The 55971-nt window shown below is 71.2% G+C and carries 51 protein-coding genes, 5 tRNA genes and 1 pseudogene (2 of these 57 running past the window's edge); 38 read left to right on the plus strand and 19 right to left on the minus strand.

Going from position 1 to position 55971, the window contains the following annotated elements:
• The 6 genes from ACZ53K_RS28730 to ACZ53K_RS28755 form a co-directional block, all read left to right on the plus strand.
• Positions 1–485 carry the 3' portion of an HAD family hydrolase gene (locus tag ACZ53K_RS28730; RefSeq protein ID WP_468841959.1) on the plus strand. 241 nt of this gene lie to the left of the window's left edge, so the window shows 485 of its 726 coding nt (coding positions 242–726); its start codon lies beyond the left edge, outside the window; its stop codon occupies positions 483–485.
• An 87-nt stretch (positions 486–572) separates the two neighbouring features.
• A tRNA-Gln gene (locus tag ACZ53K_RS28735) sits at positions 573–644 on the plus strand.
• Between the two features lie 40 nt (positions 645–684).
• A tRNA-Glu gene (locus tag ACZ53K_RS28740) sits at positions 685–757 on the plus strand.
• Between the two features lie 63 nt (positions 758–820).
• Positions 821–893, plus strand: a tRNA-Glu gene (locus tag ACZ53K_RS28745).
• Positions 894–909: 16 nt separating this feature from the next.
• Positions 910–981 (plus strand) — tRNA-Gln (locus tag ACZ53K_RS28750).
• Positions 982–1018: 37 nt separating this feature from the next.
• Positions 1019–1091 (plus strand) — tRNA-Glu (locus ACZ53K_RS28755).
• 74 nt (positions 1092–1165) lie between these two features.
• Here the strand turns inward: ACZ53K_RS28755 and ACZ53K_RS28760 are convergent.
• Entirely contained in the window at positions 1166–1816 is a 651-nt protein-coding gene (locus ACZ53K_RS28760; RefSeq protein ID WP_468841962.1) for a MerR family transcriptional regulator, read from the minus strand.
• A gap of 86 nt (positions 1817–1902) precedes the next feature.
• On the opposite strand from ACZ53K_RS28760, the gene ACZ53K_RS28765 reads away from it, so the two are divergent.
• The gene (locus ACZ53K_RS28765; RefSeq protein ID WP_468841965.1) at positions 1903–2397 is read left to right on the plus strand and encodes a DUF4188 domain-containing protein; all 495 of its coding nucleotides are present in this window, start codon (positions 1903–1905) and stop codon (positions 2395–2397) included.
• A 51-nt stretch (positions 2398–2448) separates the two neighbouring features.
• Here the strand turns inward: ACZ53K_RS28765 and ndgR are convergent, their stop codons facing one another.
• Positions 2449–3165, minus strand: coding sequence for an IclR family transcriptional regulator NdgR (gene ndgR / locus ACZ53K_RS28770; RefSeq protein WP_003984709.1), 717 nt, complete (start codon positions 3163–3165; stop codon positions 2449–2451).
• 172 nt (positions 3166–3337) lie between these two features.
• Between ndgR and leuC the strand changes: the two genes are divergently transcribed.
• The 5 genes from leuC to ACZ53K_RS28795 all read left to right on the plus strand — a co-directional run bounded on the left by leuC (position 3338) and on the right by ACZ53K_RS28795 (position 6937).
• Positions 3338–4768: a 3-isopropylmalate dehydratase large subunit gene (gene leuC, locus ACZ53K_RS28775; RefSeq protein ID WP_468841967.1), complete on the plus strand. Its 1431-nt coding sequence runs from the start codon at positions 3338–3340 to the stop codon at positions 4766–4768.
• 5 nt (positions 4769–4773) lie between these two features.
• Positions 4774–5367 carry a 3-isopropylmalate dehydratase small subunit gene (gene leuD, locus ACZ53K_RS28780; protein ID WP_468841969.1) on the plus strand — a complete coding sequence of 198 codons (594 nt, stop codon included), beginning with the start codon at positions 4774–4776 and terminating at the stop codon, positions 5365–5367.
• A gap of 135 nt (positions 5368–5502) precedes the next feature.
• A complete protein-coding gene (locus tag ACZ53K_RS28785) occupies positions 5503–5748 on the plus strand; it encodes an SCO5555 family protein (RefSeq protein WP_468841972.1) in 246 nt (81 codons plus the stop codon).
• 125 nt (positions 5749–5873) lie between these two features.
• Positions 5874–6587 carry an HU family DNA-binding protein gene (locus ACZ53K_RS28790; RefSeq protein WP_468841974.1) on the plus strand — a complete coding sequence of 238 codons (714 nt, stop codon included), beginning with the start codon at positions 5874–5876 and terminating at the stop codon, positions 6585–6587.
• Between the two features lie 128 nt (positions 6588–6715).
• Positions 6716–6937, plus strand: coding sequence for a hypothetical protein (locus ACZ53K_RS28795; protein WP_468841977.1), 222 nt, complete (start codon positions 6716–6718; stop codon positions 6935–6937).
• Positions 6938–6998: 61 nt separating this feature from the next.
• Here ACZ53K_RS28795 and cofC read toward each other — a convergent pair whose 3' ends face one another.
• Positions 6999–7685, minus strand: a complete 687-nt coding sequence (gene cofC / locus ACZ53K_RS28800) for a 2-phospho-L-lactate guanylyltransferase (RefSeq protein ID WP_468841979.1) — start codon at positions 7683–7685, stop codon at positions 6999–7001.
• Positions 7686–7825: 140 nt separating this feature from the next.
• On the opposite strand from cofC, the gene ACZ53K_RS28805 reads away from it, so the two are divergent.
• From ACZ53K_RS28805 to ACZ53K_RS28815, 3 genes are all read left to right on the plus strand, one after another.
• Positions 7826–8674: a lysophospholipid acyltransferase family protein gene (locus ACZ53K_RS28805; RefSeq protein WP_468841982.1), complete on the plus strand. Its 849-nt coding sequence runs from the start codon at positions 7826–7828 to the stop codon at positions 8672–8674.
• On the plus strand, positions 8671–9672 hold the full coding sequence (locus ACZ53K_RS28810; RefSeq protein WP_468841985.1) for an NAD(P)H-dependent glycerol-3-phosphate dehydrogenase: 1002 nt from the start codon (positions 8671–8673) through the stop codon (positions 9670–9672). The genes ACZ53K_RS28805 and ACZ53K_RS28810 overlap by 4 nt, the downstream gene beginning before the upstream one ends.
• Before the next feature lie 121 nt (positions 9673–9793).
• Positions 9794–10930, plus strand: coding sequence for a D-alanine--D-alanine ligase family protein (locus tag ACZ53K_RS28815; RefSeq protein WP_468841987.1), 1137 nt, complete (start codon positions 9794–9796; stop codon positions 10928–10930).
• A gap of 18 nt (positions 10931–10948) precedes the next feature.
• Here the strand turns inward: ACZ53K_RS28815 and ACZ53K_RS28820 are convergent, their stop codons facing one another.
• Both ACZ53K_RS28820 and ACZ53K_RS28825 read right to left on the minus strand, forming a co-directional pair.
• Positions 10949–11440: a DUF3515 domain-containing protein gene (locus ACZ53K_RS28820; protein ID WP_468841990.1), complete on the minus strand. Its 492-nt coding sequence runs from the start codon at positions 11438–11440 to the stop codon at positions 10949–10951.
• Between the two features lie 9 nt (positions 11441–11449).
• On the minus strand, positions 11450–11683 hold the full coding sequence (locus tag ACZ53K_RS28825; protein ID WP_030018372.1) for an Lrp/AsnC family transcriptional regulator: 234 nt from the start codon (positions 11681–11683) through the stop codon (positions 11450–11452).
• Positions 11684–11910: 227 nt separating this feature from the next.
• Between ACZ53K_RS28825 and ACZ53K_RS28830 the strand changes: the two genes are divergently transcribed.
• Positions 11911–12891: a thiamine-phosphate kinase gene (locus ACZ53K_RS28830; protein WP_468841993.1), complete on the plus strand. Its 981-nt coding sequence runs from the start codon at positions 11911–11913 to the stop codon at positions 12889–12891.
• A 46-nt stretch (positions 12892–12937) separates the two neighbouring features.
• A complete protein-coding gene (thiD, locus tag ACZ53K_RS28835) occupies positions 12938–13729 on the plus strand; it encodes a bifunctional hydroxymethylpyrimidine kinase/phosphomethylpyrimidine kinase (protein ID WP_468841996.1) in 792 nt (263 codons plus the stop codon).
• A gap of 151 nt (positions 13730–13880) precedes the next feature.
• On the opposite strand, the gene rpmB is transcribed toward thiD, so the two are convergent.
• Positions 13881–14066: a 50S ribosomal protein L28 gene (gene rpmB, locus ACZ53K_RS28840; protein WP_003984695.1), complete on the minus strand. Its 186-nt coding sequence runs from the start codon at positions 14064–14066 to the stop codon at positions 13881–13883.
• A 261-nt stretch (positions 14067–14327) separates the two neighbouring features.
• Here rpmB and ACZ53K_RS28845 point away from each other — a divergent pair, with 261 nt between their 5' ends.
• The 9 genes from ACZ53K_RS28845 to mutM all read left to right on the plus strand — a co-directional run bounded on the left by ACZ53K_RS28845 (position 14328) and on the right by mutM (position 23566).
• The gene (locus tag ACZ53K_RS28845) at positions 14328–16061 is read left to right on the plus strand and encodes a DAK2 domain-containing protein (protein WP_468842000.1); all 1734 of its coding nucleotides are present in this window, start codon (positions 14328–14330) and stop codon (positions 16059–16061) included.
• A gap of 92 nt (positions 16062–16153) precedes the next feature.
• Positions 16154–18367 carry an ATP-dependent DNA helicase RecG gene (recG, locus tag ACZ53K_RS28850; RefSeq protein ID WP_468842003.1) on the plus strand — a complete coding sequence of 738 codons (2214 nt, stop codon included), beginning with the start codon at positions 16154–16156 and terminating at the stop codon, positions 18365–18367.
• 109 nt (positions 18368–18476) lie between these two features.
• Positions 18477–19061, plus strand: a complete 585-nt coding sequence (rsmD, locus tag ACZ53K_RS28855; RefSeq protein ID WP_468842006.1) for a 16S rRNA (guanine(966)-N(2))-methyltransferase RsmD — start codon at positions 18477–18479, stop codon at positions 19059–19061.
• Positions 19058–19567, plus strand: coding sequence for a pantetheine-phosphate adenylyltransferase (gene coaD / locus ACZ53K_RS28860; protein ID WP_468842009.1), 510 nt, complete (start codon positions 19058–19060; stop codon positions 19565–19567). The genes rsmD and coaD overlap by 4 nt, the downstream gene beginning before the upstream one ends.
• A 97-nt stretch (positions 19568–19664) precedes the next feature.
• Positions 19665–20765 carry a cell division initiation protein gene (locus tag ACZ53K_RS28865; RefSeq protein ID WP_468842116.1) on the plus strand — a complete coding sequence of 367 codons (1101 nt, stop codon included), beginning with the start codon at positions 19665–19667 and terminating at the stop codon, positions 20763–20765.
• Positions 20766–20841: 76 nt separating this feature from the next.
• On the plus strand, positions 20842–21534 hold the full coding sequence (locus ACZ53K_RS28870; protein ID WP_468842119.1) for a YceD family protein: 693 nt from the start codon (positions 20842–20844) through the stop codon (positions 21532–21534).
• Positions 21535–21536: 2 nt separating this feature from the next.
• Positions 21537–21710, plus strand: a complete 174-nt coding sequence (gene rpmF / locus ACZ53K_RS28875) for a 50S ribosomal protein L32 (protein ID WP_003951102.1) — start codon at positions 21537–21539, stop codon at positions 21708–21710.
• A gap of 19 nt (positions 21711–21729) precedes the next feature.
• Positions 21730–22557, plus strand: a complete 828-nt coding sequence (gene rnc, locus ACZ53K_RS28880) for a ribonuclease III (protein ID WP_468842013.1) — start codon at positions 21730–21732, stop codon at positions 22555–22557.
• 148 nt (positions 22558–22705) lie between these two features.
• Positions 22706–23566, plus strand: coding sequence for a bifunctional DNA-formamidopyrimidine glycosylase/DNA-(apurinic or apyrimidinic site) lyase (gene mutM, locus ACZ53K_RS28885; RefSeq protein WP_468842016.1), 861 nt, complete (start codon positions 22706–22708; stop codon positions 23564–23566).
• A gap of 27 nt (positions 23567–23593) precedes the next feature.
• Here the strand turns inward: mutM and ACZ53K_RS28890 are convergent, their stop codons facing one another.
• Entirely contained in the window at positions 23594–24019 is a 426-nt protein-coding gene (locus ACZ53K_RS28890; protein WP_468842019.1) for a winged helix-turn-helix transcriptional regulator, read from the minus strand.
• Positions 24020–24142: 123 nt separating this feature from the next.
• On the opposite strand from ACZ53K_RS28890, the gene ACZ53K_RS28895 reads away from it, so the two are divergent.
• Positions 24143–24751, plus strand: coding sequence for a flavodoxin family protein (locus tag ACZ53K_RS28895; RefSeq protein WP_468842021.1), 609 nt, complete (start codon positions 24143–24145; stop codon positions 24749–24751).
• Positions 24752–24932: 181 nt separating this feature from the next.
• The gene (locus tag ACZ53K_RS28900) at positions 24933–25163 is read left to right on the plus strand and encodes a hypothetical protein (protein WP_468842024.1); all 231 of its coding nucleotides are present in this window, start codon (positions 24933–24935) and stop codon (positions 25161–25163) included.
• A 28-nt stretch (positions 25164–25191) separates the two neighbouring features.
• Here ACZ53K_RS28900 and ACZ53K_RS28905 read toward each other — a convergent pair whose 3' ends face one another.
• On the minus strand, positions 25192–26127 hold the full coding sequence (locus ACZ53K_RS28905; protein WP_468842026.1) for a CAP domain-containing protein: 936 nt from the start codon (positions 26125–26127) through the stop codon (positions 25192–25194).
• Between the two features lie 135 nt (positions 26128–26262).
• Between ACZ53K_RS28905 and ACZ53K_RS28910 the strand changes: the two genes are divergently transcribed.
• From ACZ53K_RS28910 to ACZ53K_RS28925, 4 genes are all read left to right on the plus strand, one after another.
• Positions 26263–26544 carry an acylphosphatase gene (locus ACZ53K_RS28910; protein WP_468842029.1) on the plus strand — a complete coding sequence of 94 codons (282 nt, stop codon included), beginning with the start codon at positions 26263–26265 and terminating at the stop codon, positions 26542–26544.
• A 380-nt stretch (positions 26545–26924) separates the two neighbouring features.
• On the plus strand, positions 26925–27131 hold the full coding sequence (locus ACZ53K_RS28915; protein WP_468842031.1) for a hypothetical protein: 207 nt from the start codon (positions 26925–26927) through the stop codon (positions 27129–27131).
• 295 nt (positions 27132–27426) lie between these two features.
• Entirely contained in the window at positions 27427–30978 is a 3552-nt protein-coding gene (gene smc / locus ACZ53K_RS28920) for a chromosome segregation protein SMC (protein ID WP_468842032.1), read from the plus strand.
• Positions 30979–31247: 269 nt separating this feature from the next.
• Positions 31248–32666 (plus strand): sugar porter family MFS transporter, encoded by a 1419-nt coding sequence (locus ACZ53K_RS28925; protein WP_468842035.1) that lies wholly within the window; start codon positions 31248–31250, stop codon positions 32664–32666.
• 153 nt (positions 32667–32819) lie between these two features.
• Here ACZ53K_RS28925 and ACZ53K_RS28930 read toward each other — a convergent pair whose 3' ends face one another.
• On the minus strand, positions 32820–33809 hold the full coding sequence (locus ACZ53K_RS28930; protein WP_468842038.1) for an LLM class flavin-dependent oxidoreductase: 990 nt from the start codon (positions 33807–33809) through the stop codon (positions 32820–32822).
• A 93-nt stretch (positions 33810–33902) separates the two neighbouring features.
• Positions 33903–35384, minus strand: coding sequence for a purine-cytosine permease family protein (locus ACZ53K_RS28935; RefSeq protein WP_468842041.1), 1482 nt, complete (start codon positions 35382–35384; stop codon positions 33903–33905).
• A 492-nt stretch (positions 35385–35876) separates the two neighbouring features.
• Here ACZ53K_RS28935 and ftsY point away from each other — a divergent pair, with 492 nt between their 5' ends.
• Complete coding sequence (gene ftsY / locus ACZ53K_RS28940; RefSeq protein WP_468842044.1) at positions 35877–37103, plus strand: signal recognition particle-docking protein FtsY; 1227 nt, start codon at positions 35877–35879, stop codon at positions 37101–37103.
• A gap of 195 nt (positions 37104–37298) precedes the next feature.
• Here ftsY and ACZ53K_RS28945 read toward each other — a convergent pair whose 3' ends face one another.
• The gene (locus ACZ53K_RS28945; protein ID WP_468842046.1) at positions 37299–37967 is read right to left on the minus strand and encodes a bifunctional DNA primase/polymerase; all 669 of its coding nucleotides are present in this window, start codon (positions 37965–37967) and stop codon (positions 37299–37301) included.
• A gap of 991 nt (positions 37968–38958) precedes the next feature.
• On the opposite strand from ACZ53K_RS28945, the gene nsdA reads away from it, so the two are divergent.
• The 5 genes from nsdA to ffh all read left to right on the plus strand — a co-directional run bounded on the left by nsdA (position 38959) and on the right by ffh (position 47647).
• A complete protein-coding gene (nsdA, locus tag ACZ53K_RS28950) occupies positions 38959–40434 on the plus strand; it encodes a transcriptional repressor NsdA (protein ID WP_468842049.1) in 1476 nt (491 codons plus the stop codon).
• 462 nt (positions 40435–40896) lie between these two features.
• Complete coding sequence (locus ACZ53K_RS28955; protein ID WP_468842051.1) at positions 40897–42375, plus strand: ammonium transporter; 1479 nt, start codon at positions 40897–40899, stop codon at positions 42373–42375.
• The gene (locus ACZ53K_RS28960) at positions 42372–42710 is read left to right on the plus strand and encodes a P-II family nitrogen regulator (RefSeq protein WP_468842054.1); all 339 of its coding nucleotides are present in this window, start codon (positions 42372–42374) and stop codon (positions 42708–42710) included. The genes ACZ53K_RS28955 and ACZ53K_RS28960 overlap by 4 nt, the downstream gene beginning before the upstream one ends.
• A gap of 269 nt (positions 42711–42979) precedes the next feature.
• Positions 42980–45679, plus strand: a complete 2700-nt coding sequence (locus tag ACZ53K_RS28965) for a [protein-PII] uridylyltransferase (RefSeq protein ID WP_468842121.1) — start codon at positions 42980–42982, stop codon at positions 45677–45679.
• A gap of 417 nt (positions 45680–46096) precedes the next feature.
• Positions 46097–47647, plus strand: a complete 1551-nt coding sequence (ffh, locus tag ACZ53K_RS28970; RefSeq protein WP_468842056.1) for a signal recognition particle protein — start codon at positions 46097–46099, stop codon at positions 47645–47647.
• Between the two features lie 140 nt (positions 47648–47787).
• Here the strand turns inward: ffh and ACZ53K_RS28975 are convergent, their stop codons facing one another.
• From ACZ53K_RS28975 to yhfZ, 8 genes and pseudogenes are all read right to left on the minus strand, one after another.
• On the minus strand, positions 47788–49041 hold the full coding sequence (locus ACZ53K_RS28975; RefSeq protein WP_468842059.1) for a phosphopentomutase: 1254 nt from the start codon (positions 49039–49041) through the stop codon (positions 47788–47790).
• Positions 49038–50285 (minus strand): alanine racemase, encoded by a 1248-nt coding sequence (locus ACZ53K_RS28980; protein ID WP_468842124.1) that lies wholly within the window; start codon positions 50283–50285, stop codon positions 49038–49040. The genes ACZ53K_RS28975 and ACZ53K_RS28980 overlap by 4 nt, the downstream gene beginning before the upstream one ends.
• Positions 50286–50290: 5 nt before the next feature.
• Positions 50291–51481 carry an aminotransferase class V-fold PLP-dependent enzyme gene (locus ACZ53K_RS28985; RefSeq protein WP_468842061.1) on the minus strand — a complete coding sequence of 397 codons (1191 nt, stop codon included), beginning with the start codon at positions 51479–51481 and terminating at the stop codon, positions 50291–50293.
• A 193-nt stretch (positions 51482–51674) separates the two neighbouring features.
• Positions 51675–52607 (minus strand): annotated as a pseudogene (locus tag ACZ53K_RS28990) (phosphotriesterase family protein); the annotation flags it as partial.
• A 34-nt stretch (positions 52608–52641) separates the two neighbouring features.
• On the minus strand, positions 52642–54024 hold the full coding sequence (locus ACZ53K_RS28995) for a YhfT family protein (RefSeq protein ID WP_468842063.1): 1383 nt from the start codon (positions 54022–54024) through the stop codon (positions 52642–52644).
• Positions 54025–54112: 88 nt separating this feature from the next.
• Complete coding sequence (locus tag ACZ53K_RS29000; RefSeq protein ID WP_468842065.1) at positions 54113–54469, minus strand: DUF2620 family protein; 357 nt, start codon at positions 54467–54469, stop codon at positions 54113–54115.
• Positions 54466–54837 carry a PRD domain-containing protein gene (locus ACZ53K_RS29005; protein ID WP_468842067.1) on the minus strand — a complete coding sequence of 124 codons (372 nt, stop codon included), beginning with the start codon at positions 54835–54837 and terminating at the stop codon, positions 54466–54468. Before ACZ53K_RS29005 ends, ACZ53K_RS29000 begins: the two co-directional genes overlap by 4 nt.
• Positions 54838–55031: 194 nt before the next feature.
• A protein-coding gene (gene yhfZ / locus ACZ53K_RS29010) for a GntR family transcriptional regulator YhfZ (RefSeq protein ID WP_468842069.1) crosses the window boundary here: on the minus strand, positions 55032–55971 show its 3' portion. 8 nt of this gene lie beyond the right edge of the window; only the last 940 of its 948 coding nucleotides appear in the window; the start codon falls outside the window, past its right edge — the gene reads right to left on this strand; its stop codon occupies positions 55032–55034.

Consider the following 55971-nt stretch of genomic DNA (forward strand, 5'->3'; position numbering starts at 1 on the left):
TGCTGAGTGACGCCGAGGCCGATGCCTGGTTCGGGAGGTATGTCGCGCTCTACGAGGCCGCCTGGACGCTCTTTCCGGATGCCGCGCAGGCTCTTAAGGATCTTGCTCCGGTGGCCCGGCAGGGTGTGCTGTCGAACTCTTCCGTCGCCAATCAGGACCGCAAGCTGCGGGCGCTGGGTATTCGTGAGCACTTCGAGGTGGTGCTGTGCGCCGACGAGCTGGGGCACGCGAAGCCGGCGGCGGAGGCGTTTCTGGCGGCCTGTGACGCCATGGGGCTGGCGCCGGAGCGGGTTGTCTATGTGGGGGACAGGGTGGATGTGGACGCCATTGGTGCTCGGGATGCCGGGCTGGGCGCGGTGTGGGTGGACCGGGGCGGTGCGGAGGGTGAGGTGCCGGACGGGGTGACGCGGGTCGGCGGGCTCGCCGAGCTGCCCGGGCTGGTGCGGGGCCTTATCGGTTTTGGAGCGTCGTCCACCTTCGGGTAATGTTCTTTCTGCGCCGCCCGGGCGGGCCGAAAGGCCGGGCCGGGGAGCGCGAGCCGAACAAAACTCCGGTCAGGGGTTGCGTTCTGGTGGGCTATGGTGTAATTGGCAGCACGACTGATTCTGGTTCAGTTAGTCTAGGTTCGAGTCCTGGTAGCCCAGCAAGAGATCTTCTGAAGGTCTCTTGATCATGCAGTATCAGGCCCCCGTTGTGTAGCGGCCTAGCACGCCGCCCTCTCAAGGCGGTAGCGCCGGTTCGAATCCGGTCGGGGGTACAGATCCTTTCTCACCGTCATCTTCGGGTCGCTCCCGGATGTGACGACGCAAGGATCGCTAGGGCCCCCGTTGTGTAGCGGCCTAGCACGCCGCCCTCTCAAGGCGGTAGCGCCGGTTCGAATCCGGTCGGGGGTACTGGTCTAAACCACCATGGGCTATGGTGTAATTGGCAGCACGAGTGATTCTGGTTCATTTAGTCTAGGTTCGAGTCCTGGTAGCCCAGCGCGAAATCGCAGGTCAACTGCGGTTCTGCAGTGCAAGCCCCCGTTGTGTAGCGGCCTAGCACGCCGCCCTCTCAAGGCGGTAGCGCCGGTTCGAATCCGGTCGGGGGTACGCGACGAAGAGGCCCTTCCCGGTTGGGGAGGGCCTCTTCGCATGAAACGGGCCCCGCATCCCGGGGCCCTTCGTCATGAGGCGCCGCCCCGGTACCGGCGGTGCGACTCTTCCGCCTCCGCGAGCCGCCGCAGGCTCAGCAGTACCGGTTCGAGCAGTACGGTCAGCGCCACCGCGGCCTCCACCTGCTCGGCGGGCGTCTCGAACTGCTCCACCAAATCCAGGTCGGCGACGGCCAGTTCGCCCGCGAGCCGGGCGTACGGCAGAACGTTCTCGACGGCGTGCGGGTAGCCGAGCCGGGCGAGCGCGGCCAAGGCGTTCACCAGCATTTCGTACGCGGGGGAGGCCGCCCCCGTCTCCAGCCCGTGCTGCCAGCCCAGGCGGTGCAGCAGCTCGTCCGCTGTCCCGTGTGCCGCCGTGGTCTCCACGGTCTCCTCCGTGGGACCGGGGGCGTGCGGCAGGGCCCACACAGCCGCGCCGAGGCGCATGTGGTGGTCCAGAGTCTCGTCCTCGATCGCGGCCAGCACCTCGCGGGCGGTGGCCACCGGCATCTTGCCGACCTGGACCAGCGCCCTCACCAGGCGTAGCCGGCGCAGGTGGGCGTCGCCGTACTCGGCGGTGGTGGCGGTGACTCGCTCGCCCGGCGGGAGCAGCCGCTCACGCAGGTAGTACTTGATCGTGGCGGTGGGTACCCCGCTGCGTTCGCTCAGTTCCGCCAGTCGCATCCCTCTTGCGCCCTTCTTTGGAGAGTGACACTATCCAAGCATGGATAGTGTCGCTATCCAAAGCCTGGAGAGGCAGGGGGACAGTCGTGAGCGACAAGGTCGTGCCGGGGCGCATGGTGGTGGACACCGACGAGGAGGTGGTCGTCTTCCTGATTGGGATGCACGTCAACAAGTTCCGGGACGTGCGTAGTTGGCTGCCCGTGATGCTCGGGATGCCACGGATGCTCAAGGAGCTGTCGCGCGAGCGGGGTGCGGGATTGCTCGGCTTCCGGGTGCTGAACGGCGGGCCGCGCTCCTTCACCGTCATCCAGTACTGGGAGTCGCGCGAGAAGCTGTACGCGTACGCCTCGGAGCAGAACATGGAGCACCACCCCGCGTGGGCGGCGTTCAACCGCCGCGCGCGGAGCGGCAAGGGGGGAGTCGGCATCTGGCACGAGACGTACGTCGTGCCGGCGGGGGCGTACAGCACGATCTACAACACGGTGCCGCCGACCGGGCTCGGTGCCGCGTACGGCGTCGCCCCGGCCGGCCGGCGCGCTCATGGGGCGACCGCGCCCGCGAGCGCGCCGCTGCACGGCTGACGCTCACAGGGGGCGTACTGCGGCGCTCCGGCCGACCGGTGTCCTCGCTGGTCAGCCGGTACGGCGCAGCGCCTCGCTGAGCCGCGCTGCCGCGTCGATGACCGCCTGGGCGTGCATCCGGCCCGGGTGGCGGGTCAGCCGCTCGATCGGTCCGGAGACCGAGACGGCGGCGACCACGCGGTTCGAGGGGCCGCGTACGGGGGCGGAGACCGAGGCCACGCCCGGCTCCCGCTCGCCGATCGACTGCGCCCAGCCCCGGCGCCGTACGCCGGACAGGGCGGTGGCCGTGAAGCGGGCGCCCTGGAGGCCGCGGTGCAGGCGCTCCGGCTCCTCCCAGGCCATCAGGATCTGGGCGGCCGAGCCGGCCTTCATGGGGAGCGTGGAGCCGACCGGGACGGTGTCCCGCAGTCCGGACAGCCGTTCCGCCGCGGCCACGCAGATGCGCATGTCGCCCTGGCGCCGGTAGAGCTGCGCGCTCTCGCCCGTCACGTCGCGAAGGTGCGTGAGCACCGGCCCGGCCGTGGCCAGCAGGCGGTCCTCGCCGGCCGCCGCGGCCAGCTCCGACAGCCGCGGGCCGAGGATGAACCGGCCCTGCATGTCCCTCGCCACCATCCGGTGGTGTTCCAGTGCCACGGCCAGCCGGTGTGCCGTGGGTCGTGCGAGCCCGGTCGCCGTGACCAGCCCGGCGAGGGTGGCCGGACCGGACTCCAGAGCGCTCAGTACCAGAGCTGCCTTGTCGAGAACGCCGACGCCGCTAGAGTTGTCCATGCAACGATACTCGCGTCTCACAGTGTGAAACGCAAGTTCAATTTTCCGGGGAAGCCGCCAATCTGTAGTCGCGGCCCCCGACCAGGGCCCGGCACGACGTCCGGAACCGGGGGACGGACGCTGCGCACACAGTCGAGTTGGGCCGGCAATGCGGCCGGCCGGAGGGAAAGCGATGGCACGGACACTCGCGGAGAAGGTCTGGGACGACCATGTCGTCCGGCGCGCCGAAGGCGAGCCCGACCTCCTCTTCATCGACCTGCACCTGCTGCACGAGGTGACCAGCCCGCAGGCGTTCGACGGCCTCCGCAAGGCCGGTCGCCCGGTGCGGCGTACCGACCTCACCATCGCCACCGAGGACCACAACACCCCCACCCTCGACATCGACAAGCCCATCGCCGACCCCGTCTCCCGCACCCAGCTGGAGACGCTGCGCAAGAACTGCGCGGAGTTCGGCGTCCGGCTGCACCCGCTGGGCGACGTCGAGCAGGGAGTCGTCCACGTAGTGGGACCGCAGTTGGGACTGACCCAGCCGGGCACCACCGTGGTCTGCGGTGACAGCCACACCTCCACCCACGGCGCCTTCGGCGCGCTGGCCTTCGGCATCGGCACCAGCCAGGTCGAGCACGTGCTGGCCACCCAGACGCTGCCGATGGCGCCCTTCCGGACCATGGCCGTCACCGTCGAGGGCGAACTGCCCGACGGCGTCACCGCCAAAGACCTGATCCTCGCCGTCATCGCCCGGATCGGCACCGGCGGCGGCCAGGGCTACGTCATCGAGTACCGCGGCGAGGCCATCGAGAAGCTCTCGATGGAGTCCCGGATGACCATCTGCAACATGTCCATCGAGGCGGGCGCCCGGGCCGGCATGATCGCCCCCGACGAGACCACCTTCGCCTACCTCCAGGGCCGCGACCACGCGCCCCGGGGTGCCGACTGGGACGCCGCCGTCGCGTACTGGAAGACCCTGCGCACCGACGACGACGCGGTCTTCGACCACGAGGTCGTCATCGACGCCGCCGAGCTGGCCCCGTTCGTCACCTGGGGCACCAACCCGGGCCAGGGTGCGCCGCTTTCGGCGGCCGTCCCCGACCCCGCTTCGTACGAAGACGCATCGGAGCGCTTCGCCGCCGAAAAGGCCCTGGAATACATGGGGTTGACGGCGGGTCAGCCGTTGCGTGACATCCGTGTGGACACCGTCTTCGTAGGCTCCTGCACCAATGGGCGGATCGAGGATCTGCGCTCCGCCGCCGAGGTCGTAAGGGGCCGCCGGGTCGCCGACGGCGTACGGATGCTGGTCGTGCCGGGCTCGGTACGGGTCTCCCTCCAGGCGGTCTCGGAGGGCCTCGACAAGGTGTTCACCCAGGCCGGTGCCGAGTGGCGCCACGCCGGCTGCTCGATGTGCCTGGGCATGAACCCGGACCAGCTGGCGCCGGGCGAGCGCTCCGCGTCCACCTCCAACCGCAATTTCGAGGGACGGCAGGGCAAGGGCGGCCGCACCCACCTGGTCTCGCCTCAGGTCGCCGCCGCAACGGCGGTTCTCGGCCATCTGGCATCGCCGGCCGACCTGTCCGACGCCGACGTACACACGCCCGCGGGAGTCTGAGAACGATGGAAGCTTTCACCACACACACCGGCCGGGCCGTCCCGCTGCGCCGCAGCAACGTCGACACCGACCAGATCATCCCGGCCCACTGGCTCAAGAAGGTCACCCGCGACGGCTTCGAGGACGGGCTCTTCGAGGCCTGGCGCAAGGATCCGCAGTTCGTGCTGAACCAGGAGGCGTACCGAGGAGCGACCGTTCTGGTGGCCGGTCCGGACTTCGGTACCGGCTCCTCGCGTGAGCACGCGGTGTGGGCGCTGCAGAACTTCGGCTTCAAAGCCGTCATCTCCTCGCGTTTCGCCGACATCTTCCGGGGCAACTCGCTGAAGAACGGACTGCTGACCGTCGTGCTCCCGCAGGAGACCGTCGAAGCGCTGCAGAAGCTCGCCGAGACGGACCCCACCGCGGAGGTCACCGTCGACCTCGTCGGCCGGCAGGTCCGGGCACCGGGCATCACCGCTGGTTTCGAGCTGGACGAGAACGCGCGTTGGCGGCTGCTGGAGGGCCTGGACGACATCAGCCTCACCCTTCGGGAGGAGCAGGCCATCGCCGCCTACGAGGCGAACAGGCCGTCGTTCAAGCCGCAAACAGTAGTAGTCTGACCTCGGGTTTTTTGGCTCAAAGCCTTATTGCGTACGATGCGCCCTCTGCTAGTTGGCAGGGGGCGCATCGGCGTGTGGACGCTGCTGTTGAGGCCCCGTGAAGCGACAACTCGCCGCAGATGGCACAATTAGCGCATGGAACGCGACGACCAACTCGAGCTCTACGGTCTCGTCGCCGACCGACTCAAGGACGCACACACACGCGTGCGGACACTGCAAGTCCCGGAGGGCGTACGCATGGCGCTGACCCGGAAGCTGCTCGTCATCACGGCGGCGGCGAAACACGATCTGGCGGACGCGGCAAGGCGTCTGGAGTGGTTCATCAACGACCTCGACGAGGGTCGCTTTCCCGTAGACGTGCACGCCGATGGAACTCCGTGAAGGTCGAGTTCGTTGCGGCACAAGGGTGATTAGCCCGTTTCGTGTTTGATTTGCGGTATATATCTGCCTAACGTGCGAAAAGGCTTGAACACTTTCGTTCCAGCAATGTCTCCGAAGGGGAAGACGTGAACAAGGCGCAGCTCGTAGAAGCCATTGCCGACAAGCTCGGCGGCCGTCAGAACGCCGCGGACGCGGTGGACGCGGTACTGGACGCAATCGTCCGTGCAGTTGTCTCCGGCGACCGCGTATCGGTCACCGGATTCGGTTCGTTCGAGAAGGTGGACCGTCCGGCCCGCTACGCCCGCAACCCGCAGACGGGTGAGCGGGTCCGGGTCAAGAAGACCTCGGTGCCCCGTTTCCGCGCCGGTCAGGGCTTCAAGGACCTGGTCAGCGGCTCGAAGAAGCTCCCGAAGAACGACGTGGCCGTCAAGAAGGCCCCCAAGGGCAGCCTTTCGGGCGGCTCCACCCGTACGACGGCCAAGGCCGCCGCCAAGAAGGCCACGGCCAAGAAGTCGGCCGCGAAGAAGACCACGGCCACCGCCAAGAAGGCCACGCCGGCGAAGAAGACCACCGCCACGGCGAAGAAGGCGGCGGCCACCGCCAAGAAGGCGGCGCCGGCGAAGAAGGCGGCCACCACCACGGCGAAGAAGTCGGCGGCCAAGAAGACCACGGCCACCGCCAAGAAGGCCACCCCGGCCAAGAAGGCCACCGCCACCGCCAAGAAGGCGACGGCCAAGAAGACCGCGCCCGCGACCAAGGCGACGGCCAAGAAGGCCCCGGCCAAGAAGACCACGGCCCGCAAGACCACCGCCAAGAAGACCACCGCCCGCAAGCGGTAATTCAGCAGCGGCGACGCCACGCGTCGGGCCGGACTCCCCTCGGGGAGCCCGGCCCGCGGTGTGTCCCGGACCGCCCGCCCCGGTGTGCGGCACGGCCTGTGCGCCGTGTGCCGTCTAGGCTGGTCACCATGCAGGCCACCGCGTACACCTACGACGCCCAGACCCGTTCCGGCAGTGTGCTGCTCGACGACGGCACGCCGCTGCCCTTCGACACGGCGGCCTTCGACGCGGGCGGCCTGCGGCTGCTGCGGCCCGGTCAGCGGGTCCGTATCGACGTCGAGGGCGAGGCCGGTGGCGGCAAGGAGACGGACGGGCGCCGCATCGTGCTCGTCACCCTCCAGACGTTCTGAGCGTTCTCCGGCTCATCGTCACGCGCTCATCGTCACGTTCCGGGCGCCGGGACGCCTGCCGTCACGCTCCGGACGTACGGACGCCTTCCGTCACCCCATGGGCCCGTATCCGCGGCACACAGCGGGCGGTATGCCGCCCCACGCCCAGTGCCAGAGCGGCCCGCAGATCCTCCCCGGTGTCCACGTCCCGGCGTACGGATTCGACACCCGGCAGCACGATCTCGTCCGCCCCTGATTCGCGGTGACGCGCCCGGGACGGCCCGCCGAAAGCGGGTGCCAATTCCACTCCCGGAGCCGCGCACAGCAGCGTCGTCCCGATTTCCGCCGCATCCGCGAGAAATGCCCGGGGAAAAGCGGCGGCCGCCGACAGTACCCGCCGCAGTTCAGCGGGGCGCAACGCCGGGAGATCCGCGTTCAGCGCCGCCACGGCCGCGGTGGCGCGCCGTTGCCGCACCACGCCCGCTCCGTACGCCAGCGCCGCGTTGAGACCACGGGCCGGCAGGTCCGCCACGACGCGCGCTCCGAGGGCCGCCAGCCGCTCCCCGGCGACCGGATCGTCCGTGACAACCGCCACATCCAGGACGTCTTCGCAGGCCAGCGCGGCCGTCACGGTGTCCAGCGCGAACGCCAGTGCCAACTGGGGCCGGAGCTCTTCCCCCGCCGCCCGGGACAGCCTGCTCTTCGCCCGTACCAGGGGTTTCAGCGGTACGACCAGGCTCCAGCCCGCGTCCACTCCGTCTCTTCGCATCGCCCTCATTGTCACCTGCCGTCACCGCCATCCGTGAGCGGCGGGGTTACGGTGTTCTCGACATAGCGGGTACCTGGGGCGACACTTGTGCGGCTGCCGGGTCGCAGCAGCTCAGCAGAACCCACAAGGAGGGTGTCCCAGTGTCCCGCCGCAGAATCGGCTTCTGGTACCGCTTGGCCGCGGTCATCTGCAAACCGCCGCTCCTGGTTCTGTTCAAGCGGGACTGGCAGGGAATGGAGCACATTCCCGCCGACGGCGGATTTATCACCGCGGTCAACCACAACTCGTATCTGGACCCGCTGTCGTATGCGCACTACCAGTACAACACCGGGCGGGTCCCGCGATTCCTCGCCAAGTCCGGGCTCTTCAAGGGCGGCTTCGTCGGCCTGATGATGCGCGGCACCGGCCAGATCCCGGTCTACCGGGAATCCGCCGACGCCGCGGTGGCCTTCCGCGCCGCCGTGGCCGCCATCGACAAGGGCGAGTGCGTCGCCTTCTACCCCGAGGGCACCCTCACCCGCGACCCCGACATGTGGCCCATGCAGGGCAAGACCGGGGCCGCCCGCGTGGCGTTGCTCACCAAGGCACCGGTCATCCCGGTGGCGCAGTGGGGCGCCAACGAGGTGATGCCGCCGTACGCCAAGGAGAAGAAGCTGCGGCTCTTCCCGCGCAAGACCCTGCGGGTCAAGGCGGGGCCGCCGGTCGACCTCAGCGAGTTCTACGGCAAGGAGCCGACCGCCGAGGTGCTGCGCGCGGTGACCGACAAGGTCATGGCCGCCGTCACGCAGATCCTCGGCGAGGTGCGCGACGAGCCGGTGCCGGCCGAGCCGTACGACCACAAGAAGGCCGTCGCCGCCCGGCGCGACCGGGACCGCAAGGCCCGCCAGGAGACGGCCGACGCGGCCGGGGAGCGGGCGCGGAAACTGGACGAGCAGGGCGTGAAACTGGACGACCAGGCACCAAAAACACAGGAGGATGAAGGCAAGTGACGCGCTGCGCCGTCTACGGCACGGGGTCCTGGGGCACCGCATTCGCGATGGTGCTCGGCGACGCGGGCTGCGAGGTGACGATGTGGGGCCGCAGAGCGGGCCTGGTCGACGCCATCAACACCGGCCGTACCAACCCCGACTACCTGCCGGACGCGGAGCTGCCGGAGTCCGTACGCGCCACCACCGACCCCGCCGAGGCCGCCCGGGGCGCCGATTTCACCGTCCTGGCCATCCCGTCGCAGACGCTGCGCGACAACCTCGCCGCCTGGGCGCCCCTGCTGCCCGCCGACACCGTCCTGGTCTCCCTGATGAAGGGCGTCGAACTGGGCACCGCCAAGCGGATGAGCGAGGTCATCGAAGAGGTCGCCAAGGCCCCCGCCGAGCGGGTCGCGGTGCTGACCGGCCCCAACCTCGCCAAGGAGATCGCCACCCGGCAGCCCGCCGCTGCGGTCGTGGCCTGCGCGGACGAGGCGGTGGCCCGGCGCCTCCAGGCCGCCTGCCACACCCCTTACTTCCGCCCGTACACCAACACCGACGTGGTCGGCGCGGAGCTGGGCGGCGCGGTCAAGAACGTCATCGCGCTGGCGGTCGGCATGGCCGGCGGCATGGGCCTGGGCGACAACGCCAAGGCCTCCCTGATCACCCGCGGCCTCGCCGAAACCACCCGGCTGGGCCTGGCCATGGGCGCCGACGCGCACACCTTCGCCGGTCTCGCCGGAATGGGCGACCTGGTCGCCACCTGCTCCTCGCCGCTCTCCCGCAACAACACCTTCGGCGCCAACCTCGGCCGCGGGATGACGCTGGAGGAGACCATCGCGGTCACCAAGCAGACCGCGGAGGGCGTCAAGTCCTGCGAGTCGGTACTGGATCTGGCCCGCCGGCACGGCGTCGACATGCCGATCACCGAAACGGTCGTCGACATCGTCCACGAGGGCAAACCGCCGCTGGTGGCCCTCAAGGAGCTGATGTCGCGCAGCGCCAAGCCCGAACGGCACTGAGACCCGGCCGCGCCGGGCAGCCCCGGGGACCGGCGCCGCCCGCGGTGACACGCGGGGCCCCGGCGACTCCCGGGCCCGCGGCACTGACTCCACCTGGGGCAGCAGGTACGCTCATCGCGATATGAGCAGTGAGACCCCTCCCCAGAAGCCCCGCGTCGCCGTCGTGTTCGGCGGGCGCAGCTCCGAGCACGCCATCTCCGTGGTCACCGCGGGCGCCGTGCTGGCCGCCATCGACCGCGAGAAGTACGACGTACTGCCCATCGGCATCACGGCCGACGGACGGTGGGCGCTGACCGCCGATGCCCCGGAGCGGATGGCCATCACGGACCGGAAGCTGCCGAACGTGGCGGAGCTGAGCGAGTCCGCCGACGGCACCGTCATCCTGCCGGTCGACCCGACCAGCCGCGAGGTCGTCTACAGCGAGCCGGGCATGGCGCCCAAGGTGCTCGGCGAGGTCGACGTCGTCTTCCCCGTGCTGCACGGCCCGTACGGCGAGGACGGCACCCTCCAGGGCCTCCTGGAACTGTCCGGCGTGCCCTACGTGGGCTCCGGAGTGCTCGCCTCGGCCGTCGGCCAGGACAAGGACTACATGAAGCGGGTGTTCACCTCCTTCGGGCTGCCGGTCGGCCCGTACGAGGTCATCCGCCCGCGCGAGTGGGAGCAGGACCCCGCGGCGGCCCGCAAGAAGATCGTGGACTTCGCCGGCGAGCACGGCTGGCCGCTGTTCGTGAAGCCCGCCAGGGCCGGCTCCTCCATGGGCATCTCCAAGGTGGACGACCTCTCCGCGCTGGACGAGGCCGTTGAGGAGGCGCGCCGCCACGACCCCAAGATCATCGTGGAGTCGCTGCTCAGCGGCCGGGAGATCGAGTGCGGCGTCCTGGAGTTCGAGGACGGCCCGCGCGCCAGCGTCCCGGCCGAGATCCCGCCGGTCAGCGCGCACGACTTCTACGACTTCGAGGCCAAGTACATCGACTCGGCCGCCGGCCTGGTGCCCGCGCCGCTCACCGAGGAGCAGACCGCGCGCGTCCGGGAACTGGCCGTGGCGGCCTTCGAAGCGGCCTCCTGCGAGGGCCTGGTACGCGCCGACTTCTTCCTGCAGGACAACGGCGAGTTCGTGATCAACGAGATCAACACGCTGCCCGGCTTCACGCCCATCTCGATGTACCCGCGGATGTGGCAGGAGAGCGGCGTCAGCTACCCGGAACTGATCGACCGGCTGGTCCAGGCGGCGCTGCGGCGCTCCACGGGGCTGCGCTGAGGCGGCCGGCCGGCGTCCTCAGACCCCGGCCGGCACCGTCTTCTTCACGGCGTCCGCGAGGTCGGTGAGCACATCGACCTCCGGGGCGTACTTCCCCGGCACACTCACCTCGACGTACGTCTTGCGCAACACGGTCGTGAAGCGGTAACCGTCGTCCTGCTTCTCGAAGAGCCACTCGACACCATTGACTTCCGCCGCGTCCGCACCGGGGTTGTAATGTTCACTCCCAGGCTTCAGCACGGCGGGCTTGGGCACCCCGCAGCGCAACCGGACGGCAGGATCACCCCAGACGGCGGTGAAGTCCGAGACCGGGTCGGCGGTGCCCCGCTCCAGCCCGTCCACGGTCCGCGGCAACTCCTTGTGGAGCGCCCGGCACTGCCGCGCGGCGTCGCCCTCGGGCGAGGGAGCGGCGACGGGGACCGAGGACGAGCAGCCCACCGCGGCGAACGCCACGGTGAGCAGGGCCGGAATCAGCAGCCGGCGCGACGAGGAGATCACCCGGCCGAGCATACGGGGGAGCTAGAGATGGACCACCGGGCAGGTCAGGGTGCGGGTGATGCCGTCCACCTGCTGGACCTTGGCGACCACCATGCGGCCCAGTTCGTCGACCGTGTCGGCCTGCGCCCGCACGATGACGTCGTACGGGCCGGTGACGTCCTCGGCCTGGATCACGCCGGGAATCTTGGCGATCACTTCCGCTACGGCCGACGCCTTGCCCACCTCGGTCTGGATCAGGATGTACGCCTGTACCACGGGACCTCCAGGGCGGCTTCGAGGATCATGTGGGAAGAAGGGACGCCACGGTACCGCGTCGGTGCGCGCGCCGGGGAGACCCGCGCGGGGAACGCGACGCGCGGCGCGGGGACCGGCCACCTCGGGGGAACGGGGGCCGGCCGCGCGGGTACGCGGTACGGACCGGCGTCGCAGTACGGATCGGCAGCGCAGTACGGATCGTCCGTACGCATCGGAAGGGCAGCAGCATGAAGGGCACCGTGGGCGAGCTGGGAGAGTTCGGGCTGATCAGGGAGCTGACCTCCCGGCTCACCGCCACCCCGGCCGTACGGATCGGTCCGGGCGACGACGCCGCGGTGGTCACCGCGCCGGACCGCAGGGTCGTGGCCAGCACCGACGTACTCCTCGAAGGGCGGCACTTCCGCCGCGACTGGTCCACCGCCTACGACGTGGGCCGCAAGGCCGCCGCACAGAACCTGGCCGACATCGCCGCCATGGGCGCGGTGCCCACCGCCATCCTGCTCGGCCTGGTGGTGCCCGCCGAACTGCCCGCGACCTGGGCGACCGAGCTGATGGACGGACTGCGCGACGAGTGCCACGTGGCGGGCGCCGCCGTGGTCGGCGGCGACGTCGTACGCGGCGACACGATCACCGTCGCCATCACCGCCCTGGGTGACCTGCGCAACCAGGAACCCGTCACCCGATCCGGTGCCCAGCCCGGCGACGTCGTCGCCGTCACCGGCTGGCTGGGCTGGTCCGCGGCCGGATACGCGGTCCTCACCCGCGGCTTCCGCTCCCCGCGCGCCTTCGTGGAGGCACACCGCCGCCCCGAACCTCCGTACCACGCGGGCCCCGCGGCGGCCGGTCTCGGCGCCACCGCCATGACGGACGTCAGCGACGGCCTGGTCGCCGACCTCGGCCACATCGCCGAAGCCAGCAAGGTCCGCATCGACCTGCGCTCGGGCCAGATCGACATCCCCTCCCAGATGTCCGACATCGGCACGGCGGTCGGCGTGGACCCGATGCAGTGGGTGCTCAACGGCGGCGAGGACCACGCCATCGTGGCGACGTTCCCGCCGGACGTGAAACTGCCCGCCCGCTGGAAGGTGATCGGCGAGGTGCTGAACCCGTCGGCGCTGCCGCAGGTGACGGTGGACGGGGCGCCGTGGTCCAGCGCGGGCTGGGACCACTTCGGCGAGGACCAGGACGGCGGGCCCGCCGGGGCCTGAAGGCCCGCGGGGCGGGCCCGCGCGGCGCCCCGGTAGATTCGCCGGTATGCGCACACCTCCACGCGTCCTGACCGTCGCCGGGTCCGACTCCGGCGGCGGCGCGGGCATCCAGGCCGACCTGAAGACGATGCTGGCGCTCGGCACGCACGGCATGAGCGTGCTGACCGCCGTCACCGCACAGAACTCGCTGGGCGTGCAGGGCGCGTGGGAACTGCCCGCCGAAGCCGTACGGGCCCAGTTCCGCAGCGTCGTCGACGACATCGGCGTCCAGGCCGTCAAGACCGGGATGCTGTCCTCACCTGAACTGGTCGAGACGGTCGCCGGCCTGCTCGCCGGGGTGCCCGCCCCGGTCGTCATCGACCCGGTCGGCGTCTCCAAGCACGGCGACGCGCTGCTGGCCGCCTCCGCGCTGGACGCGGTCCGTACGAAGCTGCTGCCCACGGCCACCCTCGCCACCCCCAACCTCGACGAGGTGGCGCAGCTCACAGGCGTACGGGTACGGCAGGAAGCCGACCTGCCGCGCGCCGCCGCCGCGATACTGGGCTTCGGGCCCCGCTGGGCGCTGATCAAGGGCGGTCATCTGGAGGGCGACGCCGTCGACCTGCTCACCGACGGCTCCGAAGAGCACTGGCTGCGCGCACCGCGGCACGACAACCGGCACACCCACGGCACCGGCTGCACGCTCGCCAGCGCCGTCGCCGCCCGGCTCGCACTGGGAGACACGGTCCCGCAGGCCGTGGCGGCGGCCAAGGAGTACGTCACCGGCGCCATCGCGGGCGGCTTCCGCCTGGGCGCGGGGATCGGACCGGTGGATCACGGGTGGCGGATCAGGGAGTAGGCCGGCCCGCGCGCCCGCCCCGAGGGCCGCATCCGTATGCGAACCCGTACGTGAACCGTGCGCGGACCGTGTACGGGCACGGCAAAAAGCCGGCCCACCGAGGTGGACCGGCTTTCAGGCAACCGGCTCGGGCTGCGCTACGACTATGACGTCAGCGCGAGACCTTGCCGGCCTTGATGCACGAGGTGCAGACGTTGAGCCGCTTCGGCGTGCGCCCGATGACCGCGCGCACCGTCTGGATGTTGGGGTTCCAACGACGGTTGGTACGGCGGTGCGAGTGGGAAACGCTCTTGCCGAAGCCCGGCCCCTTGCCGCAGACGTCGCAGTTGGCAGCCACGGGTCACTCCAAAGACTTCAGATGCACTTACGGTGAATCCCGACGAGCGGAGTGCATTGAACCGACCCGATTCGCCAGGAGAGGAATGGCCCGATTCGCATCGGGCAACCGGAGCAGCATACAACGACCGCTCCCGTAGAACGAAACTACCATGAGCGCCCCGGCCCCCGCCCCGGCCGCCGGGCCCCGCGCGACTACTGTGCGGTGGATCGCATGACCGAGCCGAGCCCGCGACGGGCCGCTGGCCGAGGAGGACGAACGGTGCCGCACCCGCTCGACGCCGATGCGGTACGCACCTGGTGCGCCCTCGCGCTCCAGGCCCTGGGCCGCGAACGCGAGCGGATCGACGCGATCAACGTCTATCCCGTCGCCGACGGGGACACCGGCACCAACCTCTACCTGACCGTGGAGTCCGCGGCCCGCGCGGTCGAGGCCGCCTTCGACGGACACGGCGCCTCGGGCACCGCGCCCGGCCTCGCCGACGCCGTCGGCGCCATGGCCCACGGGGCCCTCATAGGAGCGCGCGGCAATTCCGGGACGATCCTCGCGCAGCTGCTGCGCGGCATGGCGGAAATCCTGGGCAACGGGGACGGGGACGGAAATGGACGCGGGGACGGGGCTGGGCCCGGCGGTCCGGCCGCGGCGCTGAAGCGGGCCCTGCGGCGGGCGGCCGAGTCGACGTACGAAGCGGTGGCGCACCCCGTGGAAGGCACGGTCCTCACGGTCGCCACCATGGCCGCCCAGGCCGCCGAGCGGGCCGACGGGACCCCGGCGGCGGTGGCACGGGCCGCGTACGAGGGGGCACGCACCGCCCTGGACGCGACGCCGGGGCAGCTGGCGGTCCTGGGCCGGGCGGGCGTCGTGGACGCGGGAGGCTGCGGCCTGGTCGCCCTGCTGGGCGCGCTGGCCGGGGCACTCTCCGGAGAGGTGCCGACGGCACCCATCGCCGTACGGCCGGACGCCCCCGTGCCGGTGGCCGGCGGCTGCCCGGCGGCGGACGGGCCCGCCCCCGGAGGACAGCACGGGGACGCCCCGGACCCGCACGGGCCCCACGACAGCGACACCACCCCGGACGGCCCCGCCTTCGAAGTGATCTACCTCCTGGAAGCCGACGACGCCGCCGTGCCCCGGCTGCGCACCCGGCTGGACGGCCTCGGCGACTCCCTGGTCGTCGTCGGCGGGGACGGGCTGTGGAACGTGCACGTCCACGTGGACGACGCGGGCGCCGCCGTGGAGGCGGGCATCGAGGCGGGCCGCCCGCACCGCATCCGCATCACCCACTTCGGGGCGCCGGACGGCGGCCGGGGGGCCCGCCGCCGTGAGCCGGAGCCGGTGGCGCGCGCCGTGGTGGCCGTGGTGCCTGGCGACGGGCTCGCCGGACTGTGCGCCGGGGCAGGCGCGACGGCGGTGACCGTACGCCCCGGGGAGCCGCCCGCCAGCGGCGAGCTGGTGCAGGCCATCCGGCAGGCGAACGCCCGCGAGGTGATGCTGCTGCCCAACGACCCCGAACTGCGGCACACGGCGGCGGCAGCGGCCGAGCAGGCCCGTACCGAAGGCGTACGGGTCGCCCTGATCCCGACCCGCGCCGCCGTCCAGGGCATCGCTGCGCTGGCCGTGCATGAGCCGGGCCGCAGCTTCGACGAGGACGTGGTGGCCATGACGTCGGCCGCGGGCGCCACCCGCTACGCGGAGCTGGCCGTCGCCGAGAGCCGGTCCTGGACGATGGCCGGGGTCTGCCAGGCCGGGGACGTCCTCGGCCTGATCGACGGGGACGTGGTGGTGATCGGCTCGGACCTGGCCGCGACCGCGGTGACCGTACTGGACCGGATGCTTTCCGCGGGCGGGGAAATGGTGACGCTCGTCCTGGGCGCGGATTTCCCCGATTCCCTCGCCCAGCGCCTGGAAAGGCACGTACGGGAGCACCATCTGGCCGTGGACACCGTCGTCTACGAAGGCGGGCAGCGTGGCGCCCCCCTTCTCATCGGCGTCGAATAACGGCCGGGAGGGCGGTGCGGAAATCCGTCCCGTACCGGCGGAATCCCGGGGCCTGCCGCCGGATGTCAGTGGTGTGGTGTGCAATGGTCTGCGTGTCCGCGCTCGACGAACCCCTGAAGAAGATTCTCGGTGGCACCACCGCCAAGGTGATGGCCGAGCATCTCGGTCTGCACACGGTCGGCGACCTGCTGCACCACTATCCGCGCAAATACGCGGAGCGCGGTGAGCTGACCCGGCTTTCCGACCTGCCGCTGGACGAACACGTCACGGTCGTCGCGCGGGTCGCGGACGCCCGGGTGCTGAAGTTCAACAACGGCCGCGGCCAGCGCCTGGAGGTGACCCTCACCGACGGCAGCGGCCGGCTCCAGCTCGTCTTCTTCGGCAAGGGCATCCACAAACCGCACAAGGACCTGCTGCCCGGCCGCCGCGCGATGTTCGCGGGCAAGGTCTCCGTCTTCAACCGCAAGCTCCAGCTGGCCCACCCCGAATACGCACTGCTGGAAGGCGAGGGCGGCGAAGCCGGCGAGGAGGCCGTGGACGCCTTCGCGGGCCGCCTCATGCCGATCTACCCGGCCTGTCAGCAGATGGCCTCCTGGAAGATCACCAAGGCCGTCGACGCGGTACTGCCCAGCGCACGCGAGGCACTCGACCCGCTGCCCGAGGCGCTGCGCGAGGGACGGGCCCTGCTGCCGCTCCCGGACGCCCTGGAGAAGGTCCACCGCCCGCGCACGAAGGCCGACATCGAGGACGCCCGCTCCCGGCTGAAGTGGGACGAGGCATTCGTCCTCCAGGTCGCCCTGGCCCGCCGCCGGATGGCGGAAACCCAACTGGCCGCCACCCCGCGCCCGTTGACCCCCGGCGGACTGCTCGACGCCTTCGACGCGAAGCTGCCCTTCACCCTCACCGAAGGCCAGCAGAAGGTCAGCCGCGAAATCTTCGACGACCTGGCGACGGACCACCCGATGCACCGGCTTCTCCAAGGGGAAGTCGGTTCCGGGAAAACCATGGTCGCCCTGCGCGCCATGCTCGCCGTCGTGGACACCGGCGGTCAGGCGGCGATGCTCGCGCCCACCGAAGTGCTCGCCCAGCAGCATCACCGGTCCATCACCGAGATGATGGGGGAGCTGGCCGAGGGCGGGATGCTGGGCGGCTCCGAGCGTGGCACGAAGGTGGTGCTGCTGACCGGGTCGATGGGCGCCGCCGCCCGTCGGCAGGCGCTGCTGGATCTCGTCACGGGCGAGGCCGGGATCGTCATCGGCACCCATGCGCTGATCGAGGACAAGGTCCAGTTCCACGACCTGGGCCTGGTCGTGGTGGACGAGCAGCACCGCTTCGGTGTGGAGCAGCGTGACGCGCTGCGCGGCAAGGGCAAGCAGCCGCCGCATCTGCTCGTCATGACGGCCACCCCCATTCCCCGTACGGTCGCGATGACCGTCTTCGGCGACCTGGAGACGTCCGTACTGGACCAACTCCCCGCCGGGCGCTCGCCGATCGCCAGTCATGTCGTGCCCGCCAAGGACAAGCCGCACTTCCTCGCGCGGGCCTGGGAACGGGTGCGCGAAGAAGTCGAGTCGGGCCACCAGGCGTACGTGGTCTGCCCCCGCATCGGTGACGAGGAGGACGCGCCGAAGGGCAAGGGCGCGAAGAAGAAGTCCGCGGAGGAGGCAGGGGACGGCGGGGGAGAGGACAAGCGGCCTCCGCTGGCCGTCCTGGACGTCGCCGCGCAGCTCGCGAAGGGCCCGCTCGCCGGGCTCCGCGTCGAGGTGCTGCACGGCCGGATGCACCCGGACGACAAGGACGCGGTGATGCGCCGCTTCGCGGCCGGCGAGGTGGACGCGCTGGTGGCGACCACCGTCATCGAGGTCGGTGTGAACGTACCGAACGCCACCGCCATGGTGATCATGGACGCGGACCGGTTCGGCGTCTCCCAGCTGCACCAGCTGCGCGGCCGGGTCGGCCGAGGTTCAGCCCCCGGCCTGTGCCTGCTGGTCAGCGAGATGCCGGAGGCGAGCCCCGCGCGGGCCCGGCTCGCCGCGGTGGCCGGCACCCTGGACGGCTTCGAGCTGTCCCGTATCGACCTGGAGCAGCGCCGCGAGGGCGACGTCCTCGGCCAGGCCCAGTCCGGTGCCCGTACGTCCCTGCGGATGCTCGCCGTCATCGAGGACGAGCAGGTCATCGAGGCCGCCCGGGAGGAGGCCACCTCGGTGGTCACCGCCGACCCGGAGCTGACCGGCCATCCGGAGCTGCGCATCGTCCTTCAGGCGCTGCTGGACGCCGAGCGTGAGCAGTACCTCGACAAGGGGTGAGCGGGAGTGGGGCCGGGCGGCGCGGCCTCGTCCGGTCCGACGCCATATCGTGGGGGAGTGGTCCGCGCAGGCGGGCCGCCCCATCCGCAGCGCGAAGGACTTCAGAACCATGACCCGCGTGATCGCCGGCACGGCCGGCGGCCGGCGCCTGGCCGTGCCCCCCGGCACCGGCACCCGCCCGACCTCCGACCGGGCGCGCGAGGGCCTGTTCTCCACCTGGGAGTCGCTGGACGGCCCGCTGTCCGGCGCCCGGGTGCTCGACCTGTACGGCGGCTCCGGCGCGGTCGGCCTGGAGGCGCTGTCCCGCGGTGCCGCGCACGTCCTGCTGGTCGAGGCCGACGCCCGCGCCGTCCGCACCATCCGCGACAACGTCCGCACCGTCGGCCTGCCGGGCGCCGAGGTACGCGTCGGCAAGGCCGAGCAGGTGGTGGCGGGCCCGGCCCCGGAGGAGCCGTACGACGTGCTCTTCCTCGACCCGCCGTACGCCGTGACCGACGGCGATCTTGGGGAGATCCTGCTCACACTCCACCGGCAAGGCTGGTGCGCCGAGGAGGCACTCGTCACCGTGGAGCGGAGCACCAGAGGCGGTCCGTTCCCCTGGCCTGCCGGGTTCGGGGCCATCCGGTCCCGGCGCTACGGCGAGGGGACGCTTTGGTACGGTCGCGCCGCTTCGACGTGCGACAACGCGTCATGACCGGACCGGAGAGCGAGGAACCTCAGTTGCGCCGCGCAGTCTGTCCGGGGTCGTTCGACCCCATCACCAACGGGCATCTGGACATCATTGCCCGGGCCTCCAGGCTCTATGACGTCGTCCACGTCACCGTGATGATCAACCAGGCCAAGAAGGGCCTGTTCTCGGTCGACGAGCGGATCGACCTGATCCGCCGGGCCACCGCCGAGTACGGCAACGTCCAGGTCGAGTCCTTCCACGGCCTGCTCGTCGACTTCTGCAAGCAGCGCGACATTCCCGCCATCGTCAAGGGGCTGCGCGCGGTCAGCGATTTCGATTACGAGCTGCAGATGGCCCAGATGAACAACGGTCTCTCCGGCATCGAGACCCTCTTCATCCCCACCAGCCCCACCTACAGCTTCCTCTCCTCCAGCCTGGTCAAGGAGGTCGCGGCCTGGGGCGGCGACGTGTCCCACCTGGTGCCGCCCTTCGTCCTGGAGGAGCTGACCAAGCGGCTCGGCTCCGGGTGACCGGCTGACCACTCGTCAGCAGGTGTCGGTGCGGGGGTCTGTGGACGTACAGTCGACCCCGTTCCGTCGTACCGACCCGGAGAGTGGCGAGTCCAAGGTGGACGTGCAGAAAAAGCTCGACGAGATCGTCCGGACCGTCGGCAGCGCCCGGTCCATGCCCATGTCGGCCTCGTGCGTGGTCAACCGCGCCGAGCTGCTCGCCATGCTGGAGGAGATGCGCGCCGCCCTGCCCGGATCGCTCGCACAGGCCCAGGAGCTGCTCGGCGGCCGGGAGCAGATGGTCGAGGAGGCCCGCGCCGAGGCGGAGCGGATCATCGAGTCCGCCAACGCCCACCGCGGCTCGCTGATCTCCGACACCGAGGTCGCCCGGCAGTCCCAGGCCGAGGCCGACCGGATCCTGGCCGAGGCCCGCCGGGAGGCGGAGGAGATCCGCGCCGAGGCGGATGACTACGTCGACAGCAAACTGGCCAACTTCGAGGTCGTCCTCACCAAGACCATCGGCTCGGTCGACCGCGGCCGCGAGAAGCTGCTGGGCCGCGCGCCGGGCGAGGACGGCCACGCGGACGAGGATGGCGTCCAGGCCCCCGAGCGCAGCGCCGACCCGCAGACGCTCAAGGAGCGCGCCGACCGGTACGTGGACGCCAAGTTCGGTGCCTTCGAGGCCGTACTGACCAAGACCCTGGAGGCGGTCGGCCGCGGCCGGCTCAAGCTCCAGGGCGCCCGGGCGACGGACGAGCTGGGCGGTCTCGCCGCGCAGCCCGACGGCCGCCATCCCGGCCACACCGGCGACGCCGAGTACCTGGCCGGGCTCGCCGAGCTGGCCGACCCCGTACCGCCGCAGCCGCAGGCCCCGCCGCAGCCCACCGTGCCGCCCCAGGCGCAGCCCGAGGTCCAGCAGGGCTACTACGCCGACTACACCGACCCGGGCTACCAGCAGCAGGACTCCTACGGCTACCAGCAGGCCTCGTACGCGCAGCAGGACCCGTACGGCTACGGCTGGCAGGACCCGCAGGCGCAGCAGCACCAGCACCAGCAGCCCTACGACCCGAACGCGGCCTACCTCCAGCAGGACCAGCTTTCCGGCCCGGCTCCCGGGGGGCGGGCCGCGCAGCCCGCGGCGCTCGACGAGACCAGCCTCTTCGACACGAGCATGATCGATCTGGGGCGGCTGCGGCAGTACGAGGAGGGGCGCCAGTAGCGGATTGGGCCTATCGGGACCGTTCCAGTATCCTGGCTCTTCGGTCGCGTGTACGTCCGCGATCTCTGCTGCCCGGCTGCCTTTCGGCGACGGGTGGCTCGTACGTCAGCGTAGAAAGCAGGAAGCCATCAACGCCCGCCTCGACCACCGTTCCCCGCTCGTGTTCGACACGCGCGATCTGGGACGCCGTCCCGGCGCGCTGCAGCGGCTCTCCCGCACCGTCGAGGCCCCCCGGGACCTCGGCAACGAGGTCATCGGAGTGCCCGTGGGCGCGCCGGTGGAACTCGACTTCCGCCTGGAGTCCGTCATGGACGGGGTGCTTGTCACAGGCACCGGCCGTGCATCGGTCCAGGGGGAGTGCGTAAGGTGTCTGGAGCCGCTGGAGCGTGAGCTCACGGCGGACTTCCAGGAGATGTTCTCCTACCCCGACGCCGACGCCAGGACCCGCACCGCGGAGCCCGGCGACGACGCCGAGGAAGAGGAGGACACTCTCTTCCTCGAGGACGACCTGTTCGACCTCGAACCCGTGCTGCGTGATGCGGTGGTGCTCGCACTGCCGATGCAGCCGGTGTGCCAGGACGACTGCCCGGGCCTGTGCTCCCAGTGCGGAGAACGGCTCGCGGACGACCCGGACCACCACCACGACGCCGTCGACATCCGTTGGGCGGCACTGCAGGGACTCGCCACCGACCCGGCCGGCGAGAAGGACGAAAACATGAGCGGCGACGGGCCTGAATCAGCGCGCGCCGCCGAGAAGCAGGAGAAGTAGCCGTGGCTGTTCCGAAGCGGAAGATGTCGCGCAGCAACACGCGCCACCGCCGGTCGCAGTGGAAGGCTGCGGTCCCCACCCTGGTGGCGTGCGAGCGCTGCCATGAGCCGAAGCAGCAGCACATCGCGTGCCCGAGCTGCGGCACCTACAACAAGCGACAGGTCCTCGAGGTCTGATCGGCTGGTGACAGGCTCTATGTCAGACGCCCAGACGTCTCCCCGCAAGCGCGGGGCTGAAACGGCACCGGCGGACACGGCCTCGTCCCACACGCTTCTAGAAGGGCGGCTCGGGTATCACCTTGAGTCCGCCCTTCTGGTGCGTGCGCTGACGCACCGCTCGTACGCATACGAGAACGGCGGTCTGCCCACCAACGAGCGGCTCGAATTCCTCGGGGACTCGGTGCTCGGCCTGGTGGTTACGGACACGCTGTACCGCACCCACCCCGACCTGCCCGAAGGCCAGCTGGCCAAGCTGCGGGCCGCGGTGGTCAACTCGCGTGCGCTCGCCGAGGTGGGCCGCGGCCTCGACCTCGGCGCCTTCATCCGCCTCGGCCGGGGCGAAGAAGGCACCGGAGGCCGCAACAAGGCCTCCATCCTGGCCGACACCCTGGAAGCGGTGATCGGCGCGGTCTATCTCGACCAGGGCCTCGACGCGGCGGGCGAGCTGGTACACCGGCTCTTCGACCCGCTCATCGAGAAGTCCGCCGGCCTCGGTGCCGGCCTGGACTGGAAGACCAGCCTCCAGGAACTGACCGCGACCGAAGGTCTCGGCGTCCCGGAGTACCTGGTCAGCGAGACCGGTCCGGATCACGAGAAGACCTTCACTGCTGCTGCCCGCGTCGGTGGTGTCTCGTACGGCACCGGCACCGGCCGCAGCAAGAAGGAAGCCGAGCAGCAGGCGGCGGAGTCCGCCTGGCGGGCGATCCGCGCGGCGGCGGACGAAGCGGCCGAGCGGGCCGCGGACGCGCCGCCGGCCGGGGAGCCCGTGGTTCCCCCGGCCGGGGAATCGCCCGCCGCCGGCTGAGCAGTACCGTTCGGCACTCCCGGCCGTCCGCCCCGCACCGGGGAGGGGCGGCCGGGCAGTGCTTTGCGGGGCCGCCCCCCCGCACGCGGTACGCGCACCATCCGTACGGCGTCCGTCAGGCGGCGGGCGTCCCATGACGAGGAGAGCCGTGCCCGAGCTGCCCGAGGTCGAGGTCGTACGCCGCGGACTGGAGCGCTGGGTACGGGGCCGGACCGTCGACGCCGTCGAGGTCCTGCACCCGCGGGCCGTCCGCCGGCACACCGCCGGAGCCGTCGACTTCGCCACACGCCTGAAGGGGCAGCGGATCGGCGAGGCCCGGCGCCGCGGCAAGTACCTGTGGCTCCCGGTCACCGACGGCCTGTCCGTTCTGGCGCACCTGGGCATGAGCGGGCAGCTCCTGGTCCAGCCGCAGGACGCTCCCGATGAGAAGCACCTGCGCGTGCGCTTCACCTTCGACGACGACGCCGGTACGGAGCTGCGCTTCGTCGACCAGCGCACCTTCGGCGGACTCTCGCTGCACGACGCCGTGCCCGGTGACCTCGAAGGGCTGCCCGACGTCATCGCGCACATCGCCCGCGACCCGCTCGACCCGGCCTTCGACGACGCCGCCTTCCACGAGGCGCTGCGCCGCCGCCGGACCACCGTCAAGCGCGCGCTGCTGGACCAGTCGCTGATCAGCGGCGTCGGCAACATCTACGCCGACGAGGCACTGTGGCGCTCCCGGCTGCACTACGACCGCCCGACCGCCACCCTGACCCGCCCCCGTACCGCCGAACTCCTCGGCCACATCCGGGACGTGATGAGCGCCGCGCTCGCCGTCGGCGGCACCAGCTTCGACAGCCTCTACGTCAACGTCAACGGCGAGTCGGGCTACTTCGAACGGTCGCTGGACGCGTACGGGCGCGAGGACGAGCCGTGCCGGCGCTGCGGTACGGCCATGCGCCGCCGCCCCTGGATGAACCGGTCCAGCTACTTCTGCCCACGCTGCCAGCGGCCGCCGCGCCCGTAACCCACGTTCGCGGGTCGGGGCCGGGGCTCAGGCTTCCGCGCGGGCCGCGTCGTAGCGCTCCCGCGCCGCCAGTACCTCCGGCATCCGGCTCTCCACGAGCCCGATGAGCCCCAGCAGCCGCTCGGCCACCTCACGCCCCAGCGGTGTCAGCGCGTAGTCGACCCGCGGCGGATTGGTCGGCCGGGCCTCGCGGTGTACGAGCCCGTCGCGCTCCAGGGCATGCAGGGTCTGCGACAGCATCTTCTCGCTGACGCCGTCGACCTGCCGCCGCAGTTCGTTGAAGCGGAACGTGCCCTGGTGCAGTGCGCCCAGTGTCAGGCTGCCCCACCGGTCGGTGACGTGCTTGAGGGTGTCGCGCGACGGACACGCGCGCGCGAAGACGTTGAACGCCTCTTCCGTCCACGCTTCCGTCCCGCACGCCGGGACCTCCTGCGGGCTGCCCTGATTCGCCATGCGGCCAGCGTACTCCCGCACAGCGCTAACTCATCGATTGCGCTTTCTTTTAGTTAGTGCTTTCCTTTGGTTATCGAGCTGCGCCGCACTCCGCCGCGCCGCCGCACCCCGAGGAGCCCTCCCATGTCCACGCCCGCCCCCGCCGCCACCCCCGTCGTCGCCGTCGCATACCACTCGGGCTTCGGCCACACCGCGGTGATCGCCGAGGCCGTACGCGCCGGTGCCGCCGACGCCGGCGCGACCGCCCACCTGATCAAGGTCGATGAGATCACCGAGGAGCAGTGGGGGCTGCTCGACGCCGCCGACGCGATCGTCTTCGGCTCGCCGACCTACATGGGCACCGCGTCCGGCGCCTTCCATGTCTTCGCCGAGGCCACCGCGAAGCGCTGGGCCACCCGCGCCTGGCAGGACAAGCTCGCCGCCGGCTTCACCAACTCCGCGTCCAAGAGCGGCGACAAGCTGCACACCCTGCAGTTCTTCTCCGTACTGGCCGCCCAGCACGGTATGCACTGGGTCGGCCTCGGCCTGCTGCCCGGCTGGAACGCCTCCACCGCCTCCGAGAACGACCTCAACCGCCTCGGCTTCTTCCTGGGTGCCGCCGCGCAGACCGACAACGACCGCGGCCCCGACGGCGTCCACAAGGCCGACACCGCGACCGCCGAACACCTCGGCCGCCGCGTCGCCGGACAGGCCGCGCTCTTCGCCGCAGGCCGCGCCGCCGTCGGCGCCTGACACCCCGCCGGTACCGGGCGCTCGCGGGTACGGCGCGCGCCCGGCCCGCACGCCCCGTCCCCGGCGTGCCGCCCGTACGCGGGCACCTGTACACGCCGACCCACCCGCATACGCGTGCTTTCGTACGGATGGAGATGCGACCCTGTAGCCAGGGGGCCATACCTTCGGAGGTTGGGATCCGATGGCGACGAGTATGCATCTGGTCTGGAGCTCGGCGGCGCCCGACAGCGTCGTGTACGAGACACACGCGATCGAGGTGGTCGAAGAAGGCGGCGTACACGGCGAGGTCGTCAGTGAGCGGCACGAGGTCGCGGTGCGCAGTCGCGCCCACGCGGAGGAGATCGCCGCCGAACACGACTACGAGCTCTACCGCGAAGGCGAGGAGTGGGACAGCCTCCCGGAGGAGGGGTAGGGCCGGGGCGGCCGCGGCGCCGCCCGGTTCAGAAGCCGAAGTCCTGCGTCCACCACGGGCCGCCCGAGCCGAAGTGCGCTCCGACGCCGAGGGTCTTGTACTCGCAGTTGAGGATGTTGGCGCGGTGCCCGGAGCTGTGCATCCAGGTGTCCATCACCGCGCGGGCGTCGGCCTGGCCGCGGGCTATGTTCTCGCCGCCCAGGTTGTCCAGGCCCGCCTCCTTGGCCCGGTCCCACGGGCTGCGGCCGTCCGGGTCGGTGTGGTCGAAGAAGCCGCGGCGCGCCATGTCCGCGCTGAAGTCCTCGGCGAGGGTGCCCAGTTCGGGGTCGGCGGTCACCGGTGAGCAGCCGGCCTTCGAGCGTTCCCGGTTGACCAGGGTCAGCACCTGCGATTCGGCAGCCGCGGGTGTGGTGCCCGGCGCGGCGGAGGCGGTCGGTGTGCTCTTCGGGGGCGTGGTGGCGGGAGCCGTACGGTCCGGCTGCTCCGTACGGTCGCGGCCGGCGCCGGTGTCCTTCGGCGGCGTGGACGACTGCCGCGGGACCGGGGTGGCGGAAGGCGCGGTGGATGAGGTGGGGCGTGCCCGGTCCCGGATGTCGGGGCGGGGCTCGCCGCGGCTGGCCTGGCCGGTGCCGCGGTCGGTGGGGGTCACGGATGCCGTGGCGCGGGACGGCGGGTGCGGCAGGGAGTCGGCGCGCACCCGTTCGCCGGAGCCGCCGTTGCCGCCCCAGTCGTACTGGCTGCCGCCGGGCAGCAGGCCCGAGGCGACGGCGACCGCGCCCATCGCCACGGCCGCCGAAGCGCCGAGCAGGCCGGTGCGGACCGGAGCGGAGCGGCGGTCGCGCGCCGGGCGGTGGCCGCGGTGGCGACCGGACTGCGCGGGGGGTGCGGCGGCCGGGTTTCCGGTCTGGTCCGTGGCTCCGGCGGGGTCGGGCGATGCGGGAGCGGAGCGTCGATGGCGGCCCATCCACTGCCTTCCTTCTGTCCACATGAGCGTCAACGTGCCTCACTCGTAAGGGTGAGTCTCGTTGCCGGGCGACTGTACGCCATGACGTGTGGGGCCGATGTGCCCGACGAGCAATTGGCCGGTTAACGTGCAGACATGAACGAAGATGTCCGCCTGACCGCCTGGGTGCGCGGCCGGGTCCAAGGGGTCGGCTTCCGGTGGTTCACCCGGGCCAACGCCCTGCGGATCGGCGGCCTCGTGGGTTTCGCCCTCAATCTCGAAGACGGACGGGTCCAGGTCGTCGCCGAAGGCCCCCGCGAACGGTGTGAGGAACTCCTGGAGTGGCTGCGCACCGGCGACACACCCGGACGGGTCGAAGGGGTGGGTGAGATCTGGGACACTCCGCGGGGCGGTTACGACGGGTTCGTGATCCGCTGAGCCGGTACGGGGAGCGGCATCCGGGAACCGGCCGACGGGCCGGTTTCGCGTGTCCCCGTCAGATGCACAGTGCAGTCATGACCTGGTGGTTGCCAACTCGGCCGACCCGTGGAAGGCTGCCGCTGTAAGGATGATCTCCACGCCCCCGAGGCGCTTTTCTGGGGAGCCGGTCCGCGTTGCCGCGGCCGCGGGCTCCCGGGCGCCCAAGGATACGGGGCGTGATCGTGTTGACCCTCAAACCTTTTGGTGAGACTCTGGAAGCCCCGCGCACCTTAGCTGTTTGGCATTGAGTTCGCAGGACAATGGCAAGCACCGCGGGTGCGAATCCCTCACGACCCACACCGCTTCGGTCGGTCACTCAGTGTGGAGGACCATCCATCATGGCAAAGGCGCTTCTCGGTTACGTCGGCGGCTCCGACCCCCGAGTCCTCTCCGAGATGCGACGGCTTCAGCAGCGCGTCCAGGACCTGGAATCCGAACTCATCCGGATGCAGGCCGAAAACGACATGCTGTCCGCTGCCGCACGTCACGACGACTCGATGCTCGACGGCATCGGCGTACCCCAGGCGGAGCCCGCGCTCACCTGACCCCATCCCCCGGGGCCAACGGGCTGTATCGCCAGCCGCTTGAGGCACCGCTAGCAAGATCTTCAAGGGACGCTTCGGCGTCCCTTCGTCGTTTCCCGTCGTTTTCTCTTCGGCCAACCGGGGCTCCCTCACCGTCTGATGTGCCCTGCACCTTCAGCGGCGAAACCGAAATCGAATAGGCGTGAGACCAGCCGGCGCCCCGGACCGGGCCCGGCGGCCGGTGTCCGGCCCGGGTGCGCCGGGGCCCTCGTGCCGGGGCCGGTCCGGCGGGGGCCGGGCGGTAGAGTCCAACGGCGTGCATCTCAAGAGCCTGACACTGCGAGGATTCAAATCCTTCGCCTCCGCCACGACACTGCGATTCGAACCCGGCATCACCTGTGTCGTGGGCCCCAACGGCTCGGGCAAGTCCAATGTCGTCGACGCCCTGTCCTGGGTCATGGGCGAGCAGGGCGCCAAGTCGCTGCGCGGCGGCAAGATGGAAGACGTGATCTTCGCCGGGACGACCGGCCGGCCGCCCCTGGGCCGCGCCGAGGTCTCGCTGACCATCGACAACTCCGACGGCGCGCTGCCCATCGACTACGCCGAGGTCACCATCACGCGGACGATGTTCCGCAACGGCGGCAGCGAGTACCAGCTCAACGGTGACACCTGCCGCCTCCTGGACATCCAGGAGCTGCTGTCGGACTCCGGCATCGGCCGCGAGATGCACGTCATCGTCGGGCAGGGCCAGCTCGACTCCGTCCTGCACGCCGATCCCATGGGGCGCCGCGCCTTCATCGAGGAAGCCGCCGGCGTCCTCAAGCACCGCAAGCGCAAGGAGAAGGCGCTGCGCAAGCTGGAGGCGATGAAGGCGAACCTGGCGCGGGTCCAGGACCTCACCGACGAGCTGCGGCGGCAGCTCAAGCCGCTCGGCCGGCAGGCCGCCGTCGCCCGCCGGGCCGCCGTCATCCAGGCCGACCTGCGCGACGCCCGCCTGCGGCTGCTGGCGGACGACCTCGTGACCCTGCGCGAAGCGCTACGCGCGGAGATCGCCGACGAGGCGGCGCTCAAACAGCGCAAGGAGACCGCCGAGCAGCGCCTCAAGGAGGCGACCCGGCGTGAGGCCGCCCTGGAGGAGGAGGTACGGATGCTGACGCCGCGCCTCCAGCGGGCCCAGCAGACGTACTACGAGCTGTCGCAGCTCGCCGAGCGCGTGCGCGGCACGATCTCGCTGGCCGACGCGCGCGTCAAGAGCGCGACGGCCGCCCCGCCGGAGGAGCGGCGCGGCCGCGACCCGGAGGATCTGGAGCGGGAGGCGGCCCGGGTCCGCGAGCAGGAAGCCGAACTGGAGGCCGCTCTGGAAGCGGCGAGCCGAGCGCTGGAGGACACCGCCGAACACCGGGCCGAACTGGAACGGCAGCTGGCGGACGAGGAACGGCGGCTGCGGGACGCGGCGCGCGCCATGGCGGACCGGCGGGAGGGGCTGGCCCGGCTGCACGGGCAGGTCACCGCCGCGCGCGGCCGGGCCGCATCGGCGCAGGCGGAGATCGACCGCCTGGCCGCGGCCAGGGACGAGGCGCGGCAGCGCGCGGCCGACGCCCAGGAGCAGTACGAAACGCTCAAGACCGAGGTGGACGGGCTGGACGCGGACGACGCCGGCCTGGCGCGGCAGCACGAGACCGCGAAGCAGGACCTGGCCGACGCGGAGGCCGCGCTGAGCGCCGCGCGCGACGCGCTCACGGCCGCCGAGCGGCAGCGCGCTGCGGTCTCCGCCCGGCACGAGGCGCTCGCCCTCGGCCTGCGCCGCAAGGACGGAACCGGCGCGCTGCTCGGCGCGGCCGACCGGCTGACCGGCCTTCTCGGCCCGGCCGCCGAGCTGCTGACCGTCGCCCCGGGCCATGAGGTGCCGGTGGCCGCGGCACTCGGCGCGGCGGCGGACGCGGTGGCGGTGGCCGGGCCCGCCACGGCCGCCGAAGCGATTCGCCTCCTGCGCAAGGAGGACGCCGGACGGGCGGCGATGGTGCTCGGGGCGGCACCGGAGACACACCGGGACGTGGATTCCGGAGGCCTGCCGCTCGCGGCCGAACTGGTCAGCGGACCGGAGGAGTTGCTGCGCTCCGTACGGTGGCTGCTGCGCGGCGTCGTGGTGGTCCACTCCCTGGAGGACGCCGAGGAACTGGTCGCGTCCCGGCCGGAACTGACGGCGGTCACCGCCGACGGCGACGTCCTCGGGGCGCACTTCGCGCACGGCGGATCGGCCGGTGCGCCGAGCCTCCTGGAGGTCCAGGCGTCCGTCGACGAGGCCGCGGCCGAGGCCGCCGAACTGGCCGAACGCTGCGAGCGGCTGACCACGGATCAGGAAGCGGCGCGGCAACGGCGGGACGCCTGCGCACGGCAGGCCGAGGAGGCGGGGGAGCGGCGGAGCGCCGCCGACCGCGAGAAGTCCCGGGTCGCCGGCGACCTGGGCCGCCTCGCCGGCCAGGCCCGCGGCGCAGCCGACGAGGCGGAACGCTCGGCTGCGGCCGCCGCGAAGGCGGAGGAAGCTCTCGAACGGGCGACCGAGGAGGCCGAGGAACTGGCCGCGCGGCTGGCGGTGGCCGAGGAGGAGCCGGGCGACGAGGAGCCGGACACCTCCGTACGGGACCGGCTGGCCGCGGACGGCGCCAACGCGCGCCAGACGGAGATGGAGGCCCGCCTCCAGGCCCGTACGCACGAGGAACGGGTCAAGGGACTCGCCGGCCGGGCCGACGGGCTGGACCGCGCGGCACGGGCCGAACGCGAGGCACGGACCCGCGCCGAGCAGCGGCGCGCCCGGGCCCGGCACGAGGCGGCGGTGGCGTCCGCGGTGGCCTCCGGGGCGCGGCAGCTGCTGGCACACGTCGAGGTCTCGGTCGTACGGGCCGAGGAGGAGCGGCTGGCGGCGGAGCTGGCCAAGCAGGAGCGCGAGCAGGCGCTGGTGGCCGAGCGCAACGAGAGCCGGGAGCTGAAGGGCGAGCTGGACAAGCTGACCGACTCGGTGCACCGCGGTGAGGTGCTGGGCGCCGAGAAGCGGATGCGGATCGAGCAGCTGGAGGCCAAGGCGCTGGAGGAGCTGGGCGTCGAGCCCGCCGCGCTGGCGTCGGAGTACGGCCCCGACCAGCCCGTACCGCCGTCCCCCGCCGCCCAGGGCGAGGAGCTGCCGGAGGACCCGGAGCATCCGCGCAACCGGCCGGTGGCCTACGTACGGGCCGAGCAGGAGAAGCGGCTCAAGGCCGCCGAGCGGGCGTATCAGCAGCTCGGGAAGGTGAACCCGCTGGCGCTGGAGGAGTTCGCGGCGCTGGAGGAGCGGCATCAGTTCCTCAGTGAGCAGCTTGAAGACTTGAAGAAGACCCGGACCGACCTGCTGCGGGTGGTCAAGGAGGTCGACGAGCGGGTGGAGCAGGTCTTCACCGAGGCGTTCCACGACACCGCGAGGGAGTTCGAGGGCGTCTTCGCGCGGCTGTTCCCGGGCGGTGAGGGGCGGCTGGTGCTGACCGACCCGGACAACATGCTGACCACGGGCCTGGACGTGGAAGCCCGGCCGCCGGGCAAGAAGGTCAAGCGGCTGTCGCTGCTGTCCGGAGGTGAGCGTTCACTGACCGCGGTGGCGCTGCTGGTCTCGATCTTCAAGGCGCGCCCCAGCCCGTTCTACGTGATGGACGAGGTCGAGGCGGCGCTGGACGACACCAACCTGCAGCGGCTGATCGGGATCATGGAGGAGCTGCAGGAGAGCTCCCAGCTGATCGTGATCACGCACCAGAAGCGGACGATGGAGGTCGCCGACGCGCTGTACGGGGTGTCGATGCAGGGCGACGGCGTCTCGAAGGTCATCAGCCAGCGGCTTCGCTGACCGCGCGCAGGGTACCCGGTGTGGGATACACGCTTCCCCGGGTGTGGCATACACGCTTCCTCGCGACACCCGCACGGTTCATAACTTGAACGCAATCACTGCGAAGCTCCGCCGAAACAAATTCATCACGACCTATTGACTTCGAAACTTGAAGGCATAGGGTCTGCAACGTTGCTTTTACCTTCAAGTGGTGGGTACCCCCAACCTATGCGCCACTGGAAGGGCCAGCCCCCTACGCCCGGCAGCGCAGCCGGGCACTGGAGTACACGTTGACCAGCACCGCGCAGCCGACGACTTCGGAAGGCCGCAAGGCCCACCCGGACCACCTCGGCCATGTCATCTTCATCACCGCGGCTGCCGCGATGGGCGGCTTCCTCTTCGGCTACGACAGCTCCGTGATCAACGGCGCCGTCGAGGCGATCCGCGGCCGCTACGACGTCGGCTCCGCCGGGCTCGCCCAGGTGATCGCCATCGCGCTGATCGGCTGCGCCATCGGCGCGGCCACGGCCGGCCGGATCGCCGACCGCATCGGCCGCATCCGCGTCATGCAGATCGCCGCGGCGCTCTTCACGATCAGCGCGGTCGGCTCGGCACTGCCGTTCGCCCTGTGGGACCTGGCCATGTGGCGCGTCCTGGGCGGCATCGCGATCGGTATGGCCTCGGTCATCGGCCCGGCCTACATCGCCGAGGTCGCGCCGCCCGCCTACCGGGGCCGGCTGGGCTCCTTCCAGCAGGCCGCGATCGTCATCGGCATCGCGATCTCGCAGCTGGTGAACTGGGGCATCCTCAACCTCGCCGGCGGTGACCAGCGCGGCAAGCTGGCGGGCCTGGAGGCCTGGCAGTGGATGCTCGGCGTGATGGTCGTCCCGGCCGTCCTCTACGGTCTGCTCTCCTTCGCGATCCCCGAGTCGCCCCGCTTCCTGATCTCCGTCGGCAAGACCGACAAGGCCAAGGAGGTGCTGGCCGAGGTCGAGGGCCAGAGCGTCGACCTGGACACCCGGGTCTCGGAGATCAAGGAGGCGATGCGCCGGGAGCACAAGTCCAGCTTCAAGGACCTGCTGGGCGGCAAGTTCGGTTTCCTGCCGATCGTGTGGGTCGGCATCGGCCTGTCGATCTTCCAGCAGCTCGTCGGCATCAACGTGGCGTTCTACTACTCCTCGACGCTGTGGCAGTCCGTCGGCATCGACCCGAGCAGCTCGTTCTTCTACAGCTTCACCACGTCGATCATCAACATCATCGGCACCGTGATCGCGATGGTGTTCGTGGACCGGATCGGCCGCCGCCCGCTGGCACTGATCGGTTCCGCCGGTATGGCCGTCGCGCTCGCCCTGGAGGCGTGGGCCTTCGCCGCCAAGACCGCGGACGGCACGCTGCCGACCGCCCAGGGCACGGTCGCCCTGGTCGCGGCCCACGCGTTCGTGCTCTTCTTCGCCCTGTCCTGGGGTGTCGTGGTCTGGGTCTTCCTCGGTGAGATGTTCCCGAACAAGATCCGTGCCGCTGCGCTCGGTGTCGCGGCGTGTGCGCAGTGGATCGCCAACTGGGCCATCACTGCCAGCTTCCCGAGCCTTTCCGACTGGAATCTGTCGGGTACGTACGTGATCTACATGATCTTCGCCCTGCTCTCGATCCCCTTCGTGCTGAAATTCGTGAAGGAGACCAAGGGCAAGGCGTTGGAGGAGATGGGCTAACAACCCCCCCGCCAGCCCTTCTCCTCAGTTGTGGGCAGCTGCCCCGGTCCGTTCGCCGGACCGGGGCAGCTCCTTTATTGCGCGCCCCGCCTTGCGGGTACTTCTTTTCCTCGCGAATGGTTTTTCGTTGAAGCAAGGAAGCGGGCCGGAGCCTCACCTCTCCTTCAGGTACGGAACGACCCGCTCCGCGAACAGGTGTACGGAACGCCAGCCTTCGTCCACCGGCATCCCACCGCACAGCGGATGCAGAATCAGCGACCCCGCCGGCCCCGCCTCCCCGGCCAGCCGCACACACTCCTCGGGCGTCACGATCCGGTAGACCCCCTCCCGGCGCAGCGCCTCGACGTCATCGGCGGCCGACCGTACGGCCGATTCCACACCGTCGGCCTGCCACGAGGCGTACGTACGCGCCTCGTGCAGCAGATGCCCGCCGTACTCCGCCCACGCCCGGTCCGGGTCCTCGGACACATGCAGCAGCCAGGTACGGGCGGAGGGCTGCAGCACCCAGCCCTCGGTCCCGTACTCGGCACGCCGCGCGTGGTAGTACGCCTCCAGCTCGGGCAGATGCGCGCTGGGGAACAGGGGCAGGCCCAGCCGCGCGGCCCGGCGCGCGGCGGCCCGGGAACTGCCGCCGACCAGCAGCAGCGGGTGGGGCTGGGTGTACGGGCGCGGAGTGACCCGTACCGTACGGCCCCGGTAGCGGAACGGCTCACCCTTCCAGGCGGCGAGCAGCGTCTCCAGTACCTCGTCCTGGAGCTTGCCCCGCCAGTGCCAGTCCCGGCCGTGCGCCGCGTACTCCTCGGGCCGGTAGCCGATGCCCGCCACGGTGACCAGCCGGCCACCGCTCAGCAGATCCAGTACGGCGATCTCCTCGGCCAGCCGCAGCGGGTCGTGCAGCGGCGTGATCAGCGCGGAGACGGTGACGGTGATCCGCCGGGTGGCGCCCAGCACGGTGCCGGCGAAGGCCAGCGGCGCGGGCATCCAGCCGTTGTCCGTGGCGTGGTGCTCCTCGGTCTGGACCGTGGTCAGGCCCCGGTCATCGGCGAAGGCGGCCATCTCGACGGCCGCGCGGTAGCGCGCGCTGAGCGAGGCGGGGGTGGGGGCGGGGTCGGCGAGGTTGAAGCGCAGGACCGTTACGGGCATGACGAACGTCCCCTTCACCGAGGCGGTGGGCCCGGTTGGCGAAGGGGACGCTAGCTGACGTCACATCAGGTGACCAGGGGTGCGGGAGCCGAATCAGCCGACCGGCGCCGGCTCCTCGGCCGGGGCGGCGGCCTTCGCGGCCACCGTCTCCTTCGGCTTCGGCAGCACCGCGAAGACCACCGCGGCGATCAGGATCGTGGCCGCCCAGCCCAGGCCGTGCTTGCCCGGCCAGGTCTCGGCGAGCGGGCCGGTGAACCAGGTGACCTTGGTCAGGCACAGGCCCACCACCAGCGCCACGGCCCAGGCCGTCAGCGCCTGCCAGCAGAAGCCGCCCGCGTACCAGTAGCGGCTGGTGCGGCTGACGTTCATCAGGCTGTCGCCGTCGTAGCGCACGGCCATCTTCCGGCGGCGCGCCATGTCGACGGCGTACACCCCGATCCAGGCGGAGAAGGACACCGCGAGCAGGGTCAGGAAGGTGATGAACTGACCGATGAAGTCCTTCGCCACCAGCATCATGAACGCTCCGCCGACCAGGCTGATGATCGCGTTGATGCTCACGGCGAGGGCGCGCGGCAGCTTGACGCCCATGGTCTGCGCGGTGAAACCGGCCGAGTACATCGACAGGCTGTTGATCAGCAGCATCCCGACCAGCGCGGTGATCAGGTACGGGACCGCCAGCCAGGTCGGCAGCACCTCGCCGAGGAAGGACATCGGGTCGGTGTTCTGGTTGGCCAGGTCCGGCTTGGAGACGGCCATGATGCCGCCCATCAGCACCATCGGTACGAGCACCAGGGCCGCGCCGGAGATGGTCGTACCGACGATCTTCTTGCCGGAAGCGGCGTGCGGCAGGTAGCGCGCGAAGTCCGGGCCGGTGGGCACCCAGCTGATGCCGCCCGCCGCGATGGTGCCGATACCGGCGATCATCAGGGCGGTGCTGCCCGCCGACTGCGAGAAGATCTTGCCCCACGGCATCTCGGCGATCAGGTACACCAGCACCATGATGCTGAAGATGCTGAACAGGTACGTCGAGTACTTGTTGCAGAGGTTGAGCGCCTTGCGGCCCAGGCCGCTGACCACGAACGTGGTGGCGACGAAGAGCAGCAGCGTGACGACGGTGAGGACGTTGTTGGCCTCGATGCCGAACAGCAGCTTCAGGACCGTCAGCACGGCGTACGCGCCGCTGACCGCGTTGATCGTCTCCCAGCCGAACCGGGCCACCCACAGGATCGCGCCCGGGAAGTAGTTGCCCCGCACGCCGAAGGCCGCCCGGGAGAGCATCGCGCCGGGCGCGCCGCCCCACTTGCCGGAGACCGACAGCACGCCGACCATGCCGAAGGAGATGACGGAGGCGATGGCGGCCACGATCAGGACCTGCCAGAAGTTCAGACCGTTGGTGATCACCAGGGAGGCACCCATGGTGAGCAGCAGCACGCTGATGTTGGCGGCGACCCAGGTCGGGAAGAGTTCGCGGACGCGGCCGTGGCGTTCATGGTCGGGGACGGGCTCGATGCCTCGTTGCTCGACGGCGCCTTCGGTTTCAGGAGCGGACATGGTGTCCGTGGACGTGGTGCCCATGGTGCAGGTGTCTCCGTGCGGGTTCAGGCAGCGGCTGTGATGCCTGGCGAAGGGGAGGGGGTTGCCAGGACTCTACGCGCGTTGCGCAGCCGAGAGCTATCGTACTTTGATCCAACTTCGGTTCATACGCCTTGTTGTGTCCAACGACGACCACCAGAGGCCCCCGGATTCGTCGGGGCCTCCCGCGCGGTTGGCTCAGGCGCAGGTCAGACGGCGTGGCCGAAGATCGGGCCCGGCGCTTTCGGCGGCTGGCCCACGCGTCGAATCCGTGCGGCGCGCGTGGCGCGGGGGCGCGGGTGTGAGGCAGTCGGGCGGCGCCGAGTGGCCTGCATGCGTCGGTGGGTCCACATCCCTGACGCTGTTACGTGATGTCCGGACATTTCCTCCACCGGTCGATGAACGGCCCCACGGCGGGGTGAATCCGGACAGTCGAAGTCCAGGTTCGGCGTGTGCGGTCCCGCACGGCAGCGTGTGACCGATACTGGGTGGGTTATGGAAATCGTCATCCTTGCTGTAGTCATCGCTGTGGTCGCGCTCGGCGCGATCAGCGGGCTCGTCGTCAGCAGCCGCAGGAAGAAGCAGCAGCTGCCGCCGGCCCCGCCGACCACCCCGTCCGTCACCGCGCCCCCTGCGGAGCCGCAGGTCGGTGAGGACGCCGAGACCCCCCGCGACGAAGCCCGTCGCACCATAGAAGAAGTCGACCTGCCGCCGGCCGAGGCGCCCGTCGAGGAGCCGGTCGAAGAGCCGACGGCCCCCGCCTCCCCCGAGGTCGAGGTCCCGGAGCCGACCGCCGGCCGGCTCGTGCGGCTGCGCGCCCGCCTCTCCCGCTCCCAGAACTCGCTGGGCAAGGGCCTGCTCACGCTGCTCTCCCGCGAGCACCTCGACGAGGACACCTGGGAGGAGATCGAGGACACCCTGCTCACCGCCGACGTGGGCGTCGCGCCCACGCAGGAGCTGGTCGAGCGGCTGCGTGAGCGCGTGAAGGTGCTCGGCACCCGTACCCCCGACGAACTGCGCGGCCTGCTGCGCGAGGAACTGCTCAAACTGATCGGTACGGACCAGGACCGCGCGGTCGCCACCGACAACGCCCTGGGCAAGGACGGCCAGGAGATCCCCGGCGTCGTCATGGTCGTCGGCGTCAACGGCACCGGCAAGACCACCACCACCGGCAAGCTGGCCCGCGTGCTGGTCGCCGACGGCAAGTCGGTCGTCCTGGGCGCCGCCGACACCTTCCGCGCCGCCGCCGCCGACCAGCTCCAGACCTGGGGCGAGCGGGTCGGCGCCCGCACGGTCCGCGGCCCGGAGGGCGGTGACCCGGCCTCGATCGCCTTCGACGCGGTGAAGGAAGGTATCGCCGAGGGCGCCGACGTGGTCCTCATCGACACCGCAGGCCGGCTGCACACCAAGACCGGCCTGATGGACGAGCTGGGCAAGGTCAAGCGCGTCGTGGAGAAGCACGGCCCGGTCGGCGAGGTCCTCCTCGTCCTGGACGCCACCACCGGACAGAACGGTCTGGTGCAGGCCCGGGTGTTCGCGGAGGTCGTGGACATCACCGGCGTCGTGCTCACCAAGCTGGACGGCACGGCCAAGGGCGGCATCATCGTCGCGGTCCAGCGCGAGCTGGGCGTCCCGGTCAAGCTCGTCGGCCTCGGCGAGGGCGCGGACGACCTGGCGCCGTTCGAGCCGGAGGCGTTCGTGGACGCCCTGATCGGCGACTAGGACCGACCAGGACGCGTTGGGGACGCACAGATGGTCTTACGGGCACGGTCCGGATCGAGAAGCCCCGCAGCGAGAGGGATGCGCTGCGGGGCTTTTTGCTGCGTGGGGCGGGTGCGCGGGTGAGAAGTGGGGCCGGTGGGGGAGCCGGTGCCTGATGTGCGGGGGAGTGGGGCGGAGTCCCGTCCTCGCGTCCGGCTACGCGGCCGACCGATGGCATACGTACGCGAGCGTGCCCAGCAGCAGCCGCGCCTGCGGTGGCCGCCCCGCCGTGTCCAGGGTGGGCGGCCGCAGCCACCGCATGGGCCCGAGTCCGCCGAGATCGGACGGCGGGGCCGTGACGTGGTCGCCGGGGCCGCGTGAGCACAGGTCGAGGGCGGCGTCGTCCCAGCCCATCCGGTAGAGCAGCCCGGGCAGATCGGCGGCGGCCCCGGGCGCCACGAAGAACAGGGCGCGGCCCGAAGGCGTGGCGGCCACCGGGCCGAGCGGCAGGCCCATCCGCTCCAGCCGTACCAGCGCGGTGCGTCCCGCCGCCTCCGGCACTTCGAGGATGTCGAAGGAACGGCCCACCGGGAGCAGGACGGCCGCGCCGGGCGTCCTGGCCCACGCGTCGGCGGCTTCTTCGAGCGTCGCGCCGGCCGCCAGCCCGTCCGTGAAGGCCAGCGGGTGGGCGCCGGGGGAGGCGCAGTCGTCCGCGCCGCACGAGCAGACCGTATGTCCGTTCCCGCCGCGAGCCGCGCGTGCGCCGGGCACCACGTCCCAGCCCCACAGCCCCGTGTACTCCGCCACCGCCGTGCCCTCGGTCGAGCGGGCGCGACGCCGTGAACCGGATCGGATGTCGCGGATGCCGCCGATCGTGAAGCCCATGCCTCCTCCAACGGGTGATGCGTGCCAGTGGTTACGTGCCGAAGCACGTGCGTGACGCTCCGTCAGGAGGGGGCGGATTCCGTGGTGCGTCGGGGTGTGGTGGGGTGGTGCGGCGCGTGGCGCGCGCCTTCGCGCACTCCTTTCCATCCGTCTCCTCTCGACCTGTGTCAAGTCAATCGCGAGGACCGGCTGGGGAGTTCATTCAAAGGGGTGGCGAATGGTGGCGTTTAGCGGATCGCCCTCGCCGGGGGCGTGATCGTAGGATTACTTTCGGTGCACGTCCTGGGGCGAAGCGCCGCGGGCGTGGGTATGCCGGAGGCAACGCACCGGCGGGTGAACCCTCCCGAATCGGGTTGGCTGGATTCCGTGGTCGGGTAGGTCCACCCCGTACCGGTCGCCGCAACAGACGGCATCCTGTGGGAGGTTCACGGGGCACGGCCGCGACGCACAGCGGCAGGATGGCCGTGCGGAGCGGTGCGGCGGCCCGGTGCGCGACAGGCACCATGCCGTACACCGCGGCGCGGTGCCGACGCGGAAAGCGGCGACGAAGGACGGCGGACGCGAAGAACGGCCGACGCGAAGAGAAGCGGACGCGAAGAGAAGCGGCGGCAGCAGAACGCGAAGTACCGAAACCGAAGCACCGGCGGACACGGACGTACTGGCGCAACCCGTAGGACAAACAGACCCGCGGGACCGGCAAGAAGAAGCGGGACCCGAACAGCATCAGCACCACGAAACGGGCGCCGCGGCAGCAGGAGGCCGCAGCGACCACGGCGCGGCCGGGCACCGGCGGAGCGGCACACCTCGTACCGCACCGGCGGGGCAGACGGCCGCGGCAGGAATACCGCGCTGGCGCAGTGAGGCACCGGGGCGGTCCGGACCGTATGTAGCGGACGTATGGAAAAGAAACTCGGAAGCGGCGAAGAGCGGCGATGCGAAGCGATGGCGCGGCGCAGTGAAGCAAGGCAGCAATCGGAATGGGGGCGTTCCAGTGGGCGGCAGTGGCGGCACCGGCGCTGACAAGCGCCCCAACGAACCGTTGGGCTCATGGTTCGTGCGCAGCGGCTGGTCGAAGGGCGAGCTGGCACGACAGGTCAACCGGCGCGCACGCCAGATGGGCGCGCACCACATCAGCACCGACACCTCGCGCGTACGGCGCTGGCTCGACGGCGAGCAGCCGCGCGAGCCCATCCCGCGCATCCTCTCCGAGCTGTTCTCGGAGCGGTTCGGGTGTGTGGTCGGTATCGAGGACCTCGGCCTGCGTTCCGCGCACCAGTCCCCGTCCGTCTCCGGCGTCGACCTGCCCTGGGCCGGCCCGCAGACCGTCTCCCTGATCAGCGAGTTCTCCCGCAGCGACCTGATGCTGGCGCGCCGCGGCTTCCTGGGCACCTCCCTGGCGCTGGCCGCCGGGCCCGCCCTCATCGAGCCGATGCAGCGCTGGCTGGTGCCGGTCTCCCCGGGCCAGGCGTCCGCCGCCCAGCAGGCGTCCCAGGAGCGGGCAAGGCGCTCCAACCGGCTGTCCAAACCGGAACTGGACCTGCTGGAGTCGACCACCGCCATGTTCCGCCAGTGGGACGCCCAGTGCGGTGGCGGACTGCGCCGCAAAGCGGTGGTCGGCCAGCTCCACGAGGTCACCGACCTCCTGCAGGAGCCGCAGAGCGAAGAGGTATCCAAACGGCTGTTCAAGGTCGCCGCCGAACTGGCCGAACTGGCCGGCTGGATGAGCTACGACATCGGTCTGCAGCCCACCGCGCAGAAGTACTTCGTGCTCGCCCTGCACGCCTCCAAGGAGGCCGGTGACCGCCCGCTGGGCTCGTACATCCTCTCCAGCATGAGCCGCCAGATGATCCACCTCGACCGCCCGGACGACGCGCTGGAACTCATCCACCTCGCGCAGTACGGCAGCCGCGAATCGGCTACCCCCCGTACACAGGCGATGTTGTATGCGATGGAGGCGCGGGCGTACGCCAGCATGGGCCAGCCGAGCAAGGTCAAACGCGCCGTACGGATGGCCGAGGACACCTTCGGCGACGTGGCGCCCGGCGAACCCGAGCCGGACTGGATCCGCTTCTTCTCGGAGGCCGAGCTGAACGCGGAGAACGCCCACTCCTACCGCGACCTCGCCTACGTGGCCGGACGCAGCCCGACGTACGCCTCCCTCGCCAACCCCGTGATGCAGCGTGCGGTCGAACTCTTCGCACAGGACATGGAGCACCAGCGTTCCTACGCCCTCAACCTGATCGGCATGGCGACGGTGCACCTGCTCCAGAAGGAGCCGGAGCAGGGTGCCGTCCTGGCGCACCAGGCCATACCGCTGGCGAAGAAGGTCCGCTCGGAGCGGGTCAACACCCGGCTGCGCAAGACGGTGGACACGGCGGCGCGGAACTTCGAAGGCGTCGCCGAGGTGATCCAGCTCAGCGACGAGCTGGCCCAGCAACTGCCGGAATCCGGCGCGGAGGCCGTCTGACCGCACACCCTGACGCGTCTGTCCTGACCGCACCTCCCACATATCTACTCGCAATTCCTGCCCCTCCCCGCATCCCCCCTTGTACTTCCACAGTCCCCGGCCGCGGCCCGTCACCCCGTACAGCTCGACTCGGCTCCCCCACGCCAGGTCATACGGGTGACAGCCGCGGTCGGCTGTGTGGGTGGAGTGGGGGTGGGGGTCGGGGACCGGTGGGGGTGGCCCAGGCGGGTGCGGGCCGGGACGGGACGGTGCGGGCGTGGTCGTTTCGGTGGGTTACGGGGGTGCGCCGGGCGTGGCGGGCCGATCTCGGAGTTCATAGGGGCGTAACACTGACGAGGGCTTCGTCACCGCGGGGAAACACCGACGGGTCATGGCCGAAACGGTGCTGCGACAACCTCGTGGCGAAAGTCGGCCCACCCGGAACCACGCCCGCACGGGCCGCATCGACGACAGGAGACGCCGATGCCCCCAGGCATCATGACGCTCGCGGCAGACGAGGCCACCCTGAGCCCGGCCAACACCGGCTTCATGCTGATCTGCACCGCTCTGGTGATGCTCATGACCCCCGGACTCGCCTTTTTCTACGGCGGCATGGTCCGGGTCAAGAGCGTGCTCAACATGCTGATGATGAGCTTCATCAGCCTGGGGATCGTCACCGTCCTGTGGGTCCTGTACGGCTTCGGGCTCGCCTTCGGCCAGGACAGCGGCGGCTTCCTCGGATGGACCGGTGATTTCGCCGGGCTCAGCGGCATCGGCCTGACCGAACTGTGGGGCACCACCACCATCCCGGTCTATGTCTTCGCGGTCTTCCAGCTGATGTTCGCGGTGATCACTCCCGCGCTGATCAGCGGCGCCCTCGCGGACCGGGTGAAGTTCACGGCCTGGGCGCTGTTCATCGCCCTGTGGGCCACCATCGTCTACTTCCCCGTCGCGCACTGGGTGTGGGCCGAGGGCGGCTGGCTCTTCGACCTGGGGGTCATCGACTTCGCCGGCGGTACGGCCGTCCACATCAACGCGGGCGCCGCGGCCCTCGGCGTGATCTTCGTCGTCGGCAAGCGCATCGGCTTCAAGAAGGATCCGATGCGGCCGCACAGCCTGCCGCTGGTGATGCTCGGCGCCGGGCTGCTGTGGTTCGGCTGGTTCGGCTTCAACGCGGGCTCCTGGCTGAACAACGACGACGGGGTGGGCGCGGTCGCCTTCGTCAACACCCAGGTCGCCACGGCCGCCGCGATGCTCGGCTGGCTCGCGTACGAGAAGATCCGGCACGGCTCCTTCACCACTCTGGGCGCGGCCTCCGGCGCGGTCGCCGGACTGGTCGCGATCACCCCGGCGTGTGGCGCGGTCAGCCCGCTGGGCGCCATCGCGGTGGGCGTCATCGCCGGTGTGCTGTGCGCGATGGCGGTCGGCCTGAAGTACCGGTTCGGCTACGACGACTCCCTGGACGTGGTCGGGGTTCACCTCGTCGGCGGCATCGCCGGGTCCCTGCTGGTCGGCCTGTTCGCGACCGGCGGCGTACAGAGCGACGCCAAGGGCCTCTTCTACGGCGGCGGCTTGGAGCAACTGGGCAAGCAGGCCGTGGGCGTCGTCTGCGTGCTGCTGTACTCCCTGGTCGTCTCCTTCCTTCTCGCCAAGGCCATCGACCTGCTGATGGGCTTCCGGATCTCCGAGGACGAGGAGGTCGCGGGCGTCGACCAGGCCGCGCACGCGGAGACGGCGTACGACTTCGGCGGCACGGGCGGGGGCGTGGTGGCGCGCACGGGAGCGGGCATGGGGACGGGGGCGGCCTCGGCCGCCGGACCGGCCCTCGGTGGCGACCCGTCCCGGGAAAAGGGCCAGGGCAAGGTCCGCGGAAAGGATCAGTCGAAGGGCCAGGGGAAGAGCCAGGGGAAGGGCCAGGGCTCGGCCCCGGCTTCCGGTAGTGAGAAGAGGGTGGACGCGTGAAGCTCATCACGGCAGTGATCAAGCCGTACCGGCTCGACGAGGTGAAGGAGGCCCTGCAGTCCTTCGGCGTACACGGCCTGACCGTCACCGAGGCCAGCGGATACGGCAGGCAGCGCGGGCACACGGAGGTGTACCGGGGAGCGGAGTACACCGTCGACCTGGTGCCGAAGGTCCGTATCGAGGTGCTCGTGGACGACGCGGACGCCGCGGAGCTGATCGACCTCGTGGTGAAGGCGGCCCGCACCGGCAAGATCGGCGACGGCAAGGTCTGGAGCCTCCCGGTCGAGGAGGCGGTCCGCGTGCGGACGGGGGAGCGAGGGCCGGACGCGTTGTAGGTGTGGGGTGCGGGGTGTGGGTGGCGGAACGGACGGTCCGGCCGCGACTTCCGGTCCCGGCCCTGCGCCCTCCTGAAGGGGAAGCGGACCCGGGGCTGTAACCGCCGCGGTGCGGCAACGGCGCAAAGCCACCACCCCCACAAGCGACGCGGCCGAACCCTCCACATACGCACACGCAAACGCATGCGACGGAGCGTGAGGGCGGGGCCTTGCAAGAGCCGGTACCCGGGGGCCGACATGACCAAGGAGCACCTGAGTTGACCGAGGGCATGAGGAATACGCCGGAGGACGGCGGACCGGCGGAGGCGGCCGGGACAACCGCTTCCGCTTCCGCGAACCGGGCGGCGGATGCGACCGCTGCGACCGCTGCCCGTACGGGAGCCGCGGACACCCCGGACACTCCGGAGGAACCATCCCCGCCCTCCGCTGCCGGAGGCCACTACGCCGCGGACCGGCTGCGGCTCCTGCAAGACACGGGCCTGGACGGCCCCGCGCGCCGGACCGCCCTCGCACGCCTCACCGACGGCTGGCTGGCCACCCTGTTCGAGCGAGCGGCAGCCGAAGCCGGTGTCGGCGCCGATGCCCCAGCAGGCGCGGACACCGGGCCCGCCGCCGGGCCCGGCATCGCCCTCGTCGCCGTCGGCGGCTATGGACGCGCCGAACACTCCCCCCGCAGCGACCTGGACCTGCTCCTGCTCCACGACGGCAAAGCCGGTGCCCGCACGGTGGCCGCACTCGCCGACCGGCTCTGGTATCCGGTCTGGGACGAGGGCCTCGCCCTGGACCATTCGGTACGGACACCCGCCGAGGCGCGCAAGGCCGCTCGTGAGGACCTCAAGGTCCAGCTCGGTCTCCTGGACGCCCGCCACCTGGCCGGCGACCCGGAACTGACGGGCGCCCTGCGCGGCACCGCGCTGGCCGACTGGCGCGAACAAGCCCCCAAACGCCTGCCCGAACTCCACGAGTTGTGCCGTGAACGTGCGGTGCGTCAGGGCGAGTTGCAGTATCTTCTGGAGCCGGACCTCAAGGAGGCGAGGGGCGGGCTGCGCGACGCCACCGCACTGCGGGCGGTCGCCGCCTCCTGGCTGGCCGACGCGCCGCGCGAAGGGCTGGAGGCCGCCCGTACCCGCCTGCTGGACGTACGCGACGCACTGCACCTGACGACCGGCCGTACCACCGACCGGCTCTCCCTCCAGGAACAGGACCAGGTGGCCGATGCACTCGGCGTACTGGACGCGGACGTACTGCTGCGACAGGTGTACGAATCTGCGCGCACCATCTCGTACGCGAGTGACGTCACCTGGCGCGAAGTCGGGCGGGTCCTGCGCTCCCGGTCCGTACGACCCGTACTGCGCAACCTGCTGAGGGGCCGTGTGGCGGGAGACGGTGGACCGGGGCGAGGCGAACGGACTCCGCTCGCCGAGGGCGTCGTCGAGCTGGACGGCGAAGCCGTGCTGGCCCGGACGGCGCGGCCGGACCGCGATCCGGTGCTTCCCCTGCGCGCCGCTGCCGCCGCCGCGCAGGCCGGACTGCCGCTGTCCCTGCACGCCGTGCGTCGGCTGCGTACGGCCGCCACCACCCGGCCCCTGCCCGTGCCGTGGCCGGCCGAGGCGCGGGAACAGCTGGTCACGCTGCTGGGCGCGGGCGACCGGACCGTACCCGTGTGGGAGGCCCTGGAGGCGGAGGGGATCATCACCTGGCTGCTGCCCGACTGGGAGCGGGTGCGCTGCCGTCCGCAGCGCAACGCCGTGCACCGCTGGACCGTCGACCGGCACCTGATCGAGACGGCCGTCCGCGCCTCGGCCCTCACCCGCCGCGTGCACCGCCCGGACCTGCTGCTGGTCGCGGCCCTGCTGCACGACATCGGCAAGGGCTGGCCCGGTGACCACTCCGTCTCCGGCGAGACCATCGCCCGGGACATGGCGGCCCGGATCGGCTTCGACGCGCGGGACGTGACGGTGATCGCCACACTCGTACGGCATCACCTGCTGCTCATCGAGACGGCCACCCGGCGGGATCTGGACGATCCGGCGACGGTCGACGCGGTCGCGGACACGGTGGGCGGTATCGGGACGCTGGAACTGCTGCACGCCCTCACCGAGGCCGACGCCTTGGCGACCGGCCCCGCTGCCTGGAGCGCCTGGCGCGGATCGCTCGTCGCCGACCTGGTGAAACGTGTCACGGCGCGGCTGGCGGGGGAGGCCGCGCCATCGGGGCGGACGGCGGACGAGCCGAGCGCCGAACAGGAGCGCTTGGCCGCCGAGGCGTGGCGCACCGGCGGCCCGGTGCTCGCCCTGCACACCCGCGCGGAGGGCCACGGCGAAACGGACTCCGCCTCCGGGTCCGCCCGTACGGGACCGGACCCGGTCGCGGGGACGGATGCGGACGTCGTTCCCGAGCCGGAGCCCGTGGGCGTCGAGCTGCTGATGGCCGTACCGGAACAGCCCGGTGTGCTGCCCGCCGCGGCCGGCGTCCTGGCCATGCACCGCCTGACCGTCCGCGCCGCCGATCTGCGCAGCATCGACCCCCTCGGCGAGGGGCCGGTGCTGCTGCTGAGCTGGCGGGTGGCCGCCGAATACGGCTCGCTTCCGCAGACCGTACGGCTCCGCGCGGACCTCGTACGGGCCCTGGATGGTTCGCTGGACGTGCCGGCCCGGCTGGCGGAGCGCGAGCAGGCGTACGCATACCGATCGCGCGGGGTGCAGGCCCCGCCGCCCCGGGTGACGGTCGCCCCTGGGACCTCGCAGCTGGCCACCGTGATCGAGGTGCGGGCCCAGGACGCCCAGGGCCTGCTGCACCGGATCGGCCGCGCCCTGGAGGCCGCGCGGGTCACCGTACGCAGCGCCCACGTGAGCACGCTGGGAGCGAACGCGGTGGATGCGTTCTACGTCACGGACGAGAAGGGCGAGCCCCTGCCGGATGCGGTGGCCGTCGAGGTGGCACAGGCGGTGGAGAACGCCTTGAAGTAGCCGCATCGGCCACCTGGCCCGGGCCGCCTCCAACGGCGGGACGGCTTTCGCGGCGGAAGCGGGACTCGCGGCCCGGCCGACGCCCGGGGCCGGGAAGCCGCGCTGTGGAGCCGGCGCCGCTACGAACAACGACGTCACAGGCCCGAGGCGGGTGCACAGGAGCGCCACGAACCGGAACGTCCCCGAGCGCCGAACCGTCCTCGAAGGCGGCACGGGCTGCCCGGCCCCCGCACCTCCGTGAGACGGTGGGGACGGGGCGCGCAGCAGGCGCCCGAGCCGGTTGCGCACCGTGCCCCCGGCCGTCCGGAGCTCCGCCCCGGCGGTCCATCCCGGCGGGCAGGGACACGTTGCTTGCCTGTGCGGATACCCTAGAAGCCGACTTGACCCTGCCCCCGACCCCGAGGATCGACGACCGCCGTGTTCGATACGCTTTCCGACCGCTTGGCGAGTACTTTCAAAAACCTCCGGGGCAAAGGCCGCTTGAGCGAGGCGGACATCGACGCCACGGCGCGCGAGATCCGTATCGCCCTGCTGGAGGCCGACGTCGCGCTGCCCGTCGTCCGGGCCTTCATCAAGCAGGTCAAGGAGCGGGCGACCGGCGTCGAGGTCTCCCAGGCGCTGAACCCCGCCCAGCAGGTCATCAAGATCGTCAACGAGGAGCTCGTCGGCATCCTCGGCGGCGAGACCCGTCGGCTGCGTTTCGCCAAGAACCCGCCGACCGTCATCATGCTGGCCGGTCTGCAGGGTGCCGGTAAGACCACCCTCGCCGGAAAGCTCGGCAACTGGCTCAAGCAGCAGGGCCACGCGCCGCTGCTGGTCGCCTGTGACCTGCAGCGCCCCAACGCCGTCAACCAGCTCTCGGTCGTCGCCGAGCGGGCCGATGTCGCCATCTTCGCGCCCGAGCCGGGCAACGGCGTCGGCGACCCGGTCAAGGTCGCTCAGGACTCGATCGAGTTCGCTCGCTCCAAGCAGCACGACGTGGTCATCGTCGACACCGCCGGCCGCCTCGGCATCGACCAGGAACTGATGCAGCAGGCCGCGGACATCCGCGACGCGGTCAAGCCGGACGAGGTCCTCTTCGTCGTCGACGCGATGATCGGCCAGGACGCGGTCAACACCGCCGAGGCGTTCCGCGACGGCGTCGGCTTCGACGGCGTGGTGCTCTCCAAGCTGGACGGCGACGCCCGCGGTGGTGCCGCGCTCTCCATCGCGCACGTCACCGGCAAGCAGATCATGTTCGCCTCCAACGGCGAGAAGCTGGACGACTTCGACGCCTTCCACCCGGACCGCATGGCGTCCCGCATCCTGGGCATGGGCGACATGCTCACGCTGATCGAGAAGGCCGAGCAGACCTTCAGCCAGCAAGAGGCCGAGAAGATGGCCTCCAAGCTGGCGAGCAGCAAGGGCAAGGACTTCACGCTCGACGACTTCCTGGCCCAGATGGAGCAGGTCCGCAAGATGGGCTCCATCTCCAAGCTCCTCGGGATGCTGCCGGGCATGGGGCAGATGAAGGAGCAGATCAACAACCTCGACGAGCGCGAGGTCGACCGTACGGCCGCGATCATCAAGTCGATGACGCCGGCCGAGCGCCAGGAGCCGACGATCATCAACGGCTCGCGCCGCGCCCGTATCGCCAAGGGCTCCGGTGTCGACGTCAGCGCGGTCAAGAACCTCGTCGAGCGGTTCTTCGAGGCCCGCAAGATGATGTCGAAGATGGCCCAGGGCGGCGGCATGCCGGGAATGCCTGGCATGCCGGGCATGGGTGGCGGCGGCGCCAAGAAGAAGAAGCAGCAGAAGCAGGCCAAGGGCAAGCGCAAGAGCGGCAACCCCATGAAGCGGAAGGCCGAGGAAGAGGCCGCAGCCGCCCGCCGCGAGGCCGCCCAGTCCGGCAACCCGCTGGGCCTGCCGCAGGGCGATGACGCGAAGAACTTTGAACTTCCCGACGAGTTCAAGAAGTTCATGGGCTAGCAGTTCATGGGTTGGTAGTTCATGGGCCGGCGCCTGCCGTGGCCCCCGGGCGGCCCGTGCCGCCCCCAGGCCCGCGGACGGCGTGTGAGCGTGTGATCGAGCCCCTGGCCGGAGCCCCGGCCGGGGGCTCGTTCGCGTGGTCATCTCGGTGCACCTGCCGATCCGGCCCCCGCAGGCCGCAGCAGTGGCGTGCCGCTGCCGAGCGCGGTGGCGCTCAGCCCGAGCGCCACCGCCGCCGTGGCCCCCACGTCCGCCAAGGTCCGGGCCGACGGCAGACGCTCGGGGCAGGCAGCCTCGGGGCGCTGGATCAGCACCGGGACGTACTCCCGCGTATGACAGGCATGGCCGATCAGCGGATCGTTGCCGTGGTCGCCGGTGACGATCAGACGGTCGCCGGGGGACGAGAGAAGCGGCAGCAGCGTGCCCAGCCCCACATCGGTCCGTTGCAGCACGGAGGCGTAACGCGGCGCGTCCTGCTGGTGCCCCGCCAGGTCGGTCTCCTGGACGTTGCCGATGATCAATGCCGTATCCGGGGCCCGGCGGAGGGCGTCGAGGGTCAGCGCGAAGACCTCTGCGGTGCCGACGGCGGGACGATGCACCGCCGCGTCGCAGGCCAGGACATCCGCGGCCTTGCCCACGAGCGTGACGGGCACGCCCGCGACCGCCGCCAGCTCCGGCAGCCGGCGAGCGTGGTCCAGTGGCGCGCCGAGATGCCGCACCGCCAGCCCGCCATTCCGGTAGAAGCCGCTCGCCGGGGTGTCCAGGCCGACCGTGCCGAGGTCGCCTTCCCGTACGAACGCGGGCAGTGGTGCGTTGGCGTGGCCGCCCACGGCGATCACTCGGGCGACGGGCGCCACCGAACGCACCACCCGGGCGATACGAAGTAGCTCCGCGAACGGGATGTCTTCCAAGCACCCGGACACGTTCCAGTTGACGCCCGGGTCCGCCTCCAGGTTGTCGTGGACGAGGGCCCGCCCGTCCACCAACAGCAGGGGCCGCCCGCCGAGAAGAGCCGTACCGTGTCCGTGCGCCCGCAGGGCCGCGACGACCTCGTCGAGATGGCCGGCGAGCCGGGCCACCGCCACCCGGCTGAAGTCGGCCCCCACCATGGTCTGGTGCCCGGCGTACGTATCGGCGCCCGGATAGCCGAGAGCCGCGCGGCCCGCGGCCACCGGGAGGGACGGCTCCCTGCTGAGGTCCGGATGCGGGTGGACGAGGCCGAGACCGAGCGCTTCCCAAGTCGGCAGCGCGAGGCGGTGGCCGGTCGCCGCACGGTGACTGTCGAGGAGATGGCCGAGCGTGTCGGCGGCGGCGTCGCCGGGGCGCGGCACGCCCGCGTCGGGCATCGCACCGACACCGAAGCCGTCGACGACGAGGATGACGATCCTGCTCATGGCCCACCCGTGCCTTTCCCGCCAACGACCTCGGGGCCCTCCGGAAGCCGGCGGCCCAACGCATCGTGGCGGCTGACCAACCGCGGGGCACCGGTGGTGAGGCCGGTGACAACGGCGACGGTGCTGCGCGTGACGAAGATCTGCGTACGGAACGCGAGAACGGCGGTGTCCCCGGGCCGGACGTCACCAGGAGCCAGCAGGCGGTAATAGTCAATGCTCTCGGCAGGCGCCCGCAGCACGGCGAGCCGGGCACCGGTACGCGGAATCAGTGCCGACTCGACCCCCGACCTGGGATAGAAGCCACCACCGTGCAGAGCGGGTCGCCCATCGGCGAGGACATGCGCGACCTCCGTGACGTACACGTAAGCGGGCCGTTCCGTCTGCTGCGTCTGCTGCGTCTGCTGCGTCTGCTGCTCCGGTTGGTCCGGCTGCCGGTTCCCGCCGGCGGCATGGAGGGGGGTGGTGCCGGTGAGGGCGTGGCCGGGCTCACCGTGCGTGGCGCCCAGCTCAGCGAGCAGCGGCAGGGTGGCCGTGCAGGTCACGCCCGGAGCGCTCAGCATCAGGTCCATGTGCCCGCGTGCGGCCAGCAGCGAACGGGCCTCACGGACGAGGGCGAAAGTGGCGGTGGGACGCGCCCGCCCCGCCCCGGGAACACACTCGACGCAAGGGAATCCGGTGACCCCGGCCACGCGGATGCCGGGCAACTGTTCCGCCTCGGCCGCGAATCCCGCCAGACCGGCGAGGGGTACGCCGCCCTCCTGACCAGGGTGGACCGACCCGGGCGCCCCCTCGATACGTACCAAAACATCCTGCACGCGGCCCAGTTGCCGGGCGGCATCCGAGACGGCTCGGGCGTTGGCCGCATCGAAGACGGTCACCGCCTCCGGATGCCAGGACAGCACCTCGGGAAGCGCGCGGTGCGGTACCTGCACCAAATGGCCCACGTTCCCGACCCGCGCACCCGCCGCGTGCAGGGCGCGGGCCTCGGGCGCGTCGATGGCGGCGAAGCGGGGCAGGTACCGGGCCACGGCCCGGATCAGTTCGGGATTGCGGCCGACCTGTTTGACCACGGGCCACAGGCCGAGGCCCCACCGTCTCGCCTCTTCCGCCAGCAGCGCGGCATTTGCCTCGACGGCATCCAGGTCAATGACGTACGTGTCCGGCTGCACCGCACCGGTGCGGTGCAGCTCAGCGGCGTAACGGGCCAACTGCGGGTTGCGCGAGAGGACGGTGTCGAGGAACACGGCAGTCACACCCCTTCCCCGTCGTCGGGAACGCCCGGCCCGGTGGGAGCGGCAGGTACGCATGGGGGACAGGCCCGGGCACAGGCAGCGGGAGCGGCGTCCAGGTCGCGCAGCGCACGGCGGAGGATGTCGATCACCAGGTCAGCGCCTGCCCGCATCGGATTGATCCGCACCGTCCAGTCGGCCAGCTCCGGCGCGTCCTCAAGGACGGAGCCGGACATCCGGTAAACGAGCGGAGCGATTTCATACCGGGAGTTGGCGCCCACCGGATACGGCGCGGCGCCGTACCGGGCCGCGGCGGCCGGCACCGCGCGGGCCACGGGCCGCTCCAGCCGCAGCAGCACACACCGGTCCTGCACATTCGCGAGCCGTACCTCGGCAACGCCGGGCACCTCCCCGGCCGCCAGCCGCTCGGCGATCTCCGTACCCGTCCTGGACTGCACCGCCCACATCACCGGGACGTGGCTGAGCGCCCGCAGCGCATCCAGCGCCTGATGCCCCTGCACCTGGCCGCCGCCGGAGTAGTTGTCGTCGTGCACGCGTTCCACCAGGTCCCGCGATCCGACGACCGCTCCCACCCCCTCCGGGCCGTGCAGCTTGAACAGGGAGAAGCAGGAAGCGTCCGCGCCCAGTTCCACGCCGCACGCCGGGACACGGAGGGCCGTGTAATTGTCGTCCACGATGGTGCGCACGCCGGCGGCCCGACAGGCGGCGAGCACCCGGCCCGGATCGTAGGAGTCCGCCGCCCGCTGCCGGGAATGCTGCACGAACGCCCACCGGAACCGGCCGGAGGAGAGCGCCCGCTCCAGCCCCGGACGGTCGTTGAAATCCGCTTCCACGGTCGCCACGCCCAGCCCACGAAGAGTGACACTGGTGGTGCGGTAGACCGGTGCGCGGTGCAGGAGCAGCGGACCGCCCGCACCGAGCACGGCGCTGAGCGCGGCCCGGATGGCGCCCGTCCCGGCGCCCTGCACCAGGGCCGCGGCGGGGGCCCCGAAAAAGTCCGCGAGAACGGCCTCGACCCGCGCGGTGGTACGCGGCCGGCCCAGCCCCGGCACCACTCCCGCGTCCGCCTCGAAGAGCTGCCGTCCCTCGAAATGCCGGGCAACGCACTCCATCAGCCGGAACTGATTCGCCACCGCGTCCTCCACCGCGACCGTCGGCAACGGAAACGTCCTGGGCAGCCGCACACTCATGTCAGCCCCTCCCCGCCCGCCAGGTCACTTCCGCGCCCAGGGCCGGGGCCGTGCCCGGGTCCGGGGTCCGGCGCGAAGCCCGGCCCGAAGCGTGCGCCGCAGAGCTGATCGGCAGCCCAGCCGACTGCCCGGCCGATTCGTGCCCAGCCACTCCGTGCTTGGTCACCCCCTGCCCGGTTTCTTCACCCCAGATTTCTCCGTCCCCGCCGGTGAGGAATCGCAGCGGATTTCGACGGGTCAGCACATCGATCAGTTCCTCATCGGCCCCGGCGTCCCGTACCCGCGGCAGGAACGACCGGAACAGGTGCCCGTAACCGTGGCCGCCCTCACTGGCCAGATAGCCGTGCCGGGAGATGTCGCAACTGAGCAGCACGCGGTCGGCGTGCCCGGCTTCCACCAGCGCGATCAGTAACCGCAGCCGGGTGGCGTCGCTCTGGTAGTTCTCCTTGCCGACGGTGTCGAAGGCGACGTACGCGCCTGCCGCCGCCAACCCCCGGTGCACCACGGGGTCGTCGAGCAGGTCCTGGTGCCCGATGCTGATTCGGTGCGGAGCCAGGCCGGCCGCGGTGAGCAGCTCCAACTGGGCGGGACCGCCGCGTCCCAGCTGCGCATGGGTCGCCAGCGACAACCCGGTTGCGACCGAGGCACGGGCGGCCGCGGTGAGCGTACGGACCTCAGGTTCGCTCGGCGCGTGACCATGGCTTCCGACTTCACCGATGACGCCGGGGAGGATGCCGTCGGGGCCCGGCTCCCTCGTGATCTCTTCAACCAGGGCATCCGCCAGTTCGTCGACGGTCGCGCCGTCCACCTCGGCCGGATGGAACGCGTCGTGATACCAGCCGGTGCCCGCGACGACCGCCACCCCCGACGCCCGGGAGATACGGGTCAGGGCCGAGAGATCTCGCCCCATGCCCCGGCAGGACAGCTCGACCACGAGCGACAGCCCGAATCTCTGGCGGAGTAGAGCCAGTTCACGGGTGACCGCCGCGGCGTGCCGGGCCCCCAGCGAGGCCGCGCGGTCAGTAGCTCGGGTGAGGTCGAGGGCCAGGTGCTCGTGGGCGAGCACGGGCCCACGCACGGCGCTCACCGCCAGTGGTCCGGTGACGGTTCGCAACGAGGAGGTCATGACGCTCTGCCTTTCTGGCGCCCCGCGCGCCTGCTCAGCCTTTGACCGGGGTGAAGAGGTGCAGCCAGTGAAGGAGGTTGAGGACGATGCCGGTGACGACGACCGCGGCGGGAGCGGCGGCCATCCGGACCACCACCCGGCCCACTGCCTCGTTGAACAGGTAGAGGCCGCCGGCTATCAGGATTCCCAGCCCACCGCCCATGGCGTTGGCCGCCATCAGGGACCCGAAGAGAATGGCCAGCAGCAGGGTGTCGCCGATGGCGCCGCGCAGGTGCTCCGAGGAGTCGCGCACCGAAGGCAGACCGCCCAGCACCTTGCCGATCCAGCTCAGGGCCAGCACCTCCGCGGCGAAGACCAGCGCTCCGCAGGCCAGCGCCAGCCAGGGGCTGGGCAGCAGATACCCGATCGGGTAGACGAGCGTGAACCCGACGATGCCGTACGCGCCGGAGGCCAGCGCGGTGGTGGCGATCAGCGGGATGAACCCGAGGGCCCGGTAGAAGTCGACCTGCGCCGCTTCCGCGTACTGCCCCTTGGCGATCAGGAAGCTGGTCGCCTCGCCGCCGCCGAAGACATGCATTTGAGCCAGCAGACAGACTCCGGCGCCCAGCACCATGAACAACGGCAGGTGCCGGCGCAGCCGAGCCGCACTGGCGCCGAACAGCGACGCCATCTGGTCCACGCCTGCCGGCATCCCACCGGCGACCCGCTCTTCCGGAACCTCTCCCTCCCTGGACGGCACTGACTTCTCAGCCGTCCGTTCGGTCCGGCGCTGCCGTACGTCCTTGGCCACCGCGAACCCCATGAGCAGCAGCACCCCCACCGCCATGGCCGGCGCCCCCGCGAACACCTCCGGCCACACCTTCATCGTCAGCACCACGAGCGCCAGCTCCACCACACCTGCCACGGCACCGCGCAGCCACCCGAACTGCTTGGTGATCGCCAGCACTGGAAACAGCGTGAAGAGGAAGAGGATCGGCGTCGCCATCTGCTGCATGGCCGTCAGGAAGTCGACCGGCAGATCGTGCGCGAGGCCGTTGGCCCCGTCCAGACCGAACACCACCACCGCTCCCCACGCCCCGCCGAGCAGCGGCGCCATCCACTTCTTCGGCGCGAGGATGCCCAGGACATCGGTGGGCAGGAACACCAGCCAGGGGTTGAGTACCCCGGAGGAGAGGGCCATCGGTGCCCCCAGCCCGAAGATGAACCCGGCGGAGAGCCCGAAGGACACCGCCGTGGTGGCGCTCCGGGTCGTACGGCCCTGGACGAAGTCGAGCATGAAAGGCCGTACACCGTCGTTGAAGACGGCCAGCGCCAGGTGCGAGAGGAAGGCGGTCAGCGCGCACAGGGCCACGACGGTCAGTTGCTGCGCGAGCGAGAAGTCGAGACCGGTGCTCGCGGCGAGGACGGTGCTGCTCACGGGGTCACTCCTTTGTGCCCTGGCACGTCATCGGGTCGTACGGCCCACGAGGGCCGAGGGCGCCGGGCCCGCGGGAGGCCCGGCACGTTCAGGTACGGGTGGCGATGGCTCGGACCAGCGCGGGCGTGATCGCATCGACCTGGTCCACCGCGAAGCCGAACACCTTCTTGCCCTGGTCCAGCAGGGCAGCGATCTCGCCCTCCGACGGGACCGAGCGGCCGAAGGTGTGGCAGACCGCGGAACCCATGAGCCCCACCAGGACGCCCAGCGAGGCCCCGGCACCGGTCTGGCAGGTGCCCAGGAAGTAGCCGGCCCGGCCGATTCGCAGCAGTGCTGCCGCGTCCATGTCGTTGCTGACCACGACCTCGACGCCGTCCAGCGCCAGCCGCCGCACGATGTCCGCGACCTCGGCCTTGCCGACACCGCCGGTGAGGATGGTCGTCATGGTGTGTCCCTTCGCAGGAGGGCGAAATGCATCGCCAGGAAGTTGATCTCGGACTCGGGGAGCGGAGCGCCGAGGGCGCTCTCGGCCCGTACGGAGACGGCGTGGGCCCGCCGGACGGCCTGGGGATGATCGGCCAGCTCCGCGGCGGCTATGTCGTCGGTACGGAACTCCTCCACCGGCTCGCCGTCGCGCAACCGGGTCAGCGCCATCAGCAGATGGCTGGTGAGCATCCCCGCGGATTCCTCGGTGACCGTGCACCCCTCGGCGGCCAGCGCGTCCAGTTCGGCCCGTACGAACTCGGCGATCGCGGGCTGAACCTGACCACTCTCCACGAAGATCCGGATCCGCTGTGCGAGCAGGGCTTCCATGGCTGTTCCCCCTGGTGATCAATAGACGGTAGGCGGTGTCCCGCGCAGTGACGTGAAGCTCCGGGAAGTGCCTGCGAACAGGCCTCTCGACGACAAGCTCGGACCGGCGGCGCTCCTGCGTGTCGCCCAGGCCGACCGGCACGGTCCTCCCCGGCCGGCCGACACCGTCGCCCCGGCCGGTCGAGCCGGCGACCTCAGTAGGAAGGGATGCGCTCCCCTCGCAGTACCTCGGCCTGAAGGGTGGTGACGGCTTCCAGGTCGAGAGACCCGCTCACCGCTGCCAGCGCCTCGCTGCCCTCCTTGCGCGCTATCAGCGCCGCGCTGGAATTGCGCAGCGACAGATCGTCGGTGACTTCGTCACCGAGTGGCAGTACCGCCACTTCGCCGCCGAGCTGTCCCTGCACCTCGTCGAGGCTCCAGACGGTGGCGTCGGCCCGGTCCTGCGCGAACAGTTCGTGGAGTCGTACGAACGAGCTCTCCAGCCATGTCACGTCCTGTCGCCCGGCGAACGCCCGCTCGGCCAGCGCTTTTTGGCCCTCGGACGTGGGATCCACGGCGACCCGTAGGCCCTCGGTGTCGGGCTGGACACCTTGCCGCAGCACCAGCCCGTGCGCGCCGACGTAGGTGGCCGGGCCCAGATCCGCGATCAGATCGATGGGATGCCGGTCGATCAGCTGGTCGGCCGCGAAGCGGGACAGCACCGCCAGGTCGACCTTCCCGTCCAGCAGGGCGGACACCCGCGAGGCGGCGCCGCGCATGAAGGTGATGGCGAAGGGCGCGCCGGCTTCCTCGAAGGCGGTCCGCAGCCCGGTGGCCAGACCCTCGTAACGTCGTGAGTAGGGCAACGGCATCGCGGCGAGGACGGTGCCCAGCCCGGCGAGGCGCCACAGTACGGCGCGGTCCGCGCGTACCAGGAAGGTGCCGAGGTGCCCGCGGGCCACGGTCTCTATCGCGCCCGACTCCTCCAGCAGCTGGAGCGCGGCCTGGACCGTCCCGTTGCCGACCCCGAGCCGGGTGGCGAGGTCGCGTACCCGGGGGAGTCGCGCGGCGCTGCCCTCGGTGGGCCGGTTGATCAGCAGGGCGGAGAGCTGCCGGGCGGCGAGCCCGTTGCGGGTCAGGAACCGTTCGTCGATG

Source organism: Streptomyces sp. NPDC033221 (assembly GCF_055577005.1).

What these genes read in the sequence shown, in the direction of transcription:
- ACZ53K_RS28760 (WP_468841962.1), bottom strand. Translation starts at nt 1,816, where the DNA reads ATGCGACTGGCGGAACTGAGCGAACGCAGCGGGGTACCCACCGCCACG.
- ndgR (WP_003984709.1), bottom strand. Translation starts at nt 3,165, where the DNA reads ATGGACAACTCTAGCGGCGTCGGCGTTCTCGACAAGGCAGCTCTGGTA.
- leuC (WP_468841967.1), top strand. Translation starts at nt 3,338, where the DNA reads ATGGCACGGACACTCGCGGAGAAGGTCTGGGACGACCATGTCGTCCGG.
- leuD (WP_468841969.1), top strand. Translation starts at nt 4,774, where the DNA reads ATGGAAGCTTTCACCACACACACCGGCCGGGCCGTCCCGCTGCGCCGC.
- ACZ53K_RS28785 (WP_468841972.1), top strand. Translation starts at nt 5,503, where the DNA reads ATGGAACGCGACGACCAACTCGAGCTCTACGGTCTCGTCGCCGACCGA.
- ACZ53K_RS28795 (WP_468841977.1), top strand. Translation starts at nt 6,716, where the DNA reads ATGCAGGCCACCGCGTACACCTACGACGCCCAGACCCGTTCCGGCAGT.
- cofC (WP_468841979.1), bottom strand. Translation starts at nt 7,685, where the DNA reads ATGCGAAGAGACGGAGTGGACGCGGGCTGGAGCCTGGTCGTACCGCTG.
- ACZ53K_RS28815 (WP_468841987.1), top strand. Translation starts at nt 9,794, where the DNA reads ATGAGCAGTGAGACCCCTCCCCAGAAGCCCCGCGTCGCCGTCGTGTTC.
- ACZ53K_RS28820 (WP_468841990.1), bottom strand. Translation starts at nt 11,440, where the DNA reads ATGCTCGGCCGGGTGATCTCCTCGTCGCGCCGGCTGCTGATTCCGGCC.
- ACZ53K_RS28830 (WP_468841993.1), top strand. Translation starts at nt 11,911, where the DNA reads ATGAAGGGCACCGTGGGCGAGCTGGGAGAGTTCGGGCTGATCAGGGAG.
- thiD (WP_468841996.1), top strand. Translation starts at nt 12,938, where the DNA reads ATGCGCACACCTCCACGCGTCCTGACCGTCGCCGGGTCCGACTCCGGC.
- rsmD (WP_468842006.1), top strand. Translation starts at nt 18,477, where the DNA reads ATGACCCGCGTGATCGCCGGCACGGCCGGCGGCCGGCGCCTGGCCGTG.
- coaD (WP_468842009.1), top strand. Translation starts at nt 19,058, where the DNA reads ATGACCGGACCGGAGAGCGAGGAACCTCAGTTGCGCCGCGCAGTCTGT.
- rnc (WP_468842013.1), top strand. Translation starts at nt 21,730, where the DNA reads ATGTCAGACGCCCAGACGTCTCCCCGCAAGCGCGGGGCTGAAACGGCA.
- ACZ53K_RS28890 (WP_468842019.1), bottom strand. Translation starts at nt 24,019, where the DNA reads ATGGCGAATCAGGGCAGCCCGCAGGAGGTCCCGGCGTGCGGGACGGAA.
- ACZ53K_RS28895 (WP_468842021.1), top strand. Translation starts at nt 24,143, where the DNA reads ATGTCCACGCCCGCCCCCGCCGCCACCCCCGTCGTCGCCGTCGCATAC.
- ACZ53K_RS28900 (WP_468842024.1), top strand. Translation starts at nt 24,933, where the DNA reads ATGGCGACGAGTATGCATCTGGTCTGGAGCTCGGCGGCGCCCGACAGC.
- ACZ53K_RS28905 (WP_468842026.1), bottom strand. Translation starts at nt 26,127, where the DNA reads ATGGGCCGCCATCGACGCTCCGCTCCCGCATCGCCCGACCCCGCCGGA.
- ACZ53K_RS28910 (WP_468842029.1), top strand. Translation starts at nt 26,263, where the DNA reads ATGAACGAAGATGTCCGCCTGACCGCCTGGGTGCGCGGCCGGGTCCAA.
- ACZ53K_RS28915 (WP_468842031.1), top strand. Translation starts at nt 26,925, where the DNA reads ATGGCAAAGGCGCTTCTCGGTTACGTCGGCGGCTCCGACCCCCGAGTC.
- ACZ53K_RS28930 (WP_468842038.1), bottom strand. Translation starts at nt 33,809, where the DNA reads ATGCCCGTAACGGTCCTGCGCTTCAACCTCGCCGACCCCGCCCCCACC.
- ACZ53K_RS28935 (WP_468842041.1), bottom strand. Translation starts at nt 35,384, where the DNA reads ATGGGCACCACGTCCACGGACACCATGTCCGCTCCTGAAACCGAAGGC.
- ftsY (WP_468842044.1), top strand. Translation starts at nt 35,877, where the DNA reads ATGGAAATCGTCATCCTTGCTGTAGTCATCGCTGTGGTCGCGCTCGGC.
- ACZ53K_RS28945 (WP_468842046.1), bottom strand. Translation starts at nt 37,967, where the DNA reads ATGGGCTTCACGATCGGCGGCATCCGCGACATCCGATCCGGTTCACGG.
- ACZ53K_RS28955 (WP_468842051.1), top strand. Translation starts at nt 40,897, where the DNA reads ATGCCCCCAGGCATCATGACGCTCGCGGCAGACGAGGCCACCCTGAGC.
- ACZ53K_RS28965 (WP_468842121.1), top strand. Translation starts at nt 42,980, where the DNA reads ATGAGGAATACGCCGGAGGACGGCGGACCGGCGGAGGCGGCCGGGACA.
- ACZ53K_RS28975 (WP_468842059.1), bottom strand. Translation starts at nt 49,041, where the DNA reads ATGAGCAGGATCGTCATCCTCGTCGTCGACGGCTTCGGTGTCGGTGCG.
- ACZ53K_RS28985 (WP_468842061.1), bottom strand. Translation starts at nt 51,481, where the DNA reads ATGAGTGTGCGGCTGCCCAGGACGTTTCCGTTGCCGACGGTCGCGGTG.
- ACZ53K_RS29000 (WP_468842065.1), bottom strand. Translation starts at nt 54,469, where the DNA reads ATGACGACCATCCTCACCGGCGGTGTCGGCAAGGCCGAGGTCGCGGAC.
- ACZ53K_RS29005 (WP_468842067.1), bottom strand. Translation starts at nt 54,837, where the DNA reads ATGGAAGCCCTGCTCGCACAGCGGATCCGGATCTTCGTGGAGAGTGGT.